The organism is Micromonospora sp. NPDC005806 (assembly GCF_042871425.1).
In the GTDB taxonomy this organism is placed as follows: Bacteria; Actinomycetota; Actinomycetes; order Mycobacteriales; family Micromonosporaceae; genus Micromonospora.
This window is the reverse complement of sequence record NZ_JBIAIL010000024.1, coordinates 55,942-110,076: the sequence shown is the minus strand read 5'-3', so window position 1 is coordinate 110,076 and position 54,135 is coordinate 55,942. Positions and strand designations below refer to the sequence as shown.

Annotated in this window: 50 protein-coding genes and 1 pseudogene; 27 read left to right on the top strand and 24 right to left on the bottom strand. The window is 73.5% G+C overall.

Going from position 1 to position 54,135, the window contains the following annotated elements:
• Positions 1-419: 419 nt before the first annotated feature.
• Positions 420-1,598 (top strand): low temperature requirement protein A, encoded by a 1,179-nt coding sequence (locus ACFYOS_RS23505; protein ID WP_387145368.1) that lies wholly within the window; start codon positions 420-422, stop codon positions 1,596-1,598.
• Between the two features lie 15 nt (positions 1,599-1,613).
• Here ACFYOS_RS23505 and ACFYOS_RS23500 read toward each other — a convergent pair.
• Positions 1,614-2,269 (bottom strand): annotated as a pseudogene (locus ACFYOS_RS23500) (IS5 family transposase); the annotation flags it as partial.
• On the opposite strand from ACFYOS_RS23500, the gene ACFYOS_RS23495 reads away from it, so the two are divergent.
• Entirely contained in the window at positions 2,228-3,298 is a 1,071-nt protein-coding gene (locus tag ACFYOS_RS23495; RefSeq protein ID WP_387145365.1) for a tyrosine-type recombinase/integrase, read from the top strand. The pseudogene ACFYOS_RS23500 and the gene ACFYOS_RS23495 sit on opposite strands and share 42 nt — an antisense overlap.
• 55 nt (positions 3,299-3,353) lie before the next feature.
• Here ACFYOS_RS23495 and ACFYOS_RS23490 read toward each other — a convergent pair whose 3' ends face one another.
• From ACFYOS_RS23490 to ACFYOS_RS23480, 3 genes are read right to left on the bottom strand one after another with little or no spacing between them, the layout of a single operon-like run.
• A complete protein-coding gene (locus ACFYOS_RS23490) occupies positions 3,354-3,764 on the bottom strand; it encodes an SRPBCC domain-containing protein (protein WP_387145362.1) in 411 nt (136 codons plus the stop codon).
• A gap of 2 nt (positions 3,765-3,766) precedes the next feature.
• A complete protein-coding gene (locus ACFYOS_RS23485) occupies positions 3,767-4,114 on the bottom strand; it encodes an ArsR/SmtB family transcription factor (protein WP_387145359.1) in 348 nt (115 codons plus the stop codon).
• Positions 4,115-4,126: 12 nt separating this feature from the next.
• On the bottom strand, positions 4,127-4,588 hold the full coding sequence (locus ACFYOS_RS23480; protein WP_387145357.1) for an SRPBCC domain-containing protein: 462 nt from the start codon (positions 4,586-4,588) through the stop codon (positions 4,127-4,129).
• 195 nt (positions 4,589-4,783) lie between these two features.
• Here ACFYOS_RS23480 and ACFYOS_RS23475 point away from each other — a divergent pair, with 195 nt between their 5' ends.
• Positions 4,784-5,443, top strand: coding sequence for a DNA alkylation repair protein (locus tag ACFYOS_RS23475; protein WP_387145385.1), 660 nt, complete (start codon positions 4,784-4,786; stop codon positions 5,441-5,443).
• A gap of 137 nt (positions 5,444-5,580) precedes the next feature.
• Positions 5,581-6,027, top strand: a complete 447-nt coding sequence (locus tag ACFYOS_RS23470) for a hypothetical protein (protein ID WP_387145354.1) — start codon at positions 5,581-5,583, stop codon at positions 6,025-6,027.
• Between the two features lie 131 nt (positions 6,028-6,158).
• On the opposite strand, the gene ACFYOS_RS23465 is transcribed toward ACFYOS_RS23470, so the two are convergent.
• Positions 6,159-6,494 (bottom strand): glyoxalase superfamily protein, encoded by a 336-nt coding sequence (locus ACFYOS_RS23465; protein WP_387145351.1) that lies wholly within the window; start codon positions 6,492-6,494, stop codon positions 6,159-6,161.
• A gap of 46 nt (positions 6,495-6,540) precedes the next feature.
• Positions 6,541-7,611 (bottom strand): DNA glycosylase AlkZ-like family protein, encoded by a 1,071-nt coding sequence (locus ACFYOS_RS23460; protein ID WP_387145349.1) that lies wholly within the window; start codon positions 7,609-7,611, stop codon positions 6,541-6,543.
• A gap of 68 nt (positions 7,612-7,679) precedes the next feature.
• Here ACFYOS_RS23460 and ACFYOS_RS23455 point away from each other — a divergent pair, with 68 nt between their 5' ends.
• Complete coding sequence (locus ACFYOS_RS23455; RefSeq protein ID WP_387145346.1) at positions 7,680-8,012, top strand: PadR family transcriptional regulator; 333 nt, start codon at positions 7,680-7,682, stop codon at positions 8,010-8,012.
• Positions 8,006-8,977 (top strand): hypothetical protein, encoded by a 972-nt coding sequence (locus ACFYOS_RS23450; protein WP_387145343.1) that lies wholly within the window; start codon positions 8,006-8,008, stop codon positions 8,975-8,977. Before ACFYOS_RS23455 ends, ACFYOS_RS23450 begins: the two co-directional genes overlap by 7 nt.
• Here the strand turns inward: ACFYOS_RS23450 and ACFYOS_RS23445 are convergent.
• Positions 8,938-10,212: a M48 family metallopeptidase gene (locus ACFYOS_RS23445; protein WP_387145340.1), complete on the bottom strand. Its 1,275-nt coding sequence runs from the start codon at positions 10,210-10,212 to the stop codon at positions 8,938-8,940. The genes ACFYOS_RS23450 and ACFYOS_RS23445 overlap by 40 nt on opposite strands.
• A 58-nt stretch (positions 10,213-10,270) precedes the next feature.
• Positions 10,271-10,720, bottom strand: a complete 450-nt coding sequence (locus tag ACFYOS_RS23440; RefSeq protein WP_387145337.1) for a hypothetical protein — start codon at positions 10,718-10,720, stop codon at positions 10,271-10,273.
• Positions 10,721-10,856: 136 nt separating this feature from the next.
• On the opposite strand from ACFYOS_RS23440, the gene ACFYOS_RS23435 reads away from it, so the two are divergent.
• The 5 genes from ACFYOS_RS23435 to ACFYOS_RS23415 all read left to right on the top strand — a co-directional run bounded on the left by ACFYOS_RS23435 (position 10,857) and on the right by ACFYOS_RS23415 (position 14,952).
• A complete protein-coding gene (locus ACFYOS_RS23435) occupies positions 10,857-11,060 on the top strand; it encodes a hypothetical protein (RefSeq protein WP_387145334.1) in 204 nt (67 codons plus the stop codon).
• Between the two features lie 77 nt (positions 11,061-11,137).
• Positions 11,138-12,097: a hypothetical protein gene (locus tag ACFYOS_RS23430; protein WP_387145332.1), complete on the top strand. Its 960-nt coding sequence runs from the start codon at positions 11,138-11,140 to the stop codon at positions 12,095-12,097.
• Positions 12,098-12,172: 75 nt separating this feature from the next.
• Entirely contained in the window at positions 12,173-13,693 is a 1,521-nt protein-coding gene (locus ACFYOS_RS23425) for an RNB domain-containing ribonuclease (protein ID WP_387145329.1), read from the top strand.
• A 70-nt stretch (positions 13,694-13,763) separates the two neighbouring features.
• Entirely contained in the window at positions 13,764-14,462 is a 699-nt protein-coding gene (gene npdG, locus ACFYOS_RS23420; RefSeq protein ID WP_387145326.1) for an NADPH-dependent F420 reductase, read from the top strand.
• Between the two features lie 46 nt (positions 14,463-14,508).
• Complete coding sequence (locus tag ACFYOS_RS23415) at positions 14,509-14,952, top strand: VOC family protein (RefSeq protein WP_387145323.1); 444 nt, start codon at positions 14,509-14,511, stop codon at positions 14,950-14,952.
• A gap of 46 nt (positions 14,953-14,998) precedes the next feature.
• Here ACFYOS_RS23415 and panB read toward each other — a convergent pair whose 3' ends face one another.
• Positions 14,999-15,844: a 3-methyl-2-oxobutanoate hydroxymethyltransferase gene (panB, locus tag ACFYOS_RS23410; protein WP_387145320.1), complete on the bottom strand. Its 846-nt coding sequence runs from the start codon at positions 15,842-15,844 to the stop codon at positions 14,999-15,001.
• A 139-nt stretch (positions 15,845-15,983) separates the two neighbouring features.
• Positions 15,984-17,747, bottom strand: coding sequence for an NAD+ synthase (locus ACFYOS_RS23405; RefSeq protein ID WP_387145317.1), 1,764 nt, complete (start codon positions 17,745-17,747; stop codon positions 15,984-15,986).
• A 231-nt stretch (positions 17,748-17,978) separates the two neighbouring features.
• Between ACFYOS_RS23405 and glnA (ACFYOS_RS23400) the strand changes: the two genes are divergently transcribed.
• From glnA (ACFYOS_RS23400) to ACFYOS_RS23390, 3 genes are all read left to right on the top strand, one after another.
• Positions 17,979-19,328 (top strand): type I glutamate--ammonia ligase, encoded by a 1,350-nt coding sequence (glnA, locus tag ACFYOS_RS23400; RefSeq protein ID WP_387145314.1) that lies wholly within the window; start codon positions 17,979-17,981, stop codon positions 19,326-19,328.
• Positions 19,329-19,406: 78 nt separating this feature from the next.
• The gene (locus ACFYOS_RS23395; RefSeq protein WP_387145311.1) at positions 19,407-20,099 is read left to right on the top strand and encodes a helix-turn-helix transcriptional regulator; all 693 of its coding nucleotides are present in this window, start codon (positions 19,407-19,409) and stop codon (positions 20,097-20,099) included.
• A gap of 172 nt (positions 20,100-20,271) precedes the next feature.
• Positions 20,272-20,643, top strand: a complete 372-nt coding sequence (locus tag ACFYOS_RS23390; RefSeq protein ID WP_387145308.1) for a VOC family protein — start codon at positions 20,272-20,274, stop codon at positions 20,641-20,643.
• 136 nt (positions 20,644-20,779) lie between these two features.
• Here the strand turns inward: ACFYOS_RS23390 and ACFYOS_RS23385 are convergent, their stop codons facing one another.
• Entirely contained in the window at positions 20,780-21,250 is a 471-nt protein-coding gene (locus tag ACFYOS_RS23385) for a hypothetical protein (protein WP_387145305.1), read from the bottom strand.
• A gap of 151 nt (positions 21,251-21,401) precedes the next feature.
• Positions 21,402-22,331, bottom strand: coding sequence for an LD-carboxypeptidase (locus ACFYOS_RS23380; RefSeq protein ID WP_387145302.1), 930 nt, complete (start codon positions 22,329-22,331; stop codon positions 21,402-21,404).
• Between the two features lie 73 nt (positions 22,332-22,404).
• Here ACFYOS_RS23380 and ACFYOS_RS23375 point away from each other — a divergent pair, with 73 nt between their 5' ends.
• From ACFYOS_RS23375 to ACFYOS_RS23345, 7 genes are all read left to right on the top strand, one after another.
• Positions 22,405-23,172 (top strand): type 1 glutamine amidotransferase, encoded by a 768-nt coding sequence (locus ACFYOS_RS23375; protein ID WP_387145299.1) that lies wholly within the window; start codon positions 22,405-22,407, stop codon positions 23,170-23,172.
• A gap of 3 nt (positions 23,173-23,175) precedes the next feature.
• On the top strand, positions 23,176-26,193 hold the full coding sequence (locus tag ACFYOS_RS23370; RefSeq protein ID WP_387145297.1) for a bifunctional [glutamine synthetase] adenylyltransferase/[glutamine synthetase]-adenylyl-L-tyrosine phosphorylase: 3,018 nt from the start codon (positions 23,176-23,178) through the stop codon (positions 26,191-26,193).
• Between the two features lie 112 nt (positions 26,194-26,305).
• Positions 26,306-27,823, top strand: coding sequence for a hypothetical protein (locus tag ACFYOS_RS23365; RefSeq protein WP_387145381.1), 1,518 nt, complete (start codon positions 26,306-26,308; stop codon positions 27,821-27,823).
• Positions 27,824-27,884: 61 nt separating this feature from the next.
• Positions 27,885-29,300 (top strand): polyprenol phosphomannose-dependent alpha 1,6 mannosyltransferase MptB, encoded by a 1,416-nt coding sequence (gene mptB / locus ACFYOS_RS23360; protein WP_387145295.1) that lies wholly within the window; start codon positions 27,885-27,887, stop codon positions 29,298-29,300.
• Positions 29,301-29,312: 12 nt separating this feature from the next.
• The gene (mptB, locus tag ACFYOS_RS23355) at positions 29,313-30,800 is read left to right on the top strand and encodes a polyprenol phosphomannose-dependent alpha 1,6 mannosyltransferase MptB (RefSeq protein WP_387145293.1); all 1,488 of its coding nucleotides are present in this window, start codon (positions 29,313-29,315) and stop codon (positions 30,798-30,800) included.
• 77 nt (positions 30,801-30,877) lie between these two features.
• Complete coding sequence (locus ACFYOS_RS23350) at positions 30,878-31,231, top strand: ArsR/SmtB family transcription factor (RefSeq protein WP_387145291.1); 354 nt, start codon at positions 30,878-30,880, stop codon at positions 31,229-31,231.
• On the top strand, positions 31,228-31,689 hold the full coding sequence (locus tag ACFYOS_RS23345) for an SRPBCC domain-containing protein (RefSeq protein WP_387145288.1): 462 nt from the start codon (positions 31,228-31,230) through the stop codon (positions 31,687-31,689). The genes ACFYOS_RS23350 and ACFYOS_RS23345 overlap by 4 nt, the downstream gene beginning before the upstream one ends.
• Positions 31,690-31,774: 85 nt before the next feature.
• Here the strand turns inward: ACFYOS_RS23345 and ACFYOS_RS23340 are convergent, their stop codons facing one another.
• Both ACFYOS_RS23340 and glnA (ACFYOS_RS23335) read right to left on the bottom strand, forming a co-directional pair.
• The gene (locus ACFYOS_RS23340) at positions 31,775-32,944 is read right to left on the bottom strand and encodes an acyltransferase family protein (protein WP_387145285.1); all 1,170 of its coding nucleotides are present in this window, start codon (positions 32,942-32,944) and stop codon (positions 31,775-31,777) included.
• A gap of 260 nt (positions 32,945-33,204) precedes the next feature.
• Entirely contained in the window at positions 33,205-34,629 is a 1,425-nt protein-coding gene (gene glnA / locus ACFYOS_RS23335; RefSeq protein WP_387145282.1) for a type I glutamate--ammonia ligase, read from the bottom strand.
• A 301-nt stretch (positions 34,630-34,930) separates the two neighbouring features.
• On the opposite strand from glnA (ACFYOS_RS23335), the gene ACFYOS_RS23330 reads away from it, so the two are divergent.
• Positions 34,931-35,341: an RDD family protein gene (locus tag ACFYOS_RS23330; protein ID WP_387145279.1), complete on the top strand. Its 411-nt coding sequence runs from the start codon at positions 34,931-34,933 to the stop codon at positions 35,339-35,341.
• Positions 35,342-35,406: 65 nt separating this feature from the next.
• Here ACFYOS_RS23330 and ACFYOS_RS23325 read toward each other — a convergent pair whose 3' ends face one another.
• Positions 35,407-36,096, bottom strand: coding sequence for a DUF4191 domain-containing protein (locus ACFYOS_RS23325; protein ID WP_387145276.1), 690 nt, complete (start codon positions 36,094-36,096; stop codon positions 35,407-35,409).
• Positions 36,097-36,311: 215 nt separating this feature from the next.
• Here ACFYOS_RS23325 and ACFYOS_RS23320 point away from each other — a divergent pair, with 215 nt between their 5' ends.
• Both ACFYOS_RS23320 and ACFYOS_RS23315 read left to right on the top strand, forming a co-directional pair.
• The gene (locus ACFYOS_RS23320) at positions 36,312-36,482 is read left to right on the top strand and encodes a hypothetical protein (protein WP_387145273.1); all 171 of its coding nucleotides are present in this window, start codon (positions 36,312-36,314) and stop codon (positions 36,480-36,482) included.
• Positions 36,479-39,619, top strand: coding sequence for an AAA family ATPase (locus tag ACFYOS_RS23315; protein ID WP_387145270.1), 3,141 nt, complete (start codon positions 36,479-36,481; stop codon positions 39,617-39,619). Before ACFYOS_RS23320 ends, ACFYOS_RS23315 begins: the two co-directional genes overlap by 4 nt.
• On the opposite strand, the gene ACFYOS_RS23310 is transcribed toward ACFYOS_RS23315, so the two are convergent.
• Both ACFYOS_RS23310 and lipA read right to left on the bottom strand, forming a co-directional pair.
• Complete coding sequence (locus ACFYOS_RS23310; RefSeq protein ID WP_387145267.1) at positions 39,601-41,247, bottom strand: DUF423 domain-containing protein; 1,647 nt, start codon at positions 41,245-41,247, stop codon at positions 39,601-39,603. The genes ACFYOS_RS23315 and ACFYOS_RS23310 overlap by 19 nt on opposite strands.
• Positions 41,248-41,358: 111 nt before the next feature.
• Positions 41,359-42,405, bottom strand: a complete 1,047-nt coding sequence (gene lipA / locus ACFYOS_RS23305; protein WP_387145264.1) for a lipoyl synthase — start codon at positions 42,403-42,405, stop codon at positions 41,359-41,361.
• A gap of 354 nt (positions 42,406-42,759) precedes the next feature.
• Here lipA and aspS point away from each other — a divergent pair, with 354 nt between their 5' ends.
• Together aspS and ACFYOS_RS23295 are read left to right on the top strand one after the other, a co-directional pair.
• Positions 42,760-44,046, top strand: a complete 1,287-nt coding sequence (aspS, locus tag ACFYOS_RS23300) for an aspartate--tRNA(Asn) ligase (protein ID WP_387145262.1) — start codon at positions 42,760-42,762, stop codon at positions 44,044-44,046.
• Positions 44,047-44,136: 90 nt separating this feature from the next.
• Complete coding sequence (locus tag ACFYOS_RS23295) at positions 44,137-45,144, top strand: FUSC family protein (protein WP_387145260.1); 1,008 nt, start codon at positions 44,137-44,139, stop codon at positions 45,142-45,144.
• Here ACFYOS_RS23295 and nadE read toward each other — a convergent pair.
• Genes nadE through ACFYOS_RS23275 form a run of 4 tightly spaced genes read right to left on the bottom strand, consistent with a single transcriptional unit; the run spans position 45,141 to position 48,911 of the window.
• On the bottom strand, positions 45,141-45,956 hold the full coding sequence (nadE, locus tag ACFYOS_RS23290; protein ID WP_387145377.1) for an ammonia-dependent NAD(+) synthetase: 816 nt from the start codon (positions 45,954-45,956) through the stop codon (positions 45,141-45,143). The two genes, ACFYOS_RS23295 and nadE, sit on opposite strands and share 4 nt — an antisense overlap.
• A 27-nt stretch (positions 45,957-45,983) precedes the next feature.
• The gene (locus ACFYOS_RS23285; RefSeq protein ID WP_387145257.1) at positions 45,984-46,376 is read right to left on the bottom strand and encodes a VOC family protein; all 393 of its coding nucleotides are present in this window, start codon (positions 46,374-46,376) and stop codon (positions 45,984-45,986) included.
• 4 nt (positions 46,377-46,380) lie between these two features.
• Positions 46,381-47,028 carry a lipoyl(octanoyl) transferase LipB gene (gene lipB, locus ACFYOS_RS23280; RefSeq protein WP_387145254.1) on the bottom strand — a complete coding sequence of 216 codons (648 nt, stop codon included), beginning with the start codon at positions 47,026-47,028 and terminating at the stop codon, positions 46,381-46,383.
• A gap of 59 nt (positions 47,029-47,087) precedes the next feature.
• Positions 47,088-48,911, bottom strand: a complete 1,824-nt coding sequence (locus ACFYOS_RS23275) for a DUF2079 domain-containing protein (protein WP_387145251.1) — start codon at positions 48,909-48,911, stop codon at positions 47,088-47,090.
• A gap of 186 nt (positions 48,912-49,097) precedes the next feature.
• On the opposite strand from ACFYOS_RS23275, the gene ACFYOS_RS23270 reads away from it, so the two are divergent.
• Entirely contained in the window at positions 49,098-50,312 is a 1,215-nt protein-coding gene (locus tag ACFYOS_RS23270; RefSeq protein WP_387145248.1) for a PHB depolymerase family esterase, read from the top strand.
• Between the two features lie 17 nt (positions 50,313-50,329).
• Here ACFYOS_RS23270 and ACFYOS_RS23265 read toward each other — a convergent pair whose 3' ends face one another.
• Genes ACFYOS_RS23265 through ACFYOS_RS23255 form a run of 3 tightly spaced genes read right to left on the bottom strand, consistent with a single transcriptional unit; the run spans position 50,330 to position 53,987 of the window.
• On the bottom strand, positions 50,330-51,946 hold the full coding sequence (locus tag ACFYOS_RS23265) for a hypothetical protein (RefSeq protein ID WP_387145245.1): 1,617 nt from the start codon (positions 51,944-51,946) through the stop codon (positions 50,330-50,332).
• 14 nt (positions 51,947-51,960) lie between these two features.
• The gene (locus ACFYOS_RS23260; protein ID WP_387145242.1) at positions 51,961-53,328 is read right to left on the bottom strand and encodes a tetratricopeptide repeat protein; all 1,368 of its coding nucleotides are present in this window, start codon (positions 53,326-53,328) and stop codon (positions 51,961-51,963) included.
• Positions 53,325-53,987, bottom strand: coding sequence for a class F sortase (locus tag ACFYOS_RS23255; RefSeq protein WP_387145239.1), 663 nt, complete (start codon positions 53,985-53,987; stop codon positions 53,325-53,327). Before ACFYOS_RS23255 ends, ACFYOS_RS23260 begins: the two co-directional genes overlap by 4 nt.
• Between the last annotated feature and the right edge of the window lie 148 nt (positions 53,988-54,135).

Below are 54,135 nucleotides of genomic sequence, written 5' to 3'. Positions count from 1 at the left end.
TCGCAGAACCAGATACCGGAGACCTCTTCAGTTATCGATCACCGCCACGCCGTGACTTCGATCAGACCCACCCAACTTTTGAAACACGCCTTAGTACAGGTCAATTCGGCAATAGATCACAGGAAGCCGGCAGCCGGCTGTCCGGTCTCGGGACCTGCGTGATGACAGATCGGTATCAGGACCTGCGTGACACTCCGCGACCTGTAGCTCCGGCCCGCCCCCTAGGCCAGCTCGACGAGCTGATCCGGACCGACGGCGGACGGGTAGAAGGAAGAACCAGCCGGCCTCGACCTTGGCCCGCCCGTGCAACGCGCGCCGCCCGTTTCCACGCCACGGCCGCACATTCGTCTTCACCAGCGCCGCCCGCGTGGTACGAATGCTTCAAGGCTGGGGCGAAGCCGGCAGAACGGGCGTAGCCGATGACGACGAGCGGTGCCAGGCTGCTGCGAAGACCCGGGGAGCCACCGCGGACAACCTTCCTGGAGCTCTTCTTCGACCTGGTGTTTGTCGGCGCGCTCGCCCAGCTCTCGCACGGGCTGATCCAGGATCTCCGGTGGAGCGACGCCTTCCAGACGCTGGTGCTGCTGTTGGCCATGTGGTGGATCTGGACCATCACAGCGTGGACACTCGACCTGTATGACCAGCAACGGATGGAAATCCAGCTGCTGGTCACCGCGACCATGCTCGGCAGCTTGGTGATGGTGGTCGCGGTGCCCGACGCGTTCGGCAAGCGAGGTCTGGTCTTCGCGGGCACGTACGTCGCCATCCATGTCGGCCGCCAACTCTTTCTCGTCCTCGCCCTGCGTGGCCACGAGCTGCAGCGCAGAAGCATCCGGGTGCTGGTCTGGTTCGGCGTGTCCGCGGTGCCGTGGTTCGCTGGGGCGGCAGCGCACGGTACGGCGCGTGGGGCGCTGTGGACCCTGGCGGTGGCTGTGGACTACGGGGCGGTCGCGCTCCGCTGGCCCACGCCGGGTCTGGGTCGCTCCCCCAAGTCGGATCTGGGCGTCCTCGGCGAGCACCTGGCCGACCGCTACCGGCAGTTTTTCATCATCGCGCTCGGCGAGCTGATCCTGATGTCCGGTTTGACCCTTTATGCCAGCGGCTTGGCGGCTGACCGGAACGCGGCGTTCGTGGTGTCGTTCGCCACCACGGTGCTGTTCTGGCGGATCTACATGTACCGCGCCGGACAACTGCTGGCCGAGGCTGTCGCAGCAGCCCAGGACCCGACCCGCGTCGCTTTCTCGGCGACATACTCCCCCCCGATCATGGTGGCCGGCGTCGTCGCCACCTCCGTCGGCGTCGAACTCGTCATCGCCCATCCACTCGGACACACCCAACCGGCCTGGGTCGCCGTCATCCTCGGCGGACCCGCGCTGTTCCTGGCCGGGCGCGCCGGCTTCGAATACGCCGTCTTCGCCCGCGTGTCCCGGGATCGGCCGATCGGCGTGCTCGTGCTGGCCACTCTGGCACCGGCGATGCTGTTCGTGCCGCCGCTGCTGGCCGCCCTCGCCGCGACCGCAGTCCTAGCAGGGGTCGCCGTCGCCGACGCGGCCCGCGCGAGAGGACGCCCACCCGAGCCACCGTCACCACCCGGCTAGGCCTTGTCCTGTCGATCATGGGAGCCAGATGATGGCGGCGATGAGGACCAGGCTGGCCTGGTAGAGGGATGCCCGTTTGGCGTAGCGGGTTGCCAGGTCACGCCACTGCTTGAGGCGGTTGAAGCAGCGTTCCACGACGTTGCGCTTCTTGTAGATCGCCCGGTCGAAGGCGGGTGGTCGCCCGCCGGCGCTGCCTTTGGCGGCCCGGCGGGCGACTTGGTCGCTGCGTTCCGGGATGACGTGCCGGATTCCCCGTTGGCGCAGTGCTCGGCGGGTGTAGTCGTGGGCGTAGCCCTTGTCCGCGATCAGCACGCCGGGACGCTTGCGGGGCCGGCCCGGTCCGGGCTCGTTGACGCAGATCGCGTCCAGCAGCGCCAAGAGCTGGGGGTTGTCGCCGGCCTGACCTGGGGTGAGCAGGATCGCCAACGGTCGGCCACGCCCGTCGACAGCCAGGTGGATCTTCGTACTCAGTCCGCCGCGGGATCGGCCGATGGCCTCGCCATCTTGCGCACCAGGCGTCGCCGGACTTGTTGAGGAGCCCCTTTTTTGCGGGCGCCAGCGGCATCCTGGTGCGCCCGCACGATCGACGAGTCGATCCTGATCGTCCACTGCACCGGTATGCCGTCGTCATGCACCTGCGCCGCCGCGAGGATGCGATCCCACGTCCCGTCGGGGACTCGCACATCGAGGACCGCTGGTATCGGACGGTGCGTCACCCGAATGGGCGTACCGAGCGGGTGAAGTCGGCGCTGTTCGGCAAAGGGCTCCGGTACCGGGTGTGGTACATCGGCCCTGATGGGCGCGAGCGCAAGAAGTCGTTCCCTGACCGCGCCAAGCGCGATGCCGTGGCGTTCATGGTCTCCATCGAGTCGGACAAGCTGCGCGGGGCATACGTCGACCCGGCCGCCGGCCGGATGACCTTCGGTGAGTACGCCGAGGAGTGGCTGCGCACCCGGGCCTTCGACGAGTCATCGCGGGAGAGCACGGAGATCCGGGTCCGGCGGCACATCCTGCCCTTCTTCGGACACCGTCAGCTCTCGGCAATCAAGCCTGGCCACGTTCGGGAGTGGGACCGCAGTCTCGTGGGCGTACTCGCTGCCTCGACGCGCGCGGTCGTGTTCACCCATCTGCGCACGATCCCTGCGGCGGCCATGGACGACGAGCGGATTGCCAAGAATCCCTGTTCGGCGCGCTCGGTGAAGCCACCCCGGCCGGGGGAGCGCCGAGTCGTGCCCTGGAAGCTGCACGAGGTGACCGGCATACGCGCCGGCGTGCCCGAGCGATACCGGGCGATGGTCGACCTCGCAGCCGGGTGCGGGCTCCGACAGGGAGAGGTGTTCGGCCTGGCCGTCGATGACATCGACGACGCGGGCGGCTGGCTGCACGTCGTCCGCCAGATCAAGTTCGTGCGTTCTCGCCTGGTGTTCGGCCTGCCCAAGACTGACCGTGACCGCCGGGTGCCGCTGCCCGGCTCGGTCGCCCGGGCGCTGCGTGACCACCTGACGCGCTTCCCACCCGTCGCGGTGACCTTGCCTTGGGAGGATCCGGCCAGCAGCGAGCGGCGCACAGCGTCGCTGGTGTTCACCGCGTTTTGCTGGGTCACCGGCAGCCTTCTGTCACGCGCGGGCCGCGGCCACCTCGTTCGGCGACGGCTCCCACGACCACCACGATCCAGACATCGCAGCAAGTACGAACCCTGATCAACCCGCTGCTTCCCTAGACCACCTGTCAAGCATGTGCTCGGACAAGGCACGGTCAGCCGGCTGCAACGCCCAGCCGTCCGAGCTGGTGCTCCCAGCCGGCGCGGTGGATGCCGATGAGAGTGGATGGCAGGCCGCGGTGCGTGAGCACGACCATCGTGTCGTCGCCGTCAGGGGTCAGCACGACCTCGACGGTCGATTCGCCGGGCGGCAGGGCGTCGTTGCCGGGGATACCCCAGGTGAACACGACGCGGTACGGCGGCTCGACAGTGATGTAGGCACCGCGGGCGACGACGTCACCCATGTCGAGCGAGAACACACCGCGGGGCTGCGGGTCGAGCTCAGCCCGGACGCCGATCCACTTGACAATGAGCGCCGGGTCGGTGAGGTACGGGAAGACAACCTCGGGCGGTGCCTTGATGTGCTCGGTCGCGACGATGATGTCGTTGCGGACCTCGGCGGTCACGGCTACCTCTTCGGTGGTCGGGGATGGGCCGTCTCGACGGCCATTTTCAGGCGGCCGAGGGCGTCAGGCCACAACTCGGAGAGCAGCTCACGCACCGGCTCTAGCGACTCGTGGCGCAGCATGTAGAGGCGGCGGGTTCCCTCGCGGCGCTCGGTGAGGAGGCCAGCCTGCTTGAGTACGCCGATGTGCTGGCTGACCGCCTGCTGGGTGAGCGTGAAGCTCGCCGCGATCTGGCCTGCAGGCAGCTCGGTGTGCTGGACGAGGCGCAGGATTTGTCGCCGGTGCGGGTCGGCGAGCGCCCGCAGCACCGCATCGGGTGCCGCGGTCGACGGGTGCTTCCGTTCGGCCATCGGACTAGGGTCTCAGGCCCCGAACGGGGTGCCGGTGCCGGTCTTGGCGAAGGTCTCGATGCTCGCCATGAAGTACGTCCAGGCGGCGACGCAGGCGTCCCAGCACTCGAGCTGCGGCGTCAGGCCCGCGTGCCGGAAGCGGAGCTCAGTGCCGGTGTCGGCAGCGACGATGTCGAACTCCATCGTCGTGCCGAGCCACTCCTGCGTGTGTCCGGTCGGTGTGGTCCCGTCGAGCGCGATGGACTCCCAGACCACTCGGGTGGGTGCAGCTGCAAGGACGCGCATCGCGTTGGCGCCGTGATCGCCGAAGCTGGTGACGAGCGTGCCGCCGACTGCTCCATCGCCCTCGGTCGGGCCCCACCAACGGCTGACGCCAGCCACGGACGTGAAGAGCGCTGACACGCTCTCGGGGCTGGCGGGGAGGTTCAGGACTGCGGTGAAGTCCTCGGTCCGCGTGTTGGTGGCGCCGGTCATCACGGTCTCCTCTCAGATTTACAACTCATGGCTTGTAAAAGGTCACGCTTGTAAAGCTAGGTTGAGCTCTGCCGCGTGTCAAGAGGTCGCCAGCCGATCCGGCGTGTGCGGCCGGGGACGGACTTCGGTCGTAGGCTGCATCTCGCACGTGATGGACAGGAGGCTGAGGTGGCCGAGACGACGCTGACCGAGACGATGGTGGCCGAGGTGATGGCCGAGTTGGCCGAGCTCGAGGATCCGAAGACACGCGAGGTGAACGAGAAACACGGTGACGATCACGGTGTGAACCTCAGCAGGCTGCGCGCGCTCGCGAAGCGGCTGAAGACGCAGCAGGAACTCGCGTGCCAGCTCTGGGAGACGGATGACACCGCGGCGAGACTGCTGGCGATCCTGATCTGCCGCCCGAAGGCGTTCGAGCGTGACGAGTTGGACATCATGTTGCGCGAGGCGCGCATACCCAAGGTGCACGACTGGCTCGTGAGCTACGTGGTGAAGAAGAACCCGCACTCCGAAGAGGTGCGCCTGGCCTGGTTCGCCGATCCGGATCCAGTGGTCGCGAGTGCCGGCTGGGCGCTGACCACCGAACGCGTGACGAAGAAGCCCGAGGGCCTCGACCTCGCAGGGCTGCTCGACGTCATCGAGGCGGAGATGAAAGACGCCCCGGATCGCCTGCAGTGGGCGATGAACCACTGCCTGGCTCAGATCGGAATCGAGCACGCCGAGCACCGCGCGCGTGCAATCGACATCGGCGAGCGCCTGGAGGTGCTCAAGGACTACCCGACTTCCCCGGGCTGCACGTCTCCGTTCGCGCCCATCTGGATCACCGAGATGGTGCGCCGACAGCACGACAAGTAGGAAGGTTCGCGCTCACGCTCGTGCCGCTACTCCCTCAGAACGCGGCACCCGATACGAACCCGCCCCGTGCGCGGCCGAGCTGGGGCTGACCGGGCGATAAGCGGCTCGCCGTGCAGTTTGTTCTTATCCTCGCAACTGTGGCCACGCAATGGACGATGTCGGACGCCTGGGTCTTCTCCTCCATCGAGGGAACAGGCCCCGACGACGGCTACACACTCGCTCAGATCATCAGCAAGGCTGACGGCATCAACCACGACATCCTGACCGAGGCTGAGTTCATCCAGGCAGTGCCCCGCCTGGTCGCCGCCGGCCTCATAGTTGCCCAGCCCGAGGCCGATCGCTACTGGCACACCGAGGCTGGACGAGCGCTGTTGGCCCGATGGACGAAACGAGGCGGCCTGTTCAGCTGGATAGGCGTGATTTCACCGGCGCTGCGTAGACTCGGCGACCCCCATGATGCGCCTTGGTCGCTGCCCCCTGGCACGTTCGAGCACGCCGTCCAACAACATCACCAGTGGGCCGCGGCGATCCTTGAGCGACAACGCCGCTACGTCCGCCATCGAGATCCAGAAGACACGCCCTAGCCTGGTCCTGACCGCCGGTCTCCGCGCCGGTCCGATCTGCTGGTGGACGCCAACTTCAGCCCCGTCGCCCGCCCACGAGATCGCGGTCGATTGCTCCGACGGCCGGGCTGCGCCCTCGCCGGCTCCCGATGTCAGCGCTGGACCGCGCCCACCCGCAGGCGGTTGCCGTCCGGGTCCGTCACCTCGAACTCCCGTCCCCAGTCCATCTGCTCCACCTCACCCACGCCGCAGGCCGCCGCCGCGGCGTCGAGGTCGTCGACGTAGAGGTACAACAACGTCCCCGGCCGCGCGTCCCCGGTGTGCTCCGAGAGGTGGATCTCCAGGGCGCCCCGGGCGATGCTCACGTACAGCGGTAGCTCCGGGGCGAACCGGTGCTCCCACTGCTTTTGGAAACCGAGCCGGGCGTACCAGGCCACGGCGGCGTTCGCGTCCGCGGTGCGCAGGACAGGCGCGAGGCGTTCGTTCATCCGGGCAGTGTGGACCGACGAGGACGGGGCCAGCAAGGCCGGCCGGTCAGGCCGACGGGAGGCGGACCTCCGGTAGGCCCAGCCAGGACGCCAGCGCCGTCAGTTCCTCGCGTACCGCCGCCGTCAGCTCCGGCGGGAACGGGACGTCCTCGTGGATGGCGTCGACCCGCAGCACTTTGGCCTTCCGGTCGGCCGTGGCGTCCACCTTGCCGACCAGCCGCTCGTGGTGCAGCACCGGCAGCGCGAAGTAGCCCCAGCGCCGCTGCGCCTTCGGCACGTACATCTCCAGGCGGTACTCGAAGTCGAAGAGCTCGAGGGCCCGCCGCCGGTCGTGCACCAGCCGGTCGAACGGGGACAGCAGCGCGGTGCGCCCGGCGAACGGCGCGCCGTCGAGCGCCGCCGGGTCGACCCGCCACACGCCGGACGTACCCTCGATCTCGGCCGGCTCGCCGGCCTCGCCGACCACCACGGGGCGGGCGACGCCGAGCGAGCGGAGCAGTCGCTCGTCGCGCGTCCGGCGGGCCTCCTCGGCGGGGACGACCGGCGTGCCGGGCGAGTAGACCCGCTCGGCCAGGTCCCAGGTGCGCTGCCGGCCGACCCGACCGGAGATGGCGATCTCGCCGCGCGCGTTGAGGAACTCCAGCAGCTGGGTGACGTTGCGGTTGTTGGTCCAGCCGGTCGACGGCCACGGCACGACGCTGCGGTCCGGCACGTCCCGGCTCAGCAACGGGCCGGAGTCGCGCAGCAGGTCGAGCACGTACCGCCGGAACGCGTCGTTGACCGCCAGCCAGTCGCGCCGCCGGGCGTCCTCCGGCCAGGCGGCCATCTCGGCGAGGTGCAGCCCCAGGTCGGCCATCGGCCGCACCATCGCCCGTTGCTCGAAGAGGGCGCGCTCCCCCTCGAGGGCCCGGGTCAGGTGACTCGGCTGGTACGCGGCGCCGAGTCGGGTCCAGGCGACCAGGTCGGCGTTGGGTGCGACGGCGGCGGTCGGGTCCAACTGGAGGAACGTCAACCGGTCCACCACCGCGAGCAGGTCGGTGGGGCGGTGCGCGTCGAGCAGTTGGGCGCGGACGGCGAGGCGGCGGGCGGTGGTGCGGTCGAGCCGGTGCGTGGTCACGGGGCGAGGTTAGTACCGGGTGCCGACATCCTCGACACCCTATGTAGAGTTTCGATATAGTCCGGTTCATGCGGATGACCATCCCGGTGGCGAAGGTGCTCTCCGCGCTCGTCGGCGATCCCGAGGCCCCGCGCTACGGCCTCGACCTGATGAAGCTCACCGGCCTGCCCAGCGGCACCCTCTACCCCGTCCTGCACCGGCTGCAGGCCGCCGGCTGGCTCAGCGCCGACTGGGAGGACGTCGACCCGGTCGCCGCCGCCCGGCCCGCCCGTCGCTACTACCGGCTCACCGCCGAGGGCGTCCGGGCCGCCCGGCAGGCGCTGGCCGAGCTGCGCGCGCTCGCCCCGGACCGTCACGGGTTCCCGGGCGGCGCCGAGCCGACGGGAGCCCCGGCGTGGTGACCCGGCGGCTGGCCGCGTACCTGCTGCGCGCGGCGGCGCGGAGCTGGCCGGCGGAGCTGCGCGGCGAGCTGTCCCGGGAGTGGGACGCCGAGCTGCACGTGCTGGCGGAGCGGGGGGAGCGGTGGCGGATGCTGCGCTTCGCCGCCAGCCTGGCCGTCAGCCGCGCCAGCGAGCCGGTCGCCGACCGGCCCCGGTTCGGCGCCCGGGCCTGCCGGACGGCGGCGACGCTGCTGCTGGCCCCGCCGACCTGCCTGGTCATCATTCTGGCCTCGGGCCTGCTGATGAACCTCGCGGTCAACCAGGCCTTTGCCCGGGCGCAGTGGCTGGCCGACGCCCAGCCGTCGATGCTGACCGTCCTCACGGCCGGCCTCGCGATGCTGCTGGCCCGGCTCGCCTACGCCAGCGCCGTCCGCGGCGCCCGCACCGGCCCGGTCCGTACCGCGCTCGGCATCGTGCTGCCCATCGGCCTGACCGCCGTCGGTGCGGAGTACGCCTTGAACACGACCACCGACGACCTGGTCCGCGTCGCGCCGGCCCTGCTGGTGTGGCTCCCCGGACTCACCCTGGTGCTCCACCTCGTGGGGGTGCTCGCCGTCCGAGGCCGCACCCGGGCCGCCTGGTGGGTCGGCGTGCTGTGCGCGCTCGCCCTCGCCGACCTCGCCGTGGCGCTCATGGTGATCAACCACATCCCCGGCGGTCCGGAGACCGTCATCGACGGGGTGGCGCAGGCCGACACCATCGACCGGATCTCCGCGCCACTGTGGCTCGTCACCAGCTTGACCGACTCGTCGCTCGGACTACCCCGACCGACACCGTCGGAGATCTTCCTGATCAGCGACCTGGTGGAGCTGCAGCCCTTCCTCTACCTGGCCTGCACCCCGTACGCGCTGGCGTACGCCGTCGGTGCGGCGCGGGCGGACCGGTCTCAGGCGGACCAGCTGACGATTCGGCCCGTCCGCTCGTAGTGCCGGGCCAGCTCCGCGTCGATCCGCTCGGCGCGGTCCTCGGTGAGCACCACCCTGGGGTCCTGCCACTGGCGCGCGGTGAGCATCCGGTGGCGCAGGCCCGCCGGGGGATGGGTGGTGAAGAGCGAGGTGTCCTCCCGGATGGAGAGCTGGCGCACCAGGGGCAGCCGTTCGCCCGCCCCGGCCAGCGAGCGGGCCAGCCCCGCCCGCCAGGTGGCCGCACCCTGCCCGCCGCGGGTGCCCTGGCGGACCACCAGCTCCACCGACTCGCTGCTGAGCAGCACGTCGAGCAGGCGGGTGGCACCCGCCGTGCCGGCCACCCGGGCAGCCATCTCGTCGGCCAGGTACTCGGCCCGCTGGCTGTCCCGCAGCGCGGTGGCGACCAGCACCAGGTGACCGACGAAGAGCAGCTTGGACAGCGTCCACGACACCATCCGCCCCAGCCACTCGCCGATCAGCTCCAGGATCCCGCCGCCCTGCATGCCGCCCGCCGGACGGAACAGGTCGGCGGCGTTGCCGAGCATGGTCAGCGCCGGCTGGGTCACCGGCCCGCGACGGATGTCGCCGTTGACGAAGTGGCCGAGCTCGTGCCCGAGCAGCGCCACCCGGGTCTGCCCGTCCAGCGCGCCCCACAGCGGCAGCCCCAGGCCGAGCACCCGCCGCCGGCGCAGCCCCACCGAGGTCGCGTACGCGTTGATGTCGCCGTCGACGCCGATGACGTGCGGCACCGGCGCGCCGACCGCGGCTGCCACCTCCTCGACCAGGGCGTGCAGCTCGGGTGCCTCGTCCCGGGTGAGCACCTCCAGGTCCGGGTCGATCCGCCCGAACCGCGGCCGCAGCGTCACCGCCATCCCGATCAGCAGCAGTCCCAGCAGGACCGCGAAGTTCGGGAACGGGTACGCGAAGAGCAGCCACACCCCGGCCACCGCCAACCCCAGCACCCCCAGCAGGAGCAGCAGCGAGGCACCGATCGTCACCACGCCGGCCAGGCCTGGCCCGGGTGACTCCAGCGGACGGTCGACGAGTGCGGCGTACTGCTGGCGGGTGAGTCGGGCCGCGAGCCGGTGGGTCCGCCGGTCGACCCAGGACCAGCCGAACTCGGGCGCCTGGCGGGCCCGGTCGTAGCCGTCGAGGTTCCATTCACAACCGGCGCACCAGGGCATCGCCTCGCGGATCGACACCGTCGCCGCGCCGCACTCCGGACAGGCGCCCGTACCGGCCTTCATGGTGATCATGAGCGCCGATCCTCTCGGGGATCGCCCGCCGGCGGTACCGGCCGTTCGGCGGAGCCGGTCAGGCCGGGCAGGGCAGCCGCTCCAGCGCGGCCGGGGCGGCGGCCCGGCGTACCACCTGGGCGAAGCACGCCTCGGCGGTGGCCCGCTGCCAGCCGAACACCGACGCGGCGGTCTTCGCCACGCGGACCCGGAAGACCAGCCGGACTTCGGCGGCGCCGGCCTCCACGGTCAGCACCTCGACCCCCGCCACGGCGTCGGCGATGTCCCGCAGCGTCGTCTCCCGCGCGGCGGGCTCGGCCAGCAGGGCCGCCCGGGTGCGCTGCGCGGTGGCCGTCACCTCCCGCTCGGCCCGACGTTCCAGCCGCTGCTGGGACCGGTCGCGCAGGAGGGGCAGGGCCACCGTGGCTGTCAGCGCGGCGAGCACCACGAGCGCCGTGCCGGCCAGCAGCCGGCGCCGCACGCGTGCCGAGTTTCCTCCCCCGTACCGCACCTGGGGATTGTCCGACACCGACCGGCCACCCGGCTGCCCCGTCTTCCGCCGTTTCGCCCCCGCACCCGGTCGACCACGTCTACTGTGGAGGACATTAGCGGCTATTTCAGGCGTTCCGGTGGCGGCCGGACGCATCCCGGTGCACAGTGATCGCATGAGCGACGACGGAAGTGGTGGGCACTACTACTGGTGCACCCGACACCACCGGGTCGAGACCGATGCCGACGTGTGCCCCGCGAAGCACGTTCTCGGACCGTACGCCTCAGCCGCCGACGCGGAGAACGCCCTGCAGCAGGTGCGGGAGCGCAACGAAGCGTGGGACGCGGAGGACGCCCGTTGGGCCGGGGAGGAGAGGTAGACGGCGCGGGACGGCCCGCGTCGAGGTGATCCGTGCTCCCGCGAGGGCGAGAGCACGTCCCCAAGGAGGGAACCGAGATGGCCGTAGCACAGCAGGCCACCACCCGCCCAGCGGCGAAACGTACCACCCCGAAGAAGACCACCGCGGCGAAGCGCACCGTGGGCGCGGCCACGGCCCGGACGGCCACGGTCACCAAGGCGTCCCCGAACGCCTCGGGCGCGGGCGCCGGTCGGGTGCCGGCGAAGAAGGCGGTCGCCCGGAAGGCCGCCGCCAAGAAGGTCGTGTCGGCGGCGCGGAAGGCTCCCGCGAACAAGGCCCCGGCCACCAGGACCACCGCCAAGAAGGCGCCCGCGAAGAAGGCGACGGCGGCCAGGAAGACGACGGCGGCGAAGAAGGCCCCGGCGAAGAAGACGACCGCGGCGGCGAAGAAGGCCCCGGCGAAGAAGACGACCGCGGTGGCGAAGAAGGCTCCCGCGAAGAAGGCCCCGGCGAAGAAGACGACGGCCGCGGCGAAGAAGGCGCCGGCGAAGAAGACGACGGCCGCGGCGAAGAAGGCTCCCGCGAAGAAGGCCCCGGCCAGGAAGGTGACCGCGGCGGCCAAGAAGGCTCCCGCGAAGAAGGCGCCGGCGAAGAAGGTGACCGCGGCGGCGAAGAAGGCTCCCGCGAAGAAGGCCCCGGCCAGGAAGGTGACCGCGGCGGCGAAGAAGGCGCCGGCGAAGAAGGCCCCCGGCACCTCCGCGACCACCCTGCGCAGGGCGGCCGGCAGGAAGGCGACCACCGCGGCCGCCACGGTGGGGCCCGTCGAGGCCCGGACGAGCACCTCGACCGGCACCCACAAGCGGCTCACCGCCGCCCGGAAGGCGGGCGGCAGGACGGCGACCTCCGCGGCTTCGTCGGTGAGCCCCGCCGAGGTCCGGACGAGCACCTCGAGCGGTACCCACAAGCGGCTCACCGCCGCCCGGAAGCCGCCCGGCACGCGGGTGGTCGCGGGCCGGTCGACGGCCAAGCCGGGGAGCACCCGGCGGACGACCGGCTGACGGCCGGGCCGCCGCCCGCCGTCGCCCCGCCGGGTCGGTGGGCGGATCACGCGCCGCGCTGTCAGGATTGACCCCGTGGTGATCCGACGAGTACTGGCGCCCCGCATCGACTTCGGCGCGCTGCGCCGCGAGCTGCGACTGCCCGAGAGTTTCCCGGCCGCGGCGCAGCGCGAGGCCGACGAGGCGGCGTCCGCGCCGCTGCCTGCCGTCGCCGACCGGACCGACGTCCCGTTCGTCACGGTCGACCCGGCGACGTCCCGCGACCTCGACCAGGCGATGCACCTCAGCCGCCGTTCCGGTGGCGGCTACCGGGTCCGGTACGCCATCGCCGACGTCGCCATCCACGTGCGCCCCGGTGGCGCGCTGGAGGAGGAGACCTGGCGCCGCGGGCAGACCGTCTACCTGCCCGACGGCAACGTGCCGTTGCACCCGCACACGCTCAGCGAGGGCGCGGCCAGCCTGCTGCCCGACGCCGACCGGGCGGCGGTGCTCTGGACCATCGACCTCGACGCCGACGGTGGCACGGTCGGCGTCGCGCTGGAACGTGCCCGGGTACGCAGCCGGGCCAAGCTCGACTACGTCGGCGTTCAGGGCGCAGCCGACGCCGGCCGGCTGCCCGAGCCGATCGCTCTGCTGCCCGAGATCGGCGCCCTGCTCACCGCCCGCGGGCTGCAGCGGGGCGCGGTCAACCTGCCGCTGCCCGAGCAGGACGTCGAGCCCGACGGCGACGGCTGGCGGCTGGTGCTGCGCGGGCCCGGCCCGATGGAGGACCACAACGCGCAGATCTCCCTGCTGACCGGGATGGCCGCCGCCGAGATCATGCTCGCCGGCCGGGTCGGGCTGCTGCGGACGATGCCGCCGCCCAGGCCGGAGGCGGTGGAGCGGCTGCGGCTGGCCGCCGGCCCGCTCGGGGTGCACTGGCCGGCGGGGATGTCGGTCGGTGAGGTGCTCGCCGGGCTGGACGCGGCCCAGCCCCGGGCGGCGGCCTTCATCGACCAGGCGGCCGAGCTGATGCGCGGCGCCGCGTACACCGCCTTCGACGGCGAGCTGCCGGAGCAGCCGGAGCACGGCGGGGTGGCGGCCGCGTACGCCCACGTGACCGCCCCGCTGCGCCGGCTCGCCGACCGGTACGCGACCGAGGTCTGCCTGGCCCTGCACGAGGGCCGGGAGGTGCCCGACTGGGTGCGGGCCGCGCTGCCGAAGCTGCCGGAGGTGATGGCGAGCACCGACCGGACCGCGTCGGCGGCCACCCGGGGCGCGGTGGAGCTGGCCGAGGCGGTGCTGCTGGCCCACCGGGTGGGGGAGACCTTCGAGGCGGCGGTGCTCGACGTGGACGCGCCCCGGCCGGCCGCCGAGGTGCCGCGGCAGCCCGGGCAGGCGGCACCCGGCCGGCCGGCCACGGACGGCGGGGGCAAGCCCGGCCGCCCGTCCGGGAACGGCGGCAGACCGGGCCGGCTGCCCGGCGGCACGGTCGCGCTGGACGAGCCGCCCGTCCGCGCCCGCTGCGTCGGCGAGCTGCCGCTCGGCGACCGCGTCCCGGTTCGCCTGGTCACCGCCGACCCCGTCGAGCGCAAGGTCCTCTTCGAACGCGCCTGACCCCGGGCCGCGGGGATTGTCACAGGGCCTGGCCGCCCTGCCGGGCGCTGACCTTTGCGAGGATGGCCGCATGGCTTACGACGCGACCACGCTGCCCGACGTCTCCGGGCTGACCGTCGGCATCATCGGTGGCACCGGGGACCAGGGTCGGGGGCTCGCCTATCGGTTCGCCCGGGCCGGGCAGACCGTGCTGATCGGTTCCCGCTCTGCCGAGCGGGCTGCGGAGGCCGCCGCCGAGATCGCCGCGCTGCCCGGCGTGCCGGCCGGCGCCGCGGTGTCCGGTGCGGACAACGACGAGGTCGCCCGCCGCAGCGACGTGGTGGTCATCGCGGTGCCGTGGGACGGGCACGCGGCCACGGTCGCCGCCCTGGCCGGCCCGCTCGTCGGCAAGATCGTGGTCGACTGCGTCAACCCGCTCGGCTTCGACAAGCAGGGCCCGTACGCGCTGGCCGTCCCCGAGGGCAGCGCCGTCCAGCAGGCCGCCGCGCTGCTGCCCGAGTCCCGGGTCTGCGCCGCGTTCAACCACGTCTCCGCGCCGCTGCTGGCCGACCCGGAGATCGACCGGATCGACCTGGACGTGCTCATCTGCACCGAGGACCGGGAACTGGTCGGGGTGGTCGCCGCGCTCGCCGCCCGGATCCCCGGCATGCGGGGCATCTACGCCGGCCGGCTGCGCAACGCCCACCAGATCGAGGCGTTCACCGCCAACCTCATCGCGATCAACAAGCGTTACAAGGCGCACGCCGGCATCCGGGTCACCGATCTCTGACCCGCCGGCCGACCACGTTGTCGCACCCGTGGTGAACCATCGCCGTATGGAGTGGCAACTGGTGATCGACTGTCGGGAGCCGTCGCGGCTCGTCGCGTTCTGGGCGGAGGCGTTGCGCTACCGGCCGCAGCCGCCGCCGGACGGGCACGTCAGCTGGCGGGAGTGGTACCTGGCGAACGGCGTCCCGGCCGAGGAACTCGGCGAGGGCGACTGCCTGGACCGTCTGGAGGACCCGACCGGCGGCGGGCCGCGGATCTGGTTCCAACCGGTCCCCGAGCCGAAGTCCATCAAGAACCGGCTGCACATCGACCTGAAGGTCGGTGGCGGGCGGTCGGTGCCCCTGGCGCAGCGGCGGGCGAGCGTCGACGCCGAGGTGGAGCGGCTGACCGCGCTCGGAGCGCGGGTGCTCGGGCGGATGGACGACCCGGAGAACGCGTACTACTCGGCGCAGCTCGCCGACCCGGAGGGCAACGAGTTCTGCGTGGTCTGACCGTGGAGGCGGGCGGTGCGGCCCGGGAGCCGCACCGCCCGACATCTCAGAAGGTGTGCTCGGCGGCGGGGAACTGACCGTCGCGGACCTCGTCGGCGTACCGCTTGGTGGCGTCGGTCAGCACGCCGGCCAGGTCGGCGTAGCGCTTGACGAAGCGCGGCGCCTTGCCGGTGCGCAGCCCGGCCATGTCCTGCCAGACCAGCACCTGGGCGTCGGTGTCCGGACCGGCCCCGATGCCGACGGTGGGGATCCGCAGCTCGGCGGTGATCCGCTTGGCCACTTCACCGGGCACCATCTCCAGCACCACCGCGAAGGCGCCCGCCTCGGCGACCGCCCGGGCGTCGGCGATGACCTCCTCGGCGGTGTCGCCCCGGCCCTGGACCCGGTAGCCGCCCAGGGTGTGCTCGCTCTGCGGGGTGAAGCCGATGTGGGCCATCACCGGGATGCCGGCCCCGACGATCGCCTCGATCTGCGCGGCGCAGCGCCGGCCGCCCTCCAGCTTCACCGCGTGGCAGCCGCCCTCCTTCATGAACCGCACCGCGGTCCGCAGCGCCTGCGTCGGCCCCTCCTCGTACGAGCCGAAGGGCAGGTCGCCGACGATCAGCGACTGCCGGGTCGCCCGGACCACCGCGCGGACCAGGGGCAGCAGCTCCTCGGCCGTCACCGGCAGGGTGGTCTCGTAGCCGAAGACGTTGTTCGCCGCCGAGTCGCCGACCAGCAGCACCGGAATCCCCGCCTGGTCGAAGATCGAGGCGGTGTACTGGTCGTACGAGGTGAGCATCGCCCAGCGCTCGCCACGCTCCTTGGCGGCGATCAGGTCGCGGGTGCGGACCCGTCGGGTGGCCGGCCCGCCGTAGAGGGCGGTCACCTCGGTCGGGGTGGACTCCACCATGACTCTCTCCTTCCTCGAGGCCGCGCTCGCGGTCCCCGGGTTCCGCCGCGATCGTCGCACCGGACGACCGGGCGGCGGCAGGGCGGAGTGGAGGAATTCACTCCCGGCCCGCGGATCGGGGGCCGGGGACAAGCGCCGCTCAGCCGTGCTCGCGCCAACGGTTGGTGATCGGCAGCCGGCGGTCGCGCCCGAACGCCTTCATGGAGATCTTGGTGCCGGGCGCCGACTGCCGCCGCTTGTACTCGGCGGTATCCACCATCCGCAGCACCTTGTCCACGATCGCCGGGTCGTGACCGGACGCGATCAGCCCGTCCCGGCCCAGATCGCCGTCGACGTAGCCGATCAGGATCGGGTCGAGCACGTCGTAGTCGGGGAGGGTGTCGCTGTCGAGCTGCCCGGGGCTCAGCTCGGCCGAGGGCGGCTTGCCGATCGAGCTCTCCGGGATCGGCTGCGTCTCACCGCGCCGCTCGGCGTCCGCGTTGCGCCACTTGGCCAGCCGCCAGATCAGCGTCTTCCAGACGTCCTTGACCGGGTTGTAGCCGCCGACCGAGTCGCCGTACAGGGTGGAGTAGCCGACCGCCAGTTCGCTCTTGTTGCCGGTGGTGAGGACCAGGTGGCCCTCCTGGTTCGACAGCGCCATGAGGACCACGCCGCGCACCCGGGCCTGGAGGTTCTCCACCGCCACCCCGGAGAGGGACATGTTGGCCAGAAAGGCGTCCACCATGGGCTGGATCGGCTGGATCCGGTAGTCCAGGCCGGTCCGCTTGGCCAGGTCCTCGGCGTCGGCCCGCGAGTGCTCGGAGGAGTGCTGGCTGGGCAGCGAGACACCGACCACCCGGTCCGGGCCGAGCGCGTCCACCGCGATGGCGGCGGACACCGCGGAGTCGATGCCCCCGGAGAGGCCGAGCACCACCGACGGGAAGCGGTTCTTGTTGACGTAGTCGCGCAGGCCCAGCACCAGCGCCTGCCACACCTCGGCCTCGTCCGCGACCGGCTCGATGATCCCGCCGGTCGCGACCGCCCCGGTGGGGGCCGGCGGGAAGATGTCGCTGACCTTGACCCGGACCACCCGCATATCGTCGGCGAACTCCTCGCCGTGCTTGACCGGCTCCTTGGCCGGGGGCAGGTCCACGTCGTGCACCAGCAGGTGCTCGACGAACTGCGGCGCCCGGGCGAGCAGCGTGCCGTCCGCGCTCACGATCATCGAGTCGCCGTCGTAGACCAGCTCGTCCTGGCCGCCGACCATGTTCACGTACGCGATGGCGGCCCCCGCCTCGGCGGCCCGGCGGCGGACCAGCGGCAGCCGGATGTCGTCCTTGTTCAACTCGTACGGCGAGCCGTTGATGTTGAGCACCAGCCCCACGCCGGCCTGCCGGGCCACCGCGAACGGGCCGCCGGCCTGCCAGAGGTCCTCGCAGATGGTCAGGGCGACGTCCACCCCGCCGATCCGGGCCACGGTGAGCTGGTTGCCGGGGACGAAGTAGCGGTCCTCGTCGAAGACGCCGTAGTTGGGCAGGTGGTGCTTGAAGTAGGTGGCCACGATCTCGCCGCGGTAGAGCAGTGCGGCGGCGTTGCGGGCCCCCTTGCCGGGCACGGCGTCGGCGCTGACCTGCGGCGGGCCGTCCGCGTCCAGGTAGCCCACCATGACCGGCAGGTCACCGAGCCCGTCGGCGGCCAGGTCGGCGGCGAGCCCATCCAGCGCGGCCCGGGACGCGGCGACGAAGGACCGGCGGAAGACCAGGTCCTCGACCGGGTAGCCGGTCAGCATCAGCTCGGGGAAGAGGGCGAGCTGGGCGCCGGCGTCGGCGGCCTTGCGGGCCCAGGCGCGGACCAGGTCGGCGTTGCCGGCGATGTCGCCGACGGTGGGATTGACCTGGCAGAGGGCGAGACGCAGGGTGGGCATGTCCTCATCTTCCCTCAGCCGGACGGCCGGAATCGGACCGGACGCGGGAGACGCCGGACACCGCCCCGGGCGTCGGCCGGCGGGGCCCGAGACGGCGTCCCCGGGGGCGGGACACGGCGGGACGACGCGCCGCGTGTTCGCGTAACGTCGGCGTAACGCGGCCGGTGGAGACTGGGCGGTCAGGCCGGACCGGCCCGACCGGTGCGGACGTACGTGTCACGAGGGGTGGAAGTGGACCGTCAGCAGGAGTTCGTCCTCCGTACGCTGGAAGAGCGGGACATCCGGTTCGTCCGGCTGTGGTTCACCGACGTGCTCGGCACGCTCAAGAGCGTGTCGGTGGCCCCTGCTGAGCTGGAGGCGGCCTTCGAGGAGGGCATCGGCTTCGACGGCTCGGCCATCGAGGGCTTCGCCCGGGTCTTCGAGTCGGACATGGTGGCCATGCCGGACCCGACCACCTTCCAGGTCTTCCCCTTCGAGGGCGGGGTCAGCGGGGAGAGCGCCCGGATGTTCTGCGACATCCTGCTCCCCGACGGCACCCCGTCCTGGGCCGACCCGCGGCACGTGCTCCGCCGGGCGCTCTCCAGGGCGGCCGAGAAGGGCTTCACCTTCTACACCCACCCGGAGATCGAGTTCTTCCTGCTGGAGGACGGCGCCAACGACGGCTCGGTGCCGACCCCGGTGGACACCGGCGGCTACTTCGAGCACACCACCCACGCGGTGGCCCGGGACTTCCGCCGGCAGGCGGTGCTGGCGCTGGAGCGGATCGGCATCTCGGTGGAGTTCAGCCACCACGAGGTGGCCCCCGGCCAGCAGGAGATCGACCTGCGGTACGCCGACGCGCTGACCACCGCCGACAACATCATGACCTTCCGGCACGTGGTGAAGGAGGTGGCGCTCTCCACCGGCGTGCAGGCCAGCTTCATGCCGAAGCCCTTCACCGATCAGCCGGGCAGCGGCATGCACACCCACCTGTCGCTGTTCGAGGGGGAACGCAACGCGTTCCACGACGCCGGCGACCCGATGAAGCTCTCCAAGGTGGCCAAGTCGTTCATCGCCGGGCTGCTCACGCACGCCCGCGAGTACACCGCGGTCACCAACCAGTGGGTGAACTCCTACAAGCGGCTCTTCCCGCAGGCCCTGCCGGACCGGATCACCGAGAGCCCGGCGTACGTCTGCTGGGGTCACCTGAACCGGTCCGCGCTGGTCCGGGTGCCGGCGTACGGCAAGCCGAACTCGGCCCGGGTCGAGGTGCGCTCGCTGGACTCGGCGACCAACCCCTACCTGGCCTTCGCGGTGATGCTCGGCGCCGGCCTCAAGGGGATCGAGGAGGGGTACGAGCTGCCCCCGGGCGCCGAGGACGACGTCTGGTCACTGAGCAGCGCCGAGCGCCGCGCCATGGGATACCAGGCGCTGCCGGAGAACCTGGCCGAGGCGATCGACGTGATGGCCGGCTCGGAGCTGGTCGCCGAGGTGCTCGGCGAGCACGTCTTCGACTTCTTCCTGCGCAACAAGCGGGCCGAGTGGGAGCAGTACCGCCGCGAGGTCACCCCGTACGAGCGGCAGCGCTACCTCTCGCTGTAGCTCACCGTGGCGCGGTGCCGCCATCGTCTGCGCCTGCATCGCCTGACCCTGTCGTACCCCGGGCATAGCGTGCCGGGGGTGAACCGGACCGACCGTCTCTACGCCCTGGTGGAGGAGCTGCGGGCGGTGTCCCCCCGCCCACGCAGCGCCCGCTGGCTGGCTCAGCGTTTCGAGGTCAGCGCCCGCACCATCGAGCGGGACATCTCCGCGCTCCAGGCCGCCGGGGTGCCGATCTGGGCCGAGCCGGGCCGCACCGGCGGCTACGTGGTCGACCGGGCGCGCACCCTGCCGCCGGTCAACCTGAGCCCGGGCGAGGCGGTGGCGATGGCCGTGGCGTTGCACCGCCTCGGCGGCACGCCGTTCGCCTCGGCCGCCGGCGCGGCGCTGCGCAAGCTGGTCGCGGTGATGCCCGCCGCCGACGTGGCCGAGGCGCACCGCCTCGCCGGCCGGGTGCACCTGATCGCCGGCGGGCCGGCCACCCCCGTCCCGGCCGCCGTCGCCGACGCGGTCGCCGCCCGGCGCGTGCTCCGCCTGACGTACGCGGACCGCGCCGGCGCGGACTCGGTGCGCGACGTGGAGCCGCTGGCCTACCTGGGCAATCCGACGCACTGGTATCTGATCGCCTGGTGCCGGCTGCGGGACGGGCTGCGCTGCTTCCGCACCGACCGGATCGTCGCGGTGCGCCCGCTGGCCGAGGCGGTGACCCGGGAGCTGAACCCGGGCGACCTCGACATCCCGCACGAGCGGGTGCGCCGGCTGAGTCTGGTCTGAGGCCCGACCCGGCCGGTCGGAGCGACTGGGCACGGCCGGCGGACGACCTCACCGCCGCCCTGTTTGGCGCCGCGGCACTGCCCGGAAAACACCGACAGGACGGTGTCGCGGACGGGCGTGAGGCTGCTTCCTGACGCCGGCCGACCGGCCGGCGCGAGCCTCAGGAGGAAAAATGTCCAGCACGCCCATCACCTGGTTTGAGATCGGCTCCGACCGCCCCGACGAGGTCGAGCGCTTCTACGCCGACCTGTTCGGCTGGACCTTCGAGGAGCAGGGCGCCCCAGGGGCGTCGTACCGGCAGACGACGGCCGGCGGGGAGCAGGGGATCTCCGGCGCGATCCGGGCCACGAACGGGACCTCGCCGAACTACGCGATCTTCTACGCGGAGGTGGCGGACGTGGCGGCGACCTGCCGGCGGGCCGAGGCGGCCGGTGGCAAGGTGCTGGTGCCGCTGCGGACCACGCCGAGCGGGCTCACCTTCGCGCACCTGCTCGACCCGTCGGGCAACCACCTCGGCGTCTTCACCCCGCCCGCTGCTGGGTGAGCGGTCCCACCCGGCCCCCGGGCCGCGCCGCCGATGCGGACGCGCGCCCCGGGGAGTTACCGGGTGGCCCCGCCGCGGAGCGGCTGCCGTCCAGGAGGGAACGTCGGCCGGTGCGCGGACGGCGGGGCCACCCGGGTCACCGGCCGGTCCGACCGTCCCAGCCGCGGTGCCCGTGGCCACCCGGGCCAGGGAAGACGCCGGCCTCGGCCGCCTTCAGCACCGCGTCGGCCTGCTCCTGGGTGAGCTTGCCGTCCTTGACGGCCTGGTCCAGCCGCTCCTTCAGCATCGCCTGCCGGTCCTCGGTCGACGGCCGCTCCGGCCGGTCGCCCTTGTGCTGGTCGTGGAGCTTCTCCAGCGCCGCGGTGACCTTCTCGGTCGGGACGCCCAGCTCCTTGGCGAGGGCCTCGGCGAACTCCTGCTGTCGGTCGGCGCGCTGCTGCTGCCGATCCGTGCCCTGGTCGGTGCTCGTGCTCGTGCTGGCGCTCGGGGCCGGGCTCGGGCTCTTGTCGTCGGCGAGCGCCACCGTCGGGGCGGCGATCCCGACGCCGAGCACCCCGGCGGCGGCCAGGCCGACCAGCAGTTGCTTCTTCGACATCGTGCGGATCATGCGATTCTCCAGTTCGGTGGGGGTGCGATGACATCACCGACAGTGACGGTCGAACCTGGGGAGAACCCGTCGCGACGCTATGAGCCAGCTGGAAATCGGGCCCGTAAACCGGGACAAATCCGGACCGTCTGGCCACACGACGCCCGGGGGCTCAGTGGACGGCGGAGGAGACCGTCAGAGTTCCGGTGTCCGCGTCGAGGACTGCCGGGGTGCCGACCGGGGCGGTGAGCTGGCCGACGCCGTGGCCGATGGGGAGGCCGCCGAGGACCGGCACGCCGAGGTCGCCCAGGCGCTCGGCGAGCACGTCGGTCACGGTGCTGTCCCAGCCGTCGGCGCACTCGGTGAACTGGCCGACCGCCACCCCGGCGATCCCCTCCAGCGCGCCGCAGCGGCGCAGGTGGGTGAGCATCCGGTCGACCTTGTACGGCGGCTCCTGCACCTCCTCGACCAGCAGGATCGCGCCGGTCAGGTCCGGCATGTCCGGGGTGCCGATCGACGCCGTGATCAGGCAGAGGTTGCCGCCGAGCAGCCGGCCCTGCGCCCGGCCGGGCACCCGAACCGAGTACGTCTCCTCCTCCTTGACGGCCTCGACGGTCACCGGCTCGGTGGTCATCAGCGCGGCGTGCAGCGACTCCGCCGAGCGGGGCGGGGTGCGGTCGTCCCGCCAGGCCGCCCCCGGGCCGTGCACGCTGGCCAGCCGGGCGCCCCGCCAGAGCGCGAACTGCAACGCGGTGATGTCGGAGAAGCCGGCCACCACCTTCGGGTCCCGGCGTACCGCGGCCATGTCGATCAGGTCGACCACCCGCTGCGCGCCGTAGCCGCCCCGGGTGCAGATCACCCCACGCACCTCGGGGTCGGCGAAGGCGGTGTTCAGGTCGGCGGCCCGCAGCTCGTCCCCGCCGGCCAGGTAGCCCTGGCGGGCGTACGCGTTCGCCGCCAGCACCGGGCGCAGCCCCCAGCCGGTCAGCAGCTCGATGCCCCGGGCCACCCGTTCCGGCCGGGTCGGGCCGGACGGCGACACCAGCATCACGGTGTCGCCGGTACGCAGGACCGGGGCGCGCAGGCAGTCGTCGGTGGGCACGTGCGGGAGCCTAGTGGGCGCGGTGGCCGAGCCGGACCGGGCGTCGTCGGGCGTACCCGATAGCCTCGGTGTCGTGGCGACCGCGCTGGTGATCGAGAACGACCCGACCGACGACCTCCGCCGACTGGGGGAGTGGCTCACCGAGGGAGGGATCGAGCTGCGGGTGCTACGCCCGCACGCCGGCGACGAACTCCCCGCCGACCTCGACGGCTACGCCGCGCTGGTGGTGCTCGGCGGCGAGCAGCAGGCGTACCCGCTGCCCGACGGCAGCCCCGGCGCGCCCTGGTTCCCCGCTCTGGAAGGGCTGCTGCGCAAGGCGGTCCGGCAGCGGGTCCCCACCCTCGGGGTCTGCCTCGGCGCGCAGCTGCTGGCCGCCGCGCACGCCGGCCAGGTCGAGCGCAGCCCGTCCGGGCCGGAGATCGGCCCGGCGGTGGTCGGCAAGCGCGACGCCGCCGACACCGACCCCCTCTTCCGGTACGTGCCGCTGATGCCGGACGTGTTCCAGTGGCACTCCGACGAGATCACCGAGCTGCCGCACGGGGCCACCCTGCTGGCCGCCTCCACCCGCTACCCGCACCAGGCGTTCCGCCTCGGCGACCGGGCCTGGGGGGTGCAGTTCCACATCGAGTGCGACACCGCGATGATCGCCGACTGGGCCCGTGACTCGACGCTCCTCGCCGAGCTGGGCTACGACCCGGAGCTGGTGGTGGCCGCCTGCGACCGGGTGATGGCCGACGTCGAGGAGATCTGGCAACCGTTCGCCATCCGGTTCGCCGCCCTCGCCCTCGGCGAACTGGACGATGACGGTGCCCGCCGCAGCCTGCCGCTGCTCGGGCACTGAGAGATGACCCGGCCGACCAGGGGGCGGCTCGCCCGGTACGGCTTCGCCGACGGCGGGCGGGCCGCTGACCTGCTCGGCCCGGCCGGGCTCGGGCTGTGGCGGACCGAGGAACAGGAACCGGTCGACGAGCGGGCCGGCGAGCTGCTGGCCACGCTGTCCCGGGCCGCCGACCCGGACCTGGCGCTGCGTCAGCTGCACCGCCTCGTCGAGGCGGAACGGCGGGCGGGCGACCCGCCGGCCGTGCTGGATGCCCTGGCCGCCGACCCGGGGCTGCGCCGCCGCCTGGTCGCGGTGCTCGGCGCCTCCTCGGCGCTCGGCGACCATCTGGTGGCCAACCCGCACCAGTGGACCGTGCTGGCCACCGCGCCGGACGGGCTCGCGCCCACCGCCGACGGCCGGCTCGACCTGGCCGCCGCCGCCCGGATCACCGCCGCCGCCGGCCCGGTCCCGGTGCTTCGGCAGGCGTACCGGTTGGCGCTGCTGCGGATCGCGGCGGCCGACCTGACCGGCGGGCGCGGCCTGGAGCAGACCATGGCGGCGCTCTCCGGGCTCGCCGACGCCACCCTGGCGGCCGCGTACGAGATCGCCGTGGACGAGCTGCCGGAGGGGACGCCCCGGCCCCGGCTGGCCGTGGTGGCGATGGGCAAGTGCGGCGGCGACGAGCTCAACTACGTCTCCGACGTGGACGTCATCTTCGTCGCCGCCGAGGACGACGACCTGGGCGCGGCGACCCTGGTCGCCACCCGGCTGATCCACGTCTGCGGGCTGGTCGCCTGGCCGGTCGACGCGGCGCTGCGGCCGGAGGGCAACCGGGGGCCGCTGGTGCGTACCCTCGCCAGTCACCTGGCCTACTACCGGCGCTGGGCCCGGACCTGGGAGTTCCAGGCGCTGCTCAAGGCCCGTCCGGCGGCCGGCGACCTGGACCTGGCCCGGGAGTGGATCGCCCAGCTCGCCCCGCTGGTGTGGACCGCCGCCGAGCGGCCGGAGGCGGTCGAGGACGTCCGCGCGATGCGCCGGAAGATCATCGACAACGTCCCGCCGAAGGAGCTGGAACGCGAGATCAAGCGCGGTCCCGGCGGGCTGCGCGACATCGAGTTCGCCGTGCAGCTGCTCCAGCTCGTGCACGGCCGGGGCGACGAGTCGCTGCGGGCGCCCGGGACCATCCCGGCGTTGCGCGCCCTGGTCGCCGGCGGCTACGTCGGTCGCGCCGACGGCGAGGCGCTGCTGCGCGGCTACCGCTTCCTGCGCGGTGTCGAGCACCGGCTCCAGCTCCAGGGCCTGCGCCGCACCCACACCGTGCCGACCGAGCCGACCGCGCTGCGCTGGCTGGCCGCCGCGCTGGGCTACGCGCCCACCCCGGGCCGCAGCGCCGTCGAGGAGTTCCGCGCCGAGTGGGTCACCCACGCCACCGAGGTACGCCGGCTGCACGCGAAGCTGCTCTACCGGCCGCTGCTGGAGTCGGTGGCTCGGGTCCCCGCGGAGGGGCTGCGGCTCACCCCGGAGGCGGCCCGGCACCGGCTGGAGATCCTCGGTTTCGCCGACCCGGTCGGGGCGCTGCGCCACCTCCAGGCCCTCACCGGCGGGGTGAGCCGGACCGCCGCGATCCAGCGCACCCTGCTGCCGGTGCTGCTCAGCGAGTTCGCCGACGCGCCGGAGCCGGACCGCGGGCTGCTCAATTACCGGCAGGTCTCCGACAAGCTCGGCAGCACCCCTTGGTACCTGCGGCTGCTCCGCGACGAGGGGCCGGTCGCCCGGCGGCTGGCCCGGGTGCTCTGCTCCTCCCGGTACGCGGCCGACCTGCTGGCCCGCGAGCCGGAGGCGCTGCGGCTGCTGGCCGAGGACACCGAGCTGACCCCGCGCCCGCGCGAGGTGCTCGCGGAGGGCTTCGCCGCGGCGGCGGCCCGGCACGACGATCCGGTCGAGGCCACCCGGGCGGTGCGGGCCCTGCGCCGCCGGGAGCTGGTCCGGCTGGCCTGCGCCGACGTGCTCAGCCGGGCCGGCGCGCTCGCCCCGCTCACTCCCCGCCCCGCCGAGCCGGGCGTACGCGCCGAGCGGGTGCCGGCGCTCGCCGACGTGCGCGCGGTCGGCATCGCCCTCGCCGACGTCACCGACGCCACCCTGGCCGCCGCGCTGCGCACTGCCCGGGCCGCCCAGCCGGGCCCGCCCGGACTCCGCTTCGCCGTGATCGGCATGGGGCGGCTCGGCGGGTACGAGTCCAACTACCTCTCCGACGCCGACGTGCTGTTCGTCTACGATCCGCCGGCCGGCGGGGACGAGGGCGCGGCCGGCGCCGCGGCGCACGCGATCGCCGAGGAGCTGCGCCGGCTGCTCTCCGCGCCGGCCCCCGACCCGCCGCTCGGCGTCGACGCCGACCTGCGTCCGGAGGGCCGGCAGGGTCCGCTGGTGCGCAGCCTCGCCGCGTACGCCCAGTACTACGCCCGTTGGTCGAAGGTGTGGGAGGCGCAGGCGCTGCTGCGGGCCCGGTTCGTCTGCGGCGACGCCGACCTGGGTGCCGAGTTCGAGGCGATGGCCGACCCGGTGCGCTACCCGGCCGACGGGCTGACCCGGGAGCAGGTGGTGGAGATCCGCCGGATCAAGGCCCGGGTGGAGACCGAGCGGCTGCCCCGGGGCGCGGACCCGGCCACCCACACCAAGCTGGGCCGGGGCGGGCTCGCCGACGTCGAGTGGGCGGTGCAGCTGCTCCAGCTCCGGCACGCCGGTCGGCTGCCCGAGCTGCGCGGGACGCGTACCCTCGACGCCCTCGCCGCCGCCCGGGACGCCGGCCTGGTCGACCCGGAGGACGCGGTCGAGATGGCCGCCGGCTGGACCCTCGCGGCGCAGGTCCGCAACGCGCTGATGCTGGTCCGCGGCCGGGCGGGGGATCAGCTGCCCCGGCACGGGGTGGAGCTGGCCGGGGTGGTCCGCCTGCTCTGCCGGGACGACCCCGGCGAGTTCCTGGATGAATACCTGCGCACGGGTCGCCGCTCGCGGGCCGCGATGGAGCGGGTCTTCAGTGCCTGAGCCGTCCATCCTCCCGGGGCGGTCCGCGGCCGAACGCCGCTCGCTGCCCGGCTGGCTGGTGGCCCCGGCGGTGGCGCTGCTGCTCGGGGTGGCCTTCCTTCTCGCCCCGCCGATGGGTACCGACCTGGCCGCGCAGGTCGCCCGGGCCGGGTTCGTCGCCCGCCACGGCGGCACGCCGATCGACCTCGGCTGGTACGGCGGGGTGAACCAGTACGGCTACAGCCTGTTCACGGCCCGGCTGGGTGCCTGGCTCGGCGTGCGGCCCCTGGGCGTCCTCGCCGCCGTGGCGGGCGCCGCGGCCCTGGGCTGGCTGTTCGTGCGGCATCGGGCCCGCCGGCCGGTGCTCGCCGGGGTGCTCGCCGGGGTGGTGCTGGTCGGCAACCTGGCCAGCGGTCGGATCACCTTCGCCGTCGGCCTGGCGCTGGGGCTGCTCGCCCTCTGCGCGGTCGGCGCCGGGCGGCCGGGTCGGTTGGCGCGGCTGACCCTGGCCGCCGGGCTCGCCGCAGCCGCCACCTGGGCCAGCCCGGTCGCCGGGCTCTTCACCGGCCTGGCCGGCGCGGCGCTGCTGCTGGCCGCGCTGCGCCGGGGCGACGGCCCGGGCCGGCCGCTGGCCGGCGGCTGGCGGGTGGACCGCCCGCTGGCCGAGAGCCTGGTCCTCTGCCTCGCGCCGGCGCTCGCGCTCGTCCCGATGGCCGTGCTGTTCGGCAACGGCGGCACCCAGCCGTACTCGCCCGAGTCGATGCGGATCAACGCGGCGCTGGCCGTGCTGGTCCTCCTCGTCGTGCCCCGGCGCCGCCGGGTGCTGCGGATCGGCGCGGTGCTCACCGTGCTGCTGGTGGTCGTCGCCTTCTACCTGCCCAGCCCGGTCGGCTCCAACGCGCTGCGCCTGCCGATGCTCTTCGCGCTGCCGGTGCTCGCCGGGTACGCCCCGCTGCCCGGCCCGTGGCTGGCCGGGCTGCTCGCCGCCACCGTCTGGTGGCAGAACCCGGTGATGGTCAGCGACGTGACCCGTGCGGGTTCGGCGGAGAGCGCCGTGGCGTTCCACCGTCCGCTCGCCGACGAGCTGGCCCGGCGGCAGCTCGTGGGCCGGGTCGAGGTGGTGCCGTTGCGCGACCACTGGGAGTCGGCGTACCTGCCGCCGACGGTCCCGCTGGCGCGGGGCTGGGAACGGCAGGTGGACACCGACCGCAACGCCCTCTTCTACGCCGACGGGCTGACCGGCGACTCCTACGCGGACTGGCTGCGCCGGGAGGCGGTCCAGTACGTGGCGGTCGCGCCCGACGCCCCGCCGGACCGGTGGGGACGCGCCGAGGCCGACCTGATCGAGGCCGGCCAGCCCTACCTGCGCGAGGTGTGGCGCAACCCGGACTGGCGGCTGTACGCCGTGGTCGACCCGACGCCGCTGGTCGGCGCGCCGGGCCGGCTGGTCGCCGCCGACCAGGCACGGGTGCGGTTCACTGCGGACCGGGCCGCCGACGTGCCGGTCCGCGTTCGGTGGTCGCGCTGGCTCTCCCTCTCGGGGGCGGACGGGTGCCTGCGGCCGGGGCCGGAGGGCTGGACCGAGGTGCGGGTCCGTACCCCGGGTGAATTCTCGGTCTCCAGCAGCCTGGCGCCGGCGAACCACTGCTGAACACACGCCCGGTTCGGTGCCCACCGTCGGTCCCGGCCGACCGGGCTGGCAGCATGACGGGGTGTCTCACCACCTCTCGCGCTGGACCGGCCTGGCGGGCTCGGTGCTCCTCGCCGTGGCCGCCTTCCTCGGCGGCGCGTTCCCGCACGGCAACCTGCGCCCCACGCCGGTCGGCATCTGGCAGGGCCCGCACGGGCCGGTGATCCTCGGTTGCTGGCTGGTCGGCGCCGCGCTGCTGGTGTGGGCCTGGTGGTCGCTGCGCGACCGGGTGCCTTCGGTCCGCTGGGCGCTGGTCACCGCCGGGCTCTGGTTGCTGCCGATGCTGGTCGCGCCGCCGCTCGGCAGCCGGGACGTCTACGCGTACGCGTGCCAGGGGGCCAGCTACGCCGCCGGGATCAGCCCGTACGAGCAGGGGGTGTCGGCGCTGCCCTGTCCGTGGTTGGACACCGTCTCGTACATCTGGCGGGACAGCCCGGCCCCGTACGGCCCACTCTTCCTGGTGCTCGCCGGCGCGGTGGTCAAGGCGACCGGCTCGCTGACCGCCAGCATCGTGCTGTTCCGCCTGCTCAGCCTGGCCGGCGTGGGGCTCACCGCGTACGCCTTGCCGGTGCTCGCCCGGCGCTGCGGTGTGCCGGCCGAGCGGGCGGTGTGGCTGGCGCTGGCCTGCCCGTTGGTCGCCATGCACCTCATCGGCGGCCCGCACAACGACGCCCTCATGGTCGGGGCGCTGGTCGCGGGGCTGGCCGTGGTGGCGTCCCACCCGGGTCGGCCCGGTCCGCTGCTGGCCGGGGGAGTCCTGCTCGGTCTCTCGGTCGCGATCAAGCCGACCGCCCTGGTCGTGGTGCCGTTCGCCGCGCTGGCGGCGATGGTCGGGCGGTACTCGATCCGGACGCTGGTGCGCGACGGCGGGTGGGTGGTCGGCGCGGCCGCCGCCACCGTCGTCGGGGTGACCTTCGGCGGTGGCCTGGACTTCGGCTGGGTCGGCGGGTTGTCGCAGGGCGGCGTGGCCATCGCGTGGACCTCACCGCCGACCGCGGTCGGGCAGACCATCGGCCAGGTCGCCGCGTTGTTCGGGGCGCACGTCGACGCGCTCCCGGTGACCCGGGGGATCGCCGTGGTGCTGCTGGCCGTGCTGCTGGTGTGGCTGTGGTGGCGGGCCCGGAACCGGGACCCGTTGTACCACGCGGGGCTGGCGCTGGCCCTGACCGTGGCCCTGTCCCCGGTGGTGCACCCCTGGTACTGGATCTGGCCGCTGACCATCCTCGCCGCGACCGCCGCCCTGCGGGAGAAGTGGTATCTGGTGGTCGCCGTCGTCGGGTCGTTCCTGATCCTGCCGGACGGCACCGGCCTGCCCCGGTGGACCAAGATGCCCGGTGCGCCCCTGATGACGCTGTTGGTGATCGTGGTGGTGGTCCGGTTGGTACGGTCGGCTCGGGCGGTCCCCCGGCCGGCCACCGTCAACCGAGGAGCCGACTGAGGAGAGGTGCCGGTGAGCGAGCCCGACGGGCCGGTCCGGCCGGTCGCCGCCGCGCTCGCCCGGTACGCGGGGCTCGTCGGCGCGGTGCTGCTGGCGGTCGCCGGCTGGCTGGGCGGCGCGCTGCCCGACGCTCCGCTCACCACCCGCCTCGCCGACGTGTGGCGCGCCCCGCACGGGCCGGGCGTGCTCGGCTGCTGGCTGGTCGGCACGGTGCTGCTGGTGGGCGCCTGGTGGTCGCTGCGCTGGGGCGCGCCGTCCGCCCGGTGGGCGTACCTGACCGCCGGGCTGTGGCTGCTGCCGCTGCTGGTCGCGCCGCCGCTGGGCAGCCGGGACGTCTACTCGTACGTCTGTCAGGGCTGGTCGTGGGCGCACGGCGCGGATCCGTACCGGGTCGGGGTGGCGGCGGCCGGCTGCCCCTGGACGGACGCGGTGTCGCCGATCTGGCGGGACACCCCGGCGCCGTACGGTCCGTTCTTCGTCCTGCTGGCCGGCCTGGCGGTGCTGGCCGGGGGCGGCCTGGTCGGGGCGGTCGTGCTGCTGCGGCTGGTCGCGGTGGCCGGGGTGCTGTTGGCCGCGCTCTGCCTGCCCGGCCTGGCCCGGGCTTGCGGGGTGCCGACCCGGCGGGCGGCCTGGCTGGGGCTGGCCTGCCCGCTGGTCGGGGTGCATCTGGTCGCCGGCGCGCACAACGACGCGGTGGGGCTCGGGCTGGTCCTGTTCGGCCTGCTGGTGCTGGTCCGCCGGCCCGGAAAGACCCGCGCGCTGCTGGTGGCCGGGGTGCTGCTGGGTCTCGCGGTGGCGGTGAAGGCGGTCGCCGTGGTGGTGCTCCCGTTCGCCGCGCTCGCCGCGGTGCTCGGTCGCTACACGTGGCGGGCGCTGCTGCGGGACGGCGGCTGGCTGGCCGGGGCGGTGCTGGGCACGCTCGTGGTTACCTCGCTGGCCACCGGGCTCGGGCTGGGCTGGGTGGCGGGGGTGGGTCGCAGCGGAGACTCGCAGCAGTGGACCTCGCCGCCGACCGCGGTGGGCTTCGTGATCGACTACGCGGGGACCCTGCTCGGTCGGCAGCCGCACGCCGTGCCGGTGGTCCGGGGTGTCGCGTTGGCGGTGCTGCTGGTGCTGCTGGTCGCGCTCTGGTGGTGGGCCTGGACGGCGCTGCGCCGGCTCAACGACGTCCGGCAGCGGGTGGTCCGGCTGGCGGTAGCTCGCCCCCGGGTGACGCTGACCGGGGCGGGCCTGGCGTTGGCGGCCACCGTGCTGCTGGCCCCGGTCTTCCACCCCTGGTACGCGACCTGGCCGCTGGCCCTGCTGGCGGTGGCGACGCTGTCGCCGGCCCGTACGGTGTGGTTCGTGGCGCCCTGCGCGGTGGCCGCGGTGCTCGTGCTGCCCGACGGGAGCAACCTGGCCCGGTTCAGCAAGGCGCCGGGGGCGATCCTGATGACCGCGCTGGTGGTGGCGGTCGCGGTGGCCGCGGTCCGGGCCGGCCTGGCCCGGCGCGCCCGCTGAATTTCCCGACCTGGTTGACGTGGCCCGCTCTGGCTTCTATGTTTAACGCATCCGTTAATTAAAGAGGTGGTTAAGCAATGGCGGCGGACCGACTCAGCGTCATCTTCGGGGCGCTGGCGGACCCGACCCGCCGGGCGATCCTCGCCCGGCTGGCTGAGGGGGACGCCACCGTCTCGGAGCTCGCCGAGCCGTTCGCGATTAGCCTCCCGGCGATCTCCCGGCACCTGAAGGTGCTCGAGCAGGCCGGCCTGATCTCCCGGAGCCGGAGCGCGCAGTGGCGCTCCAGCAGCCTCAACCCGGAGCCGTTGCGCGAGGCGACGGCCTGGATGGAGCGCTACCGGCAGTTCTGGGACGCCAACTTCGACCGGCTCGACGCACACCTCAAGCGGATGCGGGCCGAACAGGCGACACGAGAGAGGAAAGCACCATGACCGAGGCCACGATGCAGGAGCTCGTCATCACCCGCGTCTTCGACGCGCCGCGCGAGCTGGTCTGGCGCGCGTTCACCGACCCGGACCAGTTCGCCCAGTGGTTCGCTCCGGTCGGCTGGTCGGTGCCGCGCGACACCGTCGACATGGACGTCCGGGTCGGCGGCCACCAGCGCTTCGTCATGGTCAACGACGAGGACCCGGCCATGACCTCGCCGGCCGACGGCATCTTCAGCGAGGTGGTCGAGCACGAGCTACTGGTCGGCTACGAGGAGGCCCAGGGCGTACCGGGCCTGCCCGACGGCACCCGGCTCACCCTGCGGCTGGAGTTCCACGACGAGCCCGGTGACCGGACCCGGCTGGTGCTGCGCCAGGGCCCGTTCGCGCCGGAGATCCGGTCCGGCGCCGAGCAGGGCTGGGGGAGTTCCTTCACCAAGCTGGACGCCCTGCTCGCCCGCTGAGGGCGTGCGCAAACGGCCGGGCCGGCCCCGCGATCACGGAGCTGGCCCGGCCGTGCCTGTCGAGATTCAGCAGTCCACGAACTGATTACCGGGGCTGTTGTGGCACCGCGCGGGCGGGCACGGCGGTTGGCTCGGCCGCCCTGATCTCCGCGAGGCCGTCCCGCAACCGCTGACGTAGCACGCGGGACAACGGTCGCTCGACGAAGCGGTGTACCAGGTACGCGAGGAGCAGGACGGTGCCAAGGATCAGCGCGAACATCGGCCAGAACGGGATGTCGTCGCCGAGCCGGCTCAGCATCACCCGGCTGAACCGCATGTGCAGCAGATAGACCGGGTAGGTCAATGCCCCCATCACCACGAACCCTCGCCAGCGCACCCAGTCGAACCAGCCGAGCGCCACACCGAGCATGATGAGGAGGAATACGGACAGGGCTGCCACCGCAATTTCGATCTTGTCGATCTGCCGGCCCTGGTTCTGGTCTGCGACCCTACCGATGAGCGACGAGAGTGCCATGGCGCCGGACACCCCGAGCATCGCCCACAGCACCAGGTTCTGCCCGAATCGGTACATCAGGTACAGCGTGATGCCGATGACGAAGTACGCCGAGTAGCGCGGCTCGAAGACGGCCGTAAGCAGAGGCGAGTGGGTGTTGAGCGCGAACAGGCTGGCAACGAGCCAGGCCGCGCAGAACATGACCACCCGACGGTACGTCACGCCGAACGCGATCACCGCCGTGAAGATCAGATAGAACTTGAGTTCGACAAACAGCGTCCAGTACACGTTGTCGATGCTGGGCACGCCGAGAAACTGCTGCAGCATGGTGAGGTCGATGATCACGTGCGACGGCTCCGGTCGCCCCTCGGCCAAGGGGAAGAGGGTGAGCATCGCGCCGGTGAACAGCACGGCGAAGACATAGGCGGGCATCAGTCGGGCCACCCGGGAGATGGCGAACTCGGACACCGACCGGCCCCAGGAACTCATGCAGATGACGAAGCCGCTGATGACGAAGAAGAACTCGACCCCGATCCAGCCGTACGTGAAGATCTGTCCCAGCAGTGGCCAATGTGCCCAGACGCCGATTCCCCACAACCGGCCGTTGTCGACGAAGACGTGGTAGCCGACGACCGAGAGGGCAGCGAGGAATCGCAGCAGGTCGAGTATGTACAAGCGGTTCTCCGCGGGCCCTTGCCCGTGGTGACCAGCGGCGGCGAGGGGCTGGCTGGGAAGCGCGACAGTGGGCGCGGCTGGGGGCACGAGGCATCCTTGCTCGGGGTGCGGAAACGGGAGCAGGTTACCTGATCTTCGTTCGATCTCCGGGGCATCTTCGTCCGCCGTTCGGCCGAGTCGCACGTCCCGTGAGGTTCGCCAATACCGCCCATCCACGTGGTCCCACAGCGAGCACGACGGGCCATCGGTCGCACGTACGGAACGGCAACCGATGGCCCGTCGGATGTGGCCAGGTGGTGCGCAGGGGGTGCGCAGAGCGCGTAATCCCTGGTCGGATGGTTATCGGCTCAGCAGTCGAAGTACATGGCGAACTCGTGCGGGGTCGGGCGCAGGCGCACCGGGTCGACCTCGTTGGCCCGCTTCCAGGACACCCAGGTGGAGATCAGGTCCGGCGTGAAGACGCCGCCGTCGAGCAGGTAGTCGTGGTCGGCCTCGAGCGCGTCGAGCACCTCCGGCAGCGATCCCGGCACCTGCTTGACGTCGCCCCACTCCTCCGGCGGCAGGTCGTACAGGTCCTTGTCGATCGGCGCCGGCGGCTCGATCTTGTTCTTGATGCCGTCCAGGCCGGCCATCATCATCGCCGAGAAGGCGAGGTACGGGTTGCTGGACGGGTCCGGCACCCGGAACTCGACCCGCTTGGCCTTCGGGTTGCTGCCGGTGACCGGGATCCGGGTGCAGGCGGAGCGGTTGCGCTGCGAGTAGACCAGGTTGACCGGCGCCTCGAAGCCCGGCACCAGGCGGCGGTAGGAGTTCACCGTCGGGTTGGTGAAGGCCAGCAGCGACGGCGCGTGGTGCAGCAGGCCGCCGATGTACCAGCGGGCGTTGTCGGAGAGGCCGGCGTAGCCGGTCTCGTCGTAGAACAGCGGCTCGCCGTTCAGCCAGAGGCTCTGGTGGGTGTGCATGCCGGAGCCGTTGTCGCCGAAGAGCGGCTTCGGCATGAAGGTGGCGGTCTTGCCGTTCGCCCAGGCCTCGTTCTTCACGATGTACTTGAAGAGCTGGAGCTGGTCACCGGCGTGCAGCAGGGTGGAGAACTTGTAGTTGATCTCCGACTGGCCGGCGGTGCCGACCTCGTGGTGCGACCGCTCCACCGTGAAGCCGGTGTCGACCAGGCGGCGGACGATGCTGTCGCGCAGGTCGGCGTAGTGGTCGACCGGCGGCACCGGGAAGTAGCCGCCCTTGTACGCGGTCTTGTAGCCGCGGTTGCCGCCCTCCTCCTCCCGGCCGGAGTTCCAGGCGCCCTCGATCGAGTCGATGTAGTAGAACGACTGGTGGGCGGAGGTCTCGTGGCGGATCGAGTCGAAGATGTAGAACTCCGCCTCGGCGCCGAAGTAGGCGGTGTCGGCGATGCCGCTCGCCGCCAGGAACGCCTCGGCCTTCTTCGCCACGTTCCGCGGGTCCCGAGAGTAGGCCTCGCGGGTGAACGGGTCGTGGATGAAGAAGTTCAGCGCGAGGGTCTTCTGCGCGCGGAACGGGTCGATGAAGGCGGTCGCGACGTCGGGGAGCAGGAGCATGTCCGACTCGTGGATCGCCTGGAAGCCACGGATCGACGAACCGTCGAACGCGAGGCCGTCGGTGAAGAGCGCGTCGTCGACGGACTCGACCGGCAGGTTGAAGTGCTGCATCACGCCGGGCAGGTCACAGAAACGTACGTCGACGAACTTCACGTCCTCGTTCTTGAGGTATCGCAGGAGTTCCTCGGGATTGGCGAACACACGTCCTCCTGGCAGGTCCACTCCGGTAGCTGGCTCCTGGCGACGCTATGGCGGTGGGGTTGCCCGGCCGTGTCTCCTCTGTTTCCGCCGTGTTACGTCCCTCGCGGAGCGACATCCGGGCCGCTCAGCCGCCGTGGAGCCTCCGTTCGGACGATACCCGCTAGGCTGGTGTGTCGCTAATTGATGGCTTTGGTCCGATTTCCCGGTCCGTGTCGATCCGGCGTACCCGGGCAGTGACCGACACCCCTGGTCGCCGCCGTGCCGCGAGTACCGGAGGGGCGGCTGACTACCCTTGACCGCTGTGACCGAATCCGCCGCCGTACCGGTGCCGCCCGCCGCGGACCCCGCCTTCACACCCCCGAGCCTCGGCCGCCGCTTCGGCGCGCTCGTCATCGACTGGGTGCTCTGCCTGCTGGTTTCCAACCTCTTCGCCGATCCGGCCCGGGACGGCTGGGCCCCGGTGCTGGTGCTGATCCTGGAGTACGGCTTCTTCCTCGGCCTGTTCGCGCAGACCCCCGGCATGTACGTCACCAGGATCCGCTGCGTGGCCTGGGCCGACGGCGGCCGGATCGGACTGGTCCGCGCGCTGCTGCGCGGCGCCCTGCTCGCCCTCGTCGTGCCGGCCCTGATCATGGACGAGCACCGACGCGGCCTGCACGACCGCCTCACCGGCTCGGTCATCGTCGACGCACCCCGCCCCGCCCGCCGCTGACCCGCGCCCCACGACGAAGGAGCCGGCCCCGCACGGGACCGGCTCCTGCTCGCGTACGACGGGGGTCAGCGACCCCGGGTCTGGCGGAACGCGCCCCGCGGCGGCCGCATGTTCTTCGGGATCGCGCCCTTGGGCATCTGCGGGCGGGCGGTGAGCGCCTTGAGCCGCTTGTCGAGGGCGTTGACGTCCTTCGGCGAGAGGGTGCGGGGCAGCCGCATCAGGGTCGTCCGCAGCTTGCGGATCGGCAGCTCGTCGTCGCCCTGCCCGATCACGTAGTCGTGCAGCGGGGCCGTGCCGATCACCTTCGCCAGCCGGCGCTTCTCCTGGCCGAGCAGGACCCGGACGCGCTGCGGGTTCCCCTCGGCCAGCAGGATCACGCCGGGGCGGCCGAGCACCAGGTGCACCATGTCCATCTGGGTGGTGGAGCTGACGGCCGGGGTGACCCGCCAGTCGCCGCGCATGCTCTCCATGATCTGCGCCGCCGCGCCGGGCTGCCCCTCGGCGGCGGTCATCATCGCCTTGTTGGACCGCAGGTTGAGCACGATCAGCACGGCGAGCAGGGCGAACAGGATGCCGAGCGGCAGCCAGAGCCAGCCCCACTGGATCACCGCGACCACGGTGAGCGCGAGCGGGATCAGCACCGCGGCCGCGGTCAGCGGCGCGAACCACCGGTCCTGCTTGGCGGTGAACTGGAACACCATCCCGATCTGCTTCAGCCGCTGGCCGAACGAGACCTTCTCCTGGGGCTTTGCCATGCCGCAGAGTCTAGTGGTCGCCCGGCGCCCGGTTGATCCGTGGCTGCCCCTCCGCCGCGCGGCTGAGTACCTTACGCCGCCACCGGCCCGCTGAGGCCCCCGAGTAAGGAGGGGGAGCGGGCGAAGATCAGGCGGCGGACCCATGCTCCGGGGCCACCTTCGCGCGGAGAGTCAGTGTCGACAGCGAAACGACACCGCACGACAGGGGAACCGAGATGTTCGGCAACGACGCAGACCTGCTGCTCTCCATTCACCGCAGCCACGCCTCCGAGCTCCAGGCCGACGCGGCCCGCGACCGGCTCGCCCGGTCGCTGCCCCGCCGCCACCCGCGGAGCTGGCTGAGCCGGCGGCACGACGCCGCCCGTACCGTCGAGGGCCGCCGGTGACCACGCTCGCCGCGCCGCCCACGGGCGGCCGGGAGCGCATCCCACCCTCGACCCTTCCGGCCGGCCCGGTGCCGCCGCCGCCCGGCGGCGCGCCCGGACCGGCCGGACGGGAGCCGGCCGGCGCCGGCCCGGCCGCCACGGGGGCGGCCGGACCGGCGGGCGGCCCCGGGGACCGGCCGGCCGGCCGGGACGGTACGGCCGGTCGTCATGGCATGCTCGACGGCGTGACCGTACGAGCCGCCAGCACCGTCCTCGTCGGCCGCCAGGAGGAGCTGACCAGCCTGCGCGGCGCGCTCGGCCGGGCCCGCTCCGGCGAGCCCGCCACCGTTCTGGTCGGCGGCGAGGCCGGCGTCGGCAAGACCCGGCTGCTGGAGGAGTTCGGCGCCCAGGCCGGCGGGGCCGGGGCGCGGGTGCTGGTCGGCCAATGCCTGGAATTGGGCGAGGCCGGCCTGCCCTTCGCGCCGTTCGCCGCCGCGCTGCGCGAGGTGCTGCGCCGCGACGGCCCGGCCGCCTTCGCCGGGTACGAGGCGGAGTTCGCCCGGCTGCTGCCGGAGCTGGCCCGAGTGCCGGCCGGGGTCGCCGCACCGACCGGCCTGCCCGTCTCGGACACCCCGCGCGGCTACCTGTTCGACCTGGTCGCCGACCTGTTCCAGCGGATCGCCGAGGAGCGGCCGCTGGTGCTGGTGATCGAGGACCTGCACTGGGCCGACCGGTCGACCCGCGACCTGATCGGCTTCCTGGTCCGGGCCGCCCGCGCCGCCCGCCTGCTGCTGGTCTGCACGTACCGCACCGACGAGCTGCACCGGGGCCACCCGCTGCGCCCCTTCCTCGCCGAGCTCGACCGGGCCCGTGGGGTGGACCGGGTCGAGCTGGCCCGGCTGGACCGGGACGGCACCGCCGCCATCCTCGCCGACCTGCTGGGCGCCGAACCGGCCGCCCGCGCCGTCGACGACGTGCACGGGCGCACCCAGGGCAACCCGTTCTTCATCGAGGAGCTGGCCGCCGCCGGCGACCCGGTGGGCTGCGCCGCGCTGCCGGAGACCCTGCGCGACCTGCTGCTGGCCCGGGTGGACCGGCTGCCCGAGCCGGCCCAGCGGGTGCTGCGGATCGCCGCCGCCGGCGGCACCCGCTTCGCCCACCAGCTGCTCGCCGAGGTCGCCGGCCTGCCCGAGCACGAGCTGGAGGACGCGCTGCGGTCCGCGGTGGCCGCCCAGCTCGTGGTGGCCGACCCGGACGGCGACTACGAGTTCCGGCACGCCCTGGTCCGCGAGGCCGTCCACGACGAGCTGCTCCCCGGCGAACACGCCCGGCTGCACGCCCGGTACGCCGCCGCCATCGAGGCGCAACCGCACCTGGTGGCCGCCGGTCGCGCCCCGGCCGAGATCGCCCACCACTGGTACGCGGCGCACGACCACCCGCGCGCCCTGCTCGCCGCCCGGGTCGCCGCCTGCGCCGCGGCCGACCGGTACGCGTACGCCGAGCAGAGCCGGCTGCTGGAGCGGGTCCTCGAACTGTGGGAGCTGGTGCCCGACGCCGCCGACCGGCTCGGCATGGACCACCTGGCGGTGCTGGAGGAGACCCTGGCCGCGGCCACCACCGCGGGCGACTACAACCGGGCGCTGACCCTCACCCGGGCCGCCCTGGCCGAGGTGGATATCGACGCCGAGCCGCTGCGCGCCGCCCGCCTGCACGACCAGCGCGGGCGGCTGCTCGCCGTGCTCGGTAAGAGCGACGGCACCACGGAGCTGCGGGAGGCGTACCGGCTGGCGGCCGGGGTCCCGGACGGTCCGGAGCGGGTCCAGCTGCTCGCCGACATCGCGGCCCACCTGGTGAAGATCGACCCCGAGCAGGCCGCCTCGGTGGCCGCCGAGGCGATGGCCGCCGCCGAGGCGGTCGGCGTGGACGTGCCCCTGCTGCCCACCCGGATCGCCCTGCTCTGCCGCACCGACAAGGCCCCCGACCTGGGGCTGGCCGAGCTGCGCCGGGCGGAGGCCCAGGCCCGGGCCACCGGCCACGCGCCGGCGCTGGTCAGCGCCCTGGTCCACCTCTCCGACGTGCTCTACGAGCTGGGCCGGTACGCCGAGTCGGCGGAGGCTGCCGACGTCGGGGTGGCCGAGGCGCGCCGGGTGGGGATCAGCCGGTCCACCGGGGCGTACCTGCTGTCCAACCGGGCCGAGGCGCTGATCGCCCTGGGCCGCTGGGACGAGGCCGACGCGGCCTGCGCCGAGGCGGCCCGGATCGACCCGCCCGGCGTCTCCGGGCTGCACTGGCTCCAGCTCCGGGCCGGGCTGCGGCTGGCGCGGGCCCACCCCGCCGCCGACGAGCTGGTCGGCCGGGCGCTGGCCTTCCTGGCCCGGCCGTACCTCTGGCCGAACCACCGGCTGCCCCTGCACGAGCTGCGCATCGAGGCCGCCCTCGCGGCCGACGACAAGGTCGAGGCGGTACGCGCGGCTCACGCCGCGCTCGCCGACGAGCGCCTGGTCGACCTGCCCCGCGAGGGATGGCCGGTGCTCAGTGCGGTGGCGCGGACCGCCGCGCTGGTCGGCGACGCCGAACTGGCCGGTGAGGTGTCCGCGGTCGCCGCCGCCCTGCCCGTCCGCTACCCGGCGGAACAGGCGCACGCCGCCCAGGTCGCCGCGATCCTGGCCCGCGCCGACGCGGCGCTGCCGGCCTGGCGGGCGGCGGTGGAGGCGTGGCGGGCCACCGGGCAGCCGTACCCGCTGGGACGTGCCCTGCTCGGACTGGCCGAGGCGGCCGCGGCGGCCGGCGAGCGGGACACCGTCGCCGACGCGGTACGCGAGGCCGGCGACGTCGCCGCCCGGCTCGGTGCCACGCCGCTGGGCGAGCAGGTCGCCGTCCTGGCCCGGCGGGTCGGGCTGCGCGGCGCCGGCCGTCCCGGCCCCGACCTGCTCACCAGCCGGGAGCAGGAGGTGCTGCGGCTGGTCGCCGAGGGGCACAGCAACAGCCGGATCGCCGAGCAGCTCTTCATCTCGCCGAAGACGGCCAGCGTGCACGTGTCCCGGATCATCGCCAAGCTGGACGTCAGCAACCGGGTGCAGGCGGCCGCGCTGGCCCACCGCCTCGGCCTGTTGGATCCGCCGGCGTCGACCGTGCCCGATCAGCGGCGAGGCAGGTAGATCCGCCAGCCCGCGACGGTGACCACGTCGAGCGCGCCCTGGTCGGGGCCGACCTGCCGGTCGAGCCGGGCGGCCAGCGGTGAGCCGACCGGCGCGACCCAGGCCGCGCCGGGATCGCCCGCCACCGCCCGCCGGTACGCGGGCCAGCGGTCGTAGCCGGGGCGCAGTTCGTCGTCGACCACCGCGCAGACCGCGTCCTCGCCCGTGGCGAAGGTGAGCCGGTTGCAGGTCCAGTAGCCGCCGCGTACGTGCCGCACGTCCAGCGCGCCGAGGGCGTCGACGAGCGCCCGGTGCCGATCGGCCTCGGCATGGCTGGCCGGCGCCTTGGCGATCGCCCCGGCGGTGGCGACCCCCGCCGTGCCCAGGATCGCGGTCAGCACGGCGACCGCCGCCAGAGAGCGGAGGCCGGCCCGCCGCACGGTCCGCCACAGCGGCCACAGCAGGGCGGGCGTGGCGACCGCCAGGCAGGAGAGGTAGCGGGCGCTCTCCACCGGGGTCCGCCCGGCCGCGCTGCTCACCGTGTACGCCGCCAGCACCACCGCCGCCCCGCCCAGCAGCGCCAGCCGCACCGCCGCCGACACCCGCCGCCCCTCCGCGCCGCCGGGATTGTCGCCGGACTCTGGACGGCTCCCGGTGAGCGACATCGGTCCAAGATCGGCAGGCACCACCGGCATGCGCAGGGTGCGCCAGGCGGCGAACACCGCGAGCAGCAGCAAAAGAGGGAGCGCGATCGCCCACCAGAGCTGCCAGCCGGCGCAGTGGCTCGGCGAACAGAAGCCCATGCCCAGCGGCGGCCCGAGCACCAGCCCGCCGTACAGCCGCTCGCCCCAGCTCGCCGCCGCCTCCCCGCCGCTGGCCCCGAGGACGGCGGTGAGCGGGTTGCGGCCGTGCTGGAGGCTGTCCACCAGCATCGGCGCCGCCCCCAGCAGCAGCGCGCCCGCCACGACGAGCCCTGCCCGGCCGGCCAACTCCCGCCGCCGCCAGGCCACCAGCACCACGCCGGTCCCGACGACGTACGGCAGCACCAGCGGGTCGACCCAGAGCATCAGCCCCGAGACCAGGCCCCAAGCCGCCCAGCGGGCCAGCCGCGCCCTCGACCCGCCGGTGCACAGCCCGACGGTCAGCAGAGCCAGCGCCACCCCGGCCGGGTTCAGCTCGGGATAGCCGCCCCCGGCGATGAGCTGGTTCTTGACCACCCGGTCCGAGCCGAGGGCGAGGAAGGCGACGACCAGCAGGCCAAACCAGGCATTTCCGCCGAGCCGGCGGCTGAGCCGCCAGGACAGGGCGAGGAAGAGCGCGTAGAGCGCCAGGGTGGGCAGCCGCAGGGCGAGCACCGACGGGCCGGCGAGCGCGACCAGCGGCGCGGCGAGGTACGCCTCCAGCGTCCCCATGTACGCCTGCCCGTAGAACCAGACCGGGAAGTCCTCGCCCCGGGCGATGTGCAGGGCGGCCAGCCCCATGGTCGCCTCGTCGCTGTTGGTGGGCGGGGCGTCGGCGACCAGCAGCGCCAGCCGGTACCCGACCCCGGCCAGTCCGACCAGCAGGGCGAGCAGCACGGGCAGCCGGGGACGCCAAGGCGTGCGCGGGCGGTGAACCTCGCGTGGCTCCTGGCGTACCCCGGCGATCATCCCTGCGATCATGGCATCCGGGCGGCGGCCGGCGGTGCGGGACGCGGCATACGACCCCGTCCGGCCTCAGCCGGCGGGTTCACGCGGCCTGCGCTGCGGTCGTGGCCAGCCTCAGCCGGCGGCGACGACTCCCTCGCGGGCGGCGAGGGCCTGCTGGTAGAGCCGGCCGGCCCGGTACGACGAGCGGACCAGCGGGCCGCTCATCACGCCGGCGAAGCCGATCTCCTCGGCCTCCTCGCGCAGCTCGACGAACTCCTCCGGCTTGACCCAGCGGGTGACCGGGTGGTGCCGGGGGGAGGGGCGCAGGTACTGCGTGATGGTGATCAGCTCGCAGCCGGCCTCGTGCAGGTCGCGCAGCGCCTGGGAGACCTCGGCCCGCTCCTCGCCCATGCCGAGGATCAGGTTGCTCTTGGTGACCAGGCCGGCGGCGCGGGCCTGGCGGATCACGTCGAGCGAGCGGTCGTAGCGGAACGCCGGCCGGATCCGCTTGAAGATCCGGGGCACGGTCTCCACGTTGTGCGCCAGCACCTCGGGGCGGGCGCCGAAGACCTCGGCGAGCTGCTCCGGGACGGCGTTGAAGTCGGGGATCAGCAGCTCGACGCCGCAGCCGGACTGCAGGGCGTGGATCTGCCGGACCGTCTCGGCGTAGAGCCAGGCGCCGCCGTCGGGCAGGTCGTCGCGGGCGACACCGGTGATGGTGGCGTAGCGCAGGCCCATCGCGGCGACCGACTCGGCGACGCGGCGGGGTTCGTCGGCGTCGAACTCGGCCGGCTTGCCGGTGTCGATCTGGCAGAAGTCGCAGCGCCGGGTGCACTGGTCGCCACCGATGAGGAAGGTGGCCTCGCGGTCCTCCCAGCACTCGTAGATGTTGGGACAGCCGGCCTCCTGGCAGACGGTGTGCAGCCCTTCGCGCGAGACCAGCCCGCGCAGCTGGGTGTACTCCGGCCCCATCTTGGCCTTGACCTTGATCCACGGCGGCTTGCGCTCGATCGGCGTCTCGGCGTTGCGCGCCTCGATCCGCAGCATGCGTCGCCCCTCGGGGGCGACAGTCGCGGTGCGCGCTGCCTGCTCAGTCGTCGGCGCGGAGTGCTCGATCGTCACGAAACCGAGCCTACGCCGGTCGGTGGCCGTCGATGAACGTCGGGCGACCGGCGTCACGCCGCAGACGTTGTGACACCGGACACCTGAGGCGAAAAAGGGGCGTCACAAAGTCCGCGCCGGGGTGCTAGCGTGCGCGGCAGAGCTGCGACGGAGCCGAGTAGCGCGCCGACCCGCCAGTGCAGAGAGCCGCCGGTTGCTGAGAGGCGGTCTGGCGCCGGGGCGTGAAGACCCTCCCGAGCTGCGGGAAGAACAGCGGCCCGCCGCCCAGTAGACCCCGCCGGCTGGCCCCCGTCACGGGCGACGAACGAGGCTCCCGCTTCGGCGGGGGCGAAGGTGTGGTGGCACCGCGAGGATCCCGCTCGCCCACACCTCCCGGGGATCGCGTTGCGATTGATCGAGGAGGTAACCGCCGTGCAACGCATCCTTTCCACCCAGCTCAGCCCCCATGTCGGCGAAACCGTCCGGATCGCCGGCTGGGTGCACCGCCGCCGGCTGCTCAAGTCGGTGGCCTTCCTGATCGTCCGGGACGCCGCCGGCCTGGCCCAGGTGGTGGTCACCGACCCGGAGGTGCGCGCCGCCGTCGAAGCGCTCCCGGAGGAGACCGTCGTCGAGGTCACCGGCACGGTGGTGGCGAACGCCACCGCCCCCGCCGGGGTCGAGCTCACCGACCCGACGGTACGACCGCTGGGCCCGCCCGCCGTGCCGCCGCCGTTCGACCTGTACCGACCGGCGCTCACCGCCAGCCTGCCCACCCAGCTCGACCACGCCCCGACCTCGTTGCGCCATCCGACCCGTTCGGCGGCGCTGCGGATCTCGGCGGCGAGTGTGGCCGGCTTCCGGGCCGCCCTGGACGCCCGCGGGTTCGTGGAGATCCACACCCCGAAGGTGGTCGCCTCGTCCACCGAGAGCGGGGCGGACGTCTTCGCGCTGGACTGGTTCGGCCGGCCCGCGTACCTGGCCCAGTCGCCGCAGTTCTACAAGCAGCTCATGGTCGGCGTCTTCGAGCGGGTGTACGAGGTGGGGCCGGTGTTCCGGGCCGAGCCGCACGACACCGTTCGCCACCTGGCCCAGTACACCTCGCTCGACGTCGAGCTGGGCTTCGTGGCGGACCACCGGGACGTGATGCGGGTGCTGCGCGACGTCCTGGCCGGGATGCTGGGCGCGGTCCGGGAGCGCGCGGGCGGAGCGCTGGACACCCTCGGGGTGGCGGCGCCCGAGGTACCCGCCGAGATCCCGGCGGTGCACTTCACCGAGGCGCTGAAGATCGCCGGGGCGCCGGCCGACGAGCCGGACCTCGCCCCCGCGCACGAGCGGGCGCTGGGTGAGTGGGCGCGGAGCGAGCACGGCTCCGACTTCCTCTTCGTCACCGGGTACCCGATGGCGAAGCGGCCCTTCTACACCCACCCGGACCCGGCCCGGCCGGCCTACTCGAACGGCTTCGACCTGCTGTTCCGGGGGATGGAGCTGGTCACCGGCGGGCAGCGGCTGCACCGGTACGAGGACTACCTGGCCGCCCTCGCCGCGCGCGGCGAACCGGTCGAGCCGTACGCCGGCTACGTGGACGCGTTCCGGCACGGCATGCCGCCGCACGGCGGTTTCGCCATCGGGCTGGAACGCTTCGTCGCCCGGCTCACCGGCGCGGCCAACGTCCGGGAGGTGACCGCCTTCCCGCGCGACCTGCACCGGCTCACGCCGTGACCGGGTGATCACGCCCGACATCCGGGTACCCCCGGTGGCCGACGACCGTCGGAGGGTGGCCGTCGGGCCACCGGGGGAGTGAGGAGCGGGATGGGCGAGCAGCTCCGGGCGACGCTGCGGGGCTTGCTGCATGTCCGCCCGGTCCGGGGCGCCCACCGGGTCGCGCTGCGAGCCGGGATCAGCGTCCTCGTCCCGCTGCTCGCGGTGCTCGCGGCCGGCCGCCCGGGCTGGTCCGTGTACGCGGTGTTCGGCGCGTTCACCTCGCTCTACGGCCGCAACCACGTGCACCTGTCCCGGGCGGCCATGCAGGCCAGCGCCGGGGCGGCGCTCACCGGGTCGACCGTCCTCGGCGTGCTCGTCGGGGCGCTGGCGTCCCGGGCGTGGGTGGCCGTGCTCGTCGCCGCGGCCGTCGCGTCGCTGGGCGCGGTGCTCGCCGCCGCGCAGGACTGGCACCCGCCGGGGCCGCTGTTCCTGGTGTTCGCGTTCGGCACGGTCGCCGCGGCCCCGCACGCGGTGTCGGACGTGCCGGTCGCCGCTGCCGTGGCCGGGCTCAGCAGCCTGTTCGCGCTGCTGGTCGGCAACGTGGGCAGCCTCGTCCGGGGGCAGCGGAGCCGGCCGGCCCGGCTGGCGCACGTGTGGACCTGGGAGCCGGCCAGGTACGCCCTCGCCGCGCTGCTGGCCGGCGGCACGGCGACCGCCGTGGGGATCGGCCACCCGTACTGGGCGATGATCGCGGCGGTCGCCCCGCTGAGCGCCGAGGGCGTCACCGCCCAGCTCGTCCGCGCCGCGCACCGGATCCTCGGCACGCTGCTCGGGCTGCTGACCAGCGCGGCGCTGCTCGCGCCGCACCTGTCGCCGTACGCCACCGTGGTCGTCGTGGCGGTGCTGCAGATCGCCACCGAGCTGCTGGTGGGGCGCAACTACGGCCTTGCGCTGCTGTTCCTCACCCCGATGGCCCTGCTCATGGGGCAGCTCGTGGTGGCCCGCCCGGCCGGGCAGCTGCTCTTCGACCGGGGCGTGGAGACGGTGATCGGGGCCGGCATCGGCGGCACGATCGTGCTCTACGAACCGTGGCTGCGGGCGCGGATCAGCGCCTAGGGCGCGATCGGCAGGCAGCGCTTGTGGTCCGTGGCCCGGTAGCGGGCCACCAGCGCCGCCTCGACCTCCGCCGGGACCGGCCGACCCTCCAGGTAGTCGTCGATGTGCTCGTACGCCAGGCCGAGCGCGTCCTCGTCGAGCCGGCCCGGGGCCAGGGTCTCCAGGTCGGCGGTCGGCGCCTTGCCCACCAGCTCGGCGGGGGCGCCGAGCGCCGCGGCGAGCGCCCGCACCCGCCGCTTGGTCAGCCCGGTCAGCGGGACGAGGTCCGCCGCCCCGTCACCGTGCTTGGTGAAGAAGCCGGTGACCGCCTCGGCCGCGTGGTCGGTGCCGACCACCAGCCCGTCGGCCGCCCCGGCCACCGCGTACTGGGCGATCATGCGCTGCCGGGCCTTGATGTTGCCGTGCACGAAGTCCTGGTGGGCCTCGTTCCGGAAGGTCAGCCCGGCCGCCTCCAGCGCCGCCAGGGCGGCGTCGCTGGCCGGCTTGACGTCGACGGTGAGTACCCGGTCGGCCCGGATGAACTCGAGCGCCGCCTGGGCGTGGTGCTCGTCGGCCTGCGCCCCGTACGGCAGCCGCATCGCGACGAAGGTCGCCGGGTGGCCGGCCTCGCGGGCCCGTTCCACGGCGAGCTGGCAGAGCCGCCCCGCGGTGGTGGAGTCCACGCCGCCGCTGATGCCGAGGACCAGCGTCGTCAGGCCCGTGTCGACCAGGCGGTCGGCGAGGAAGACGACCCGTCGCTCGATCTCCGCGGCGGCGTCGAAGCCCGCCGGCACCTGGAGTTCCTCAGCGATCTGCTGCTGCGTCGACAGCACGTCGGTCAAGGGGGGTCCTTTCGGGGGTCAGGCGGGGCCGAGCAGGTCCCAGGGGTTGCCTTCGAGGTCGCGGAAGACCGCGACCCGGCCGTACGGCTCGGTGCGCGGCGGCCTGACGAAGTCGACGTTCGCCTCCCGCATCCGCCGGTAGGTGGCGTCGAAGTCGTCGACCTGGAGGAAGAAGCCGACCCGGCCGGCGGTCTGGTCACCGACCACGGCCTCCTGCCGCTCGCCGTCGGCGCGGGCCAGCAGCAGCCCGGTCCCGCCGCCCGGCGGCCGGACGACCACCCAGCGCTTCGGCCGGCCGTCGTTGGTCAGGGACGGCTTGTCCTCGACCAACTCGAAGCCGAGCAGCTCGGTGAAGAAGGCGATCGCCGGGTCGTACTCGGCGACGACGAGGGTGACGAGGTCGATCCGCACCCGGTCAGTCCTGGACCGTCACCAGGGTGGGCAGGTGCCGCTCGACCACCGGGAGCACGTCGGCGACCGTCACCGGGCGACCCAGCTCGGCGGTGAGCGAGGTGGTGCCCGCGTCCCGGATGCCGCACGGCACGATCCGGTCGTAGTACGTCAGGTCGCAGTCGCAGTTGATCGAGAAGCCGTGCAGGGTCACGCCCCGGGCTACCCGGATGCCGATCGCGGCCACCTTGCGGGCCGGCCCCCGGTCGTCCTCCGGCACCCAGACGCCGCTGCGCCCCTCGACCCGGCCGGCGGTCAGCCCGAACTCGGCGCAGACGTCGATCAGCATCTGCTCGACCCGCCGGACGTACGCGACCACGTCCACCGGGTCGGGCAGCCGGACGATCGGGTAGCCGACGAGCTGCCCCGGCCCGTGCCAGGTGATCTTGCCGCCGCGGTCCACGTCGATCACGGGGGTGCCGTCCATCGGGCGGTCCCACGGCTCGGTCCGCTTGCCGGCGGTGTAGACGCTGGGGTGCTCCAGCAGCAGCACGGTGTCGCCGCGCTCGCCGGCCACCACGGCCTCGTGCAGCCGGCGCTGCTCGTCCCAGGCGGCCTGGTAGTCGAGCACACCGGCACGGACGGCGGTCAGCCCGGAAGTCGTCACACTCACCCGTCCAGCCTAGTCCCGTCGGCCCCGGGTGAGCTCCGTGAGCCTCGTCGCTTCGGAGGTCAGGCCGGCGGGACCCGCCAGACCCAGACGTCGTCCACCCGTTCGGGTGGCCCCAGGATGGCGGTGGCGGTGCGGCGCAGCGCCTCCTCGTCGACGTCGAACTTGGCGCCGTGCACCCGGTCGGCCAGCACCACCGTCTCGACGCCCCAGTAGTGCAGGTCGGCCAGGGACTGCTTGATGCTGCCGTCGGTGATGATCGGCGGCAGGCCGGTCCGCCCGGCCTGGTCCATCAGCGAGTCGAAGGTCCGCGGCACCGGCCCGATCCGCCCCCGGCCCTCCGGTCCGCCGGGGCCGAGGAAGAAGCCGGACGGGATGCGGAACTCGCCCTGCCGGTGCGCCAGCGCGTACGCCTGCCAGCGCTGGCCGTCCGGGTAGACGTCGATGGTCAGCGGCAACGGGGTGAGCACCCCACCGGGGGAGACGTATCGCTGCCAGGTGCCGCTGGTGATGAACGCCGGGATCGGCTCCCGCACGCTGGTCAGCAGCGGGGTGGGCAGCAGCGGCAGCAGCGCGACGGCGAAGCCGATCGCCCAGGCCACGCCGGTGGCGCGGTGCCGGGGCGGCCGGGCACGCAGCTCGTCGACCGCGTACGCCAGCAGCAGGCCGATCACCGGCGCGACCACCAGGGCCAGCCGGGACGGCAGGGCCGCGTTGATCACGGGCAGGTTGTCCAGCACCCCGAACGGCAGGAGCTGGTCGGTGCGCCGGCCGTCCCACTTGGCCTTGGGACCCCAGGAGAGCACCGCGAAGACCACGGCGGTGACGCCGAGCGCGGTGAGGGTGGCTCGGAACGCCCGGTCGGCCCGGGACCGGAGGAAGACGAAGCAGCCGACCGCGAGCAGCAGCAGCGGAATGCCGAAGAAGGAGTTCTCCTCGGTCGGGTTGGGCGCCAGCGAGGTGCCCAGCCCGGCCCAGCCGGCGAGGGACCGGCGCGGGAACGACCCGTACGCGGCGATGTCCTCGGAGTGGATCAGCGGGTCGAAGCCGGTGCCGTGGAACCGCTGCGGCCCGGCGAAGTGCAGCCACAGCGGGTACGCGAGCAGCACCCCGGCCACCAGCGCGGTCACCCCCAGCCCGCGCAGGAAGCTCGGCAGCGCGGCGCGGGCCTCGGCCCGGCGGGCCGGGTGCAGCGCCCAGAGCAGCAGGAAGAAGGCGACCGCCAGGGCGGTGAAGAAGAGCCCCTCGGCGGCGATCGAGAAGGCGACCGCGACCAGCACGCCGAGCACGATCCCGCCCCGCACCGCCCGGCCGGGGCGGCGCAACCGGAACACGCCCCAGATCAGCAGCGGCACCAGCCAGCCGGCGGTCCAGTTCAGGTGGGCGTTGGCGTGCGACACCATCGCCGGGCAGTAGGCGATGAAGAGCCCGCCCACCCCGGCGGCCAGCCGGCTGCTCACCAGGTACCGGCTGAGCAGCCAGTACCAGGCCACCGCGGTGGCGGCCAGGTTGAGGGTGAGGATCACCAGGAAGGTCGCGGGTGGCCCGATCAGGTACGTCAGCGGTGCGAAGGCCACCGCGTACACGGTGATCGAGGTGTTGACCGCGAGGTTCACCCCGTGCGGGACGTTGATCAGGTGGGTGAAGAACGGGTTCTCCCCGTGGCTGACCGAGTGGCCGCCGAAGGCCAGCAGCCACTCGAAGAGCGCCTGGTCGCTGGAGTTGACGGTGATCGTCCGGCTGTTCGGGTCCCACCACATGCCGCTGGTCACCCAGAACGCCAGGGCCAGCGCGGCGAGCACCACGACCAGGTCGGCCCGGCGGTCCCGGGTGACGGGCGCAGGCGCGGGCGACTGGCCGGGGGCCAGGGACGGGGAGGACGGCACGGAGCGGACGTTACCAACCGGACCCGGACACGCCGGTCAGACACGGAACCTTTCCTCATGTGGCGGGCAACACTTCGGTGTTCGTGAATGTGTGAGCGGCGGCCATTCCGGGCGATGAAACGCGGACGTAACGTCTCGGCAACTCATGGGTGACCCAGTTCACATTCCGCCACCAGGGAGGTCGCCGTGCGTCGCTCGTCATCCCTCTTCACCCGGCTCGCCGGGGCGGCGGCCGGGGTCGTGCTGGCCGCGGCCGCGGTGCTCACCGTCGCCCTGCCCGCGCAGGCCGCCACGCTCACCCAGGTCACCGGGTTCGGCTCCAACCCGGGCAACCTCGCCATGTACGCGTACCGGCCGGACGGCCTGCCGGCCAACGCGCCGGCGGTGGTGTTGCTGAACGGTTGCACGCAGAACGCCGCCGGCTACTTCGCCAACTCCGGCTGGCAGAAGTACGCCGACCTGTGGGGTTTCGCGCTGATCGTGCCGCAGCAGTCGTCGGCCAACAACTCCAGCTCCTGCTTCAACTGGTTCCAGACCGGGGACACCGCCCGGGGCCAGGGCGAGGCCCTGTCGATCAAGCAGATGGTCGACTACGCGAAGACCAACTACGCGATCGACGCCGCCCGGGTCTACGTCAGCGGCCTCTCGGCCGGTGCGGCGATGAGCGCGGTCATGCTCGCCACCTACCCCGACGTCTTCGCCGCCGGCTCGGTCATCGCCGGCCTGCCCTACCGGTGCGCGACGGACACCACCAGCGCGTACAGCTGCATGAACCCCGGCGTGGACAAGACCCCGGCCCAGTGGGGCGACCTGGTCCGCAACGCCTACTCCGGCTACGTCGGCCCACGGCCCCGGGTGGTCATCTGGCACGGCACCTCGGACACCACGGTCGCCCCGCTGAACGCGGCCGAGTCGCGTGACCAGTGGACGAATGTGCTGGGCGTCTCGCAGACCCCGACCAGCACCGCCTCGCTGCCCGCCGGCACCAGCCTCGAGGTGTACGGCAACGACCAGGTCCGGCTCTACCGGGTCGCCGGGATGGGCCACGGCACGCCGGTCGACCCCGGTGCGGCCACCGACCAGTGCGGGACCGCGGCGGCGTACTTCCTGGACACCATCTGCTCGACCTACCGGGACGCCCTCTTCTTCGGCCTCGACGGCGGGGTGACGCCCAGCCCGAGCCCGACGGCGACCGCATCCCCCTCGCCGTCGCCGTCCCCGACCGCCGCGCCGGTCTGCGTCACCGCCAGCAACTACGCGCACGTGACCGCCGGCCGGGCGTACCAGTCCGGCGGCTACGCCTACGCGCTGGGCAGCAACCAGAAGATGGGCCTCTACAACACCTTCTACACGACTACCCTCAAGCAGACCGGCCCCAGCTACTGGGTCATCGGCTGCTGACGGGAGGGCGGTGTCCGTCAGGTCCAGACGTGAAGAAGCGGGCCGGCCGCTCGTAGGGCGAGGAGGAGCCCCACCACGAGGACCAGGGTCGCGGTGAGGTGCGGCGTCGCTCGCGCGAGCCGCGCCGACCAGCCACCCATCCGGTACGCCAGTCGCCCGACGAACCGGCGGTGCAGGTGGACGAGGAGCAGCCCGGCCAGGGTGAGGGTCGCCGCCATCCCGGCCCCGTACGCCACGACGAGCAGCACGCCGAACCAGGTCCGGCCCAGTGCGACAGCGCCGAGCAGCACCACCAGGGCGGATGGGCTGGGCACGATCCCACCGGCGATCCCCAATCCCCAGAGCCCGGCCCTGCCGGACCCGTGGCGATGGTGCCCGCGCCCGTGCTGATGGCCGTGCTCGTGCCCGTGGCTCCCGTGGTGGTGCGCGTGGCCGTGGCCGGTCTGTCCGCCATTCGGTCCGGCGGAGTCAGGATCGAGCGCGCCGACGGTGGCGAGGGCCCGGCGGGATTCGACCGGGGACGCGGTCGTTCGGGCCAGCGCCGAGCGGAGCAGGCCGGCGCCGACGGCGGCGATCAGCAGCCCGCTGACCACGCCGAGCCAGCCGAGCAGATCCTCCCCGGCCAGGCGGGTGGCCGTGGTGAGCAGGAGCCCGATCACCAGCACGCCGGCGGTGTGCGTCGCGGTGACGGTGGCGCCCACCGCGATCGCATCCCGGTAGCTGCCGCGCCGGCCGGCGATGTAGGCGGCCATGACGGTCTTGCCATGACCGGGAAGCGCCGCGTGGCCCGCCCCGAGCAGCAGTGCCAGCAGCACCGCGAGCGTGCCGGCCAGCGGGGTCAGCTGGTCGGCGCCGGCGAGGGCGTTGAGGTGGTTGCCGAGCGCGCCCATGATCCGGGTGACCGGACCGGCCAGCGGAATGGTCGACTGCCGGGCCGGCCCGGCGCCGGCGCCCGCCCCGGTGGTATGCAACTCCACCGACCGCTGAGCCAGCGGGGAGGAGAGCAGATCCTCGGGGTAGCGGCGGAGTTGATCGCTGATGCTGGTGGCCGGCACCGGTGGATCGGCGAGGTCGATGCCGTGCCCGACCGCGGTGATCTCGTGCCAACCCACCCGGTCGGCGCGGAACCGGTCGGCGACCCGCACGACGGCGGACTCGCGCAGGTCGGCCACGGCGGTGAGCCGGCACTCGGTGCGTCCGGTCGGCAGGTTCGCCGCGCCGGGCCGGTAGGCGAAGCTGCTCCCGGTGACCGCCCAGGTCCCGCTGTGGCCGGCGACGTCCACGTGCAGGTCGGCGGCGAGCTGCTGGCAGGTGGCGCGCGCGTATGCGGCCTGCTCGACGGCGCTGGCCTGGCCGTCACCGTCCCGGTCGACCGTGCCCCGTTGCTGCAGGGTCGGAATCTCCGCCTCGTCGACCACGGCCAGGTCCTCGATCCGGTCGGCATACAGGCTCAGGCCGTGGAAGTGGTTGACGCTGAAGTTGCCCAGCGGGTGCGCGGCCGCCGGCGCGGCGACGCCCAGGGCCGCGGTGACCGCGATCGTGGTCAGCGCGAACGCGGGGAGCCAGCGCAGCCGTCTCGGGGCGGCACGCCGGCTCGCCCCGATGGACGGCTGGGCCAGGGCACGCCGTCGCACCGGGGGATGCCGGTTCATCGTGGCCCGCCGAGCGAGTCGAGCAGGTCGCGGGCGGCCGGCGCCTGCCGGATGTCGAAGTGCGGGTTGATCTGCAGAGCCAGCCGCAGGTCGTCCCGGGACCGGTCGCGGTCGCCGAGGGCGTGCCGGATCACCCCGCGGTGGTAGTAGAAGGTGGCGTTGCGCCAGCCGAGCCGGGTTGCCTGGTCGGCGTAGTCGAGCGCCTCCGCGTCGCGGCCGTTGCGGTGCAGCGCCCAGGCCAGCGCGTCGGCGGCCAGCACGCTGTGCCGCGATGCCCACTCGGCCTGCGCCTCGGTCAGCGCCTCGGCGGGTTTCCCGTGGTCGGCCAGGTAGGTCGCCGCGGTGAGGTGGTCGGCGACCCCGTTGGCGGTGAGCAGGTCGCGGGCGGCGGTGACCAGGTCGTACTGCCGCCGGGCCTCGGCGGCTCGTCCGGCTGTGCTGAGAGTGTCGCCGTACTCGATCAGCAGTTCAGGCAGCGGCAGCGCCTGGACGGCCCGCGCGTAGCCGGCCAGTGCGTCGGCGGTACGGCCGAGCGCCGCCGCGGCCTTCGCCCGACCGGCCTGCAACTGCGGGTCGGCGGGGTTGGCGGCGAGACCGGCGTCGTACTGGCGCAGCGCCTCCGCCGGGTCGCCGTTGTTGAACGCCAACTCGCCGAGGTAGCGGCGGCAGAAGGCGGTGTCGGCGGGGTCGGGCGACTCGGCGAGGGCGCGGGTGAGCGCCTCGCGTGCCTCGGTGACCTGGCCGTGCTGTTCGAAGTCGTACGAGGCTCGGGTGAACGAGGGCACGCCGGGGTCGACGTCGAGCATCCGTTGCACGGCGGCGCGGGCCTGCTCGTAGTCGCCCAACTGGGTGTACGCGTCGACCAGGACGCCGTGCACGCTGCCGGCCTGCGGATTGATCCGCTCCGCCCGGCGCCCCCAGTCCCTGGCGGCGGCGAAGTCGTGTCGGGCGTTGGCGAGCGCACCCATCCCGACCATGGCCTGCCAGTTGGTGGAGCTGTTCAGGTCGAGGGAGCGGCGCAGCGCACCCTCCGCCTTCGGGTACCACGAGGGGTCGGCGGTGATCCGCCCCTGTTCGACGTAGGCCGAGCCGAGCCGAGCCCAGGTCGGCCAGTCCTTCGGCAGGTCGCGCAGGCGCCGCTGCGCCGCGTCGATCGCTCTCTCCCGGGCGCTGCCGGCCCGGTGCCCGGCGCCGGCATCCTGACCGGCGCCCTCCGGTGCCGGTCGGCGCGCCCCGGGCAGTTGGGTGGAGACCAGCGGCGTGCCGACGAGCAGCACCAGACCGGTGAGCAGCAGCACGACCGGCAGCCGGTGGAGCTTGAACCGGTCGACGGCGGCCCGGACCCGACCACGCATGCCGCTCATGACCGACCGCCGGCCAGCCGCGCATACGCGACGAGATTGTCCCGGTAGCTGCCGGCCCGCCGATCGAACCGCCCGGTGCAGGTGATCAGGCGCAGCTCTGCCGCGTCGCGGGGGGCGTAGACCTCGCGGGCCGGGAAGTCGTCTTTGGCGTACTCGGCCAGCCGGTAGACGGTGAAATACGTGACGGCACCGGCGATGTCCCGGACCTGGATGTCGTCGCCCACTGTGAGGTCCCGCAGGCGGTAGAAGACGGCGGGGCCGGTGGTGGAGTCCACGTGCCCGACGATCACGGCGGGCACCCCGCCGGCCTCGCCCGGCATGGTCCCATTGGCGTACCAGCCGGCGACCTGGTAGTCGTCGGGCACGGCCAGGGTGCCGTCCGGGTTTCGGCCGAGGTCGACCAGGGGCGAGCGGACGCCGATCGTCGGGATGTTGATCGCCGCCGGCTGGGCCCGTTCGCCGGCCGGCCGGGATCCGACCGTGGGCGCGGCGGGCAGCGGCTGTGGCGGCCGCGCCGCTGCCCGCGGCGAGCCGCTCTCCGGCCCACCGATCGGGGCGCTGACCAGCAGCAGCGCCGTGCCGAGGCCGACGAGCACGGCCGGTAGGCGGCGCAGCAGGCCCGGCGGCACGGCGGGGCGGCGTCCGGACGGACGAGTCATGGATATCGGCCTTTCGAAGCCGGATGCGTACGGTGGTGGGGGGGGGGCCCCCCGGCCGCCCCCCCCCCCCCCCCCCCCCCCCCCCGCCCCCCCCCCCCCCCCCCCCCCCCCCCCCGCCCGCGGCCCCCCCCCGCCCCAGCCCCCCCCC

Excerpts from the sequence above, each read along its gene's own strand:
- ACFYOS_RS23505 (WP_387145368.1), top strand. The coding sequence starts at position 420 with ATGACGACGAGCGGTGCCAGGCTGCTGCGAAGACCCGGGGAGCCACCG.
- ACFYOS_RS23495 (WP_387145365.1), top strand. The coding sequence starts at position 2,228 with ATGCACCTGCGCCGCCGCGAGGATGCGATCCCACGTCCCGTCGGGGAC.
- ACFYOS_RS23485 (WP_387145359.1), bottom strand. The coding sequence starts at position 4,114 with ATGGCCGAACGGAAGCACCCGTCGACCGCGGCACCCGATGCGGTGCTG.
- ACFYOS_RS23480 (WP_387145357.1), bottom strand. The coding sequence starts at position 4,588 with ATGACCGGCGCCACCAACACGCGGACCGAGGACTTCACCGCAGTCCTG.
- ACFYOS_RS23475 (WP_387145385.1), top strand. The coding sequence starts at position 4,784 with ATGGTGGCCGAGGTGATGGCCGAGTTGGCCGAGCTCGAGGATCCGAAG.
- ACFYOS_RS23465 (WP_387145351.1), bottom strand. The coding sequence starts at position 6,494 with ATGAACGAACGCCTCGCGCCTGTCCTGCGCACCGCGGACGCGAACGCC.
- ACFYOS_RS23455 (WP_387145346.1), top strand. The coding sequence starts at position 7,680 with ATGCGGATGACCATCCCGGTGGCGAAGGTGCTCTCCGCGCTCGTCGGC.
- ACFYOS_RS23445 (WP_387145340.1), bottom strand. The coding sequence starts at position 10,212 with ATGATCACCATGAAGGCCGGTACGGGCGCCTGTCCGGAGTGCGGCGCG.
- ACFYOS_RS23435 (WP_387145334.1), top strand. The coding sequence starts at position 10,857 with ATGAGCGACGACGGAAGTGGTGGGCACTACTACTGGTGCACCCGACAC.
- ACFYOS_RS23430 (WP_387145332.1), top strand. The coding sequence starts at position 11,138 with ATGGCCGTAGCACAGCAGGCCACCACCCGCCCAGCGGCGAAACGTACC.
- npdG (WP_387145326.1), top strand. The coding sequence starts at position 13,764 with ATGGCTTACGACGCGACCACGCTGCCCGACGTCTCCGGGCTGACCGTC.
- ACFYOS_RS23415 (WP_387145323.1), top strand. The coding sequence starts at position 14,509 with ATGGAGTGGCAACTGGTGATCGACTGTCGGGAGCCGTCGCGGCTCGTC.
- panB (WP_387145320.1), bottom strand. The coding sequence starts at position 15,844 with ATGGTGGAGTCCACCCCGACCGAGGTGACCGCCCTCTACGGCGGGCCG.
- ACFYOS_RS23405 (WP_387145317.1), bottom strand. The coding sequence starts at position 17,747 with ATGCCCACCCTGCGTCTCGCCCTCTGCCAGGTCAATCCCACCGTCGGC.
- ACFYOS_RS23390 (WP_387145308.1), top strand. The coding sequence starts at position 20,272 with ATGTCCAGCACGCCCATCACCTGGTTTGAGATCGGCTCCGACCGCCCC.
- ACFYOS_RS23385 (WP_387145305.1), bottom strand. The coding sequence starts at position 21,250 with ATGATCCGCACGATGTCGAAGAAGCAACTGCTGGTCGGCCTGGCCGCC.
- ACFYOS_RS23370 (WP_387145297.1), top strand. The coding sequence starts at position 23,176 with ATGACCCGGCCGACCAGGGGGCGGCTCGCCCGGTACGGCTTCGCCGAC.
- ACFYOS_RS23365 (WP_387145381.1), top strand. The coding sequence starts at position 26,306 with ATGGGTACCGACCTGGCCGCGCAGGTCGCCCGGGCCGGGTTCGTCGCC.
- ACFYOS_RS23350 (WP_387145291.1), top strand. The coding sequence starts at position 30,878 with ATGGCGGCGGACCGACTCAGCGTCATCTTCGGGGCGCTGGCGGACCCG.
- ACFYOS_RS23345 (WP_387145288.1), top strand. The coding sequence starts at position 31,228 with ATGACCGAGGCCACGATGCAGGAGCTCGTCATCACCCGCGTCTTCGAC.
- ACFYOS_RS23325 (WP_387145276.1), bottom strand. The coding sequence starts at position 36,096 with ATGGCAAAGCCCCAGGAGAAGGTCTCGTTCGGCCAGCGGCTGAAGCAG.
- ACFYOS_RS23320 (WP_387145273.1), top strand. The coding sequence starts at position 36,312 with ATGTTCGGCAACGACGCAGACCTGCTGCTCTCCATTCACCGCAGCCAC.
- ACFYOS_RS23310 (WP_387145267.1), bottom strand. The coding sequence starts at position 41,247 with ATGATCGCCGGGGTACGCCAGGAGCCACGCGAGGTTCACCGCCCGCGC.
- ACFYOS_RS23295 (WP_387145260.1), top strand. The coding sequence starts at position 44,137 with ATGGGCGAGCAGCTCCGGGCGACGCTGCGGGGCTTGCTGCATGTCCGC.
- ACFYOS_RS23260 (WP_387145242.1), bottom strand. The coding sequence starts at position 53,328 with ATGAGCGGCATGCGTGGTCGGGTCCGGGCCGCCGTCGACCGGTTCAAG.
- ACFYOS_RS23255 (WP_387145239.1), bottom strand. The coding sequence starts at position 53,987 with ATGACTCGTCCGTCCGGACGCCGCCCCGCCGTGCCGCCGGGCCTGCTG.